The sequence below is a fragment of the Peristeroidobacter soli genome (genome assembly GCF_004138485.1).
GTDB classification, from domain to species: domain Bacteria; phylum Pseudomonadota; class Gammaproteobacteria; order Steroidobacterales; family Steroidobacteraceae; genus Steroidobacter; species Steroidobacter soli.
This window is the reverse complement of sequence record NZ_RYEV01000006.1, coordinates 692,057-733,728: the sequence shown is the minus strand read 5'-3', so window position 1 is coordinate 733,728 and position 41,672 is coordinate 692,057. Positions and strand designations below refer to the sequence as shown.

Here is a 41,672-nt window from a genome sequence, read left to right as displayed (position 1 = left end):
ACACTCAGCCCTTGCCAACACCAGCAAAGCCACACATTCTTAACCCCTCTGGGATGTCCGTTTTCCTCACCTGAGATTGGCTCCATTACGCCGATCATGGCCGGCTCCTTTATGCCGGTCGGTGACAGGAGGCTACCTGACCGAATGAGCCGTCGACCTCGCGACGTATGAAGCGCAAGGATCCCTAGGTCTCGCTGCTAACATTCTCCAGCTGTAATCCGCCCGTCTCGGCTGTAATCTCGGGGCGATGCAAGAGCCCCTGGACGCCTGGTTCAAACGCGAAATACTGCAGCACGAGGCCGCTCTGCTGCGTTATCTCACGCGCGTTTGGCCGCGCAAGCACGAAGTTCAGGATCTGCGCCAGGAAACGTACGCGCGCGTGTACGCCGCGGCAATGACATCACGCCCCGCGTCGCCACGCTCATTCTTGTTTACCACGGCCCATCACCTGATGGCTGACCTGTGGTCCGCAACTATCTCAGCCGGACCGCTCTTGGCCGAGTCGATCTTGTTCACGCGCGCGCCAACGAGTACTCGTGGTGCAATCCAGCGAGTATTGGGTTGGCCTGAACCAAACAAAAATCATCGAGCCGATGCCGCGACTTCGACAACGGCACGGTCGAATTCTCGGGAGGGTCGGGAACGTTATCCCAACGCCTCTCGCAGCTGCTGCCGCGTCCATTGCGCGGTCGGATACGCTGTGACGTTAAAATGAATCAGTCGACGGCTATGATGTTCGATGACGACGAGCACGTACAAGACCGCGACACAGAAATCACACGCGATGATCGCTCGTGCGTGCGACTTCCATCGCCACCACGGCCGAAAGCCCGCTCGATGCCCGCGAATCAGTGTTGCTGGCCGGACGACCACCAACGCCGATCGCCAGTCGAAGCACCGCGATAGAAGCGCCAGCATCACTCGGGTCGCCGCATCGACCCACCTCGGCTTCACGCCCCGCTCCCGATACAGCGCTAGCTGGCGGCGTAGAAACAGGATCTCCGCTTCCAGCGACTCACGCGGCCGAAATAGGAGCCCGCACCACTGGATCAGGTCCCAGGCAAGACGAACGATGATGGAGAACGCACTCAGCACGCCGTGATCATGCCATGGTTACAGAAGCTGGCCAGCCCCGGACTGATGCGCAATGAACAACACAACCCCCGAGCCGACCGCCGCCGCGACCGCCACGACCGTCGCCATCAGCCACCAAAACAGATCCATACCGCGCTGGTACTGCCGAACCGATCGCATGTTGCCCTTGAAGCACCTGAGCCGGTAGTTGACCCAGGCACGGATGCCAAAGACAAGCACAAAAATTTCAACGAGCAGGACTTCGCGCGACGCCGCCAGCAGATTGATCTCGCGAGGTATCGCCTCTTTGAATACCACGCAATTCACCGCAAACGCGAAGAACGCGAGGCTCGAGAGCGTGATGCTCGTGGCGAGCGCCCCGAAATGCCATAAGCCATCGCCCTCGCGATGTCCGATGCGCATCAAAAACGCGCAGTCGCGCAAAAACATCCGCTCAATAAACGTGTGATTCAAATCCACCCCTCACTCTGATTCCATCGCACACTGCAGGGCGAGCGCCTGCAGGGCCTCCAGCTGCCCGGCCAGGTCGAGGACTTCCCAATCGTCTTCGAGCCGCCGATGGCATTGTAAGCCACAGCGCCGCCGGCGCCGTACCAGCCGCCTCGGGCCAGCACCGTGGTTACGCACGCATCGATCATGGCGTAGCTAAACCCCGCCCAGCCATCGGTCCTCGCACCGTTCACCACCTGATACAGATTGAGTGCATAGTTGGCAGCCGTGAGTCCCGTGACAAAGGGCGCTACCGCCTCGGCATTGGTCGCAATGACTTCGGGCCCCAAGAGGCTGCTGTCCATGGCATCGAGGTCATTCGGATGCACGCCTCGCCCCGCGTCGACTTGCCAAGACCCTCAGCCGCAGCACTTGCGATGGTGACCGCGTGATTGGCTGGCCCCAGCAGTTACGGGTCGGGCTGAGGCTTTGAGAGGAATACAGCCTCGACACAAACGGCCATCATCTCAGGCTCTGATGCAGATGCGCTTCCGAGAGCGGAATGAGCCAGTCCAAACATTCTCTGCGAAGGGTCCCGAGCACGAGTTCACACAGAGCGTTCGCCTTAGGACTTCTCGGCGGACTCTTCAAGACCCGCAGACCCAGCCGCTCGATGGACTCATCCACCTCGGTCGAGAAGATGCTGTCCCGATCGTGCAACAGGTACGCGTATTGCTCCTCGTATCCGACCGCCTCGCGTAGTTGCTGCCGCGTCCATTGCGCGGTCGGATGCGCCGTCACGTTGAAATGGTTTAGTCGACGGCTGTGATGCTCGATGACGACGAGCACGTACAAGACTCGGAATGTGCTCGTCACCGCGACACAGAAATCACGAGCAATGATGGCTCGTGCGTGATTTCGCAGGAAGGTCGACCATCCTTGGTCTCCGAGTGGCCGTCCTGGCGCAGGTCGCGGCATGTACTTGGCCACCGTGCGTGGTGACACCTGAAGGCCGAGCTTCAACAGCAATTCGTTCGCGATGCGTTCTTGACCCCATGCCGGATTCTGTCGCGCTATTCGGATCAGCTCACGTAGCTCCTTCGGAATCGTTAGCCGCCCTGACCGAGACTTCCACCGCCACCACAGCCTGAAGCCCGCTCGATGCCAGCCAAATCAACGTTTCAGGCCGGACAATCACCAATGCAGATCGCCAGTCGAACCAGCGCGACAGAAACGTCAATGTGACTCGGGTGGCGGCATCCACCTGCCTCGGCTTCACGCCGCGTTCGCGATACAGCGCCAGCTGGCGACGTAGAAACAGAATCTCCGCTTCCAAAGATTCGCGCGGCCGAAGCAAGAGCCCGCACCACTTGGAGCGGACCCCAGGCCAGACGAACGATGATGGAGAACGCGCTCAGCACGCCGCGATGATGCCATAGTTACGGCAACTGGCCACTCCAGAGGCCGAGATCGAATTTTTTGCGGACCACAGCCGTCGCGAAGCCGACGTGACGATGTGACCGGGCTCACGGACTTTCAACAAGTCCCTGGCGCTGCGCTTCCTGCAGCAGTAGTGCGCCCATATACAGATCCTGTAACGCCAGGCCTGAGCTGTCGAAGACGGTAATCGCCTGATCGTCGATACGGCCCGGGGAGCGACCGGAAAGAACTTCGCCAAGGTTGGTGGGCCGGTTCACGCCCGCGCGCACCGCCGCTGCGATGTGCTGAAACTCACCGATGCTCAGAGATTGCTCGACCGAGTCGCAATAGAGCTGCGCGTGGGCCAGCAACTCCGGCGGCAACTCCTGCTTGCCGACCGCATCCGCCCCCATGCATGAAATATGTGTGCCCGGCCTGACTGCCGTCGCATCGAACAGCGGCTGACGCGAACCCGTCACCGTGACGATGATATCCGCCTTCGCGCAAGCCTCCGCTGCCGCCACGACTGCGACTGAGACGCCCTTCGCACGCAACTTGCTCGCAAGCTCATCCGCCCGCGCGGCCGTGCGGTTGACGATCAAAATCTCCTGGATCGGCCGCACGCTCATGAGCGCGGTGCATTCGTAGAACGCCTGATTGCCGGCGCCGAAGACGGCAAGGCGCGACGCTTCACGTCGTGCAAGATGGGTCACCGCGAGCGCGTTCGCGGCTGCCGTGCGATATGCGTTCGCCTTGGTAGCCTCGATGACGGTATCGATGTGGCCGATCGTTTGATCGAACAGCAGAATGCAGGAACTGTGGCACAGCACGCCGCGAGCGGAATTGGCGTACCAATAGGACCCGACCTTCAACCCCGCAAGCTGCTCGGTACTGCCGGACTTGATGGAAAAGCGATTCTTCGCATCGCTGCCGTGTGCCACGACGACGGGAAATGTCGTGCTTCCAGACTGAGCCACGGCTGTCAGCGCCTGCATGGCGGCCTGTGCCGCGAGTTCAGGCGTGGCGAGGCGCGCCGAGATTTCTTCGGGAATGTACCGCATGACTATCAACCCACTGGATAAGAAAACAAACTTATGCCGGCGCGCAGCCAGCGAGCTTGCCGGACGAATCCGGCGCTCGTTGCAGGAACCGACAGAAAACGAGCGAGCGCGCAGGCTACGCGCGTGCGCCGATATGTGCGGCGAAGCTCGCCATGTCGATGTTTGCTCCGCAGACCAAGACCCCGACGCGGCTGCCGGCGAGCCGTTCACGCAACGGACCAATCAGGGCAGCCGACGCTGCCGCGCCAGCGGGCTCGACCGCAAGCTTCATGGCCCGGAACAGCAACGCCATGGTTTCTCGCAACTCGTCGTCGTCCACGAGAACGATTTCATCCACATTTGCGCGACACAGCTGATAGCTGTAAGGCAGCGCAAATGGCGGCGCGAGGCTGTCGGCGATCGTCGAATTGGTCGCATGCGTCACGGGTGCATTTTCAGCAAAGCTCCGATGCATGGTCGCCGCACCTCGCGGCTCCACGCCATAAACCTTGCAGGTCGGCTGCAGTAGTTTGACAGCGGACGCTACGCCGCCGCACAGTCCTCCACCGCCGATCGGTACGATGACTGCATCGAGCTGTCCCGCTTGCTGCAACCATTCCAGCCCCAACGTCGCCGTGCCCAGCGCCGTGAACGGTCCGTCGAATGGATGCACGAATGTGCGGCCTTCGTCGGCTGCGATTCGCTCGACCCACTCGAAGGCCGTCTTGCCGTCGGGTGCCAGCAGAACTTCGGCGCCGTAAGCACGTGCACTGGCTACCCGGGCCGGGTTGGCAGTCGCAATCATCACAACCTTGGCCGAGATGCCTAACTGGCGCGCGGCGAATGCGGTGGCGATGGCGTGATTGCCCGCACTTACAGCAGTGACACCGCGCGCCAAGGCGTCAGGTGGCAATCGGAGCATGACCGACAGCGCGCCGCGAGCCTTGAACGAGCCCGAATGCTGGAACAGCTCGAGCTTGAGATTGACTCGAGTATCTGGAGCCACGCGAGCCTCGATCTCTCGTCCGCGCCAATCGAAAACGGGCGTGCGAGTGACATGCTGCGAAATCAACCGCTGGGTTGCTTCGATGTCGGCGAGAGACAGTGCAGTCATTGTGAATCTCCAGGAGTACACTTGGCCGCCACTGCCCCATCGTCACGCTTGGTAAGAACCAGGTTCGCGATGCCACCCAGGCCGGCGACCGAAGACATGCTCACTGTAGCCGGGATGCCGCGGGCCGGAGCGTGGAATGTCACGATGTAGTCGCCGAGCGAGCCACTGGTGGTTTCTGCCTTGGCGAGATAACTGGCACCGTTCAGCCACTCCAAGCGGAAGCTGACGGAGTCATCGGCGTCGGCGGCGGCAAGTGTCATCACAGTGGTGTCGCCTCTTCGCCCGACCTCGTAACTGCGGTCGAGCTCGGAACTGAAGTAGCGACCGTCGAGGACGCCGGAGGGTCGCGGTGCGTTCGCCTCCTTGGTAAACCTGATGGGCTCACTCGTTTCGAGCTGCACCACGATGTGGTCCGCATCCTCGTCGCTGAACGACAGGGCATCGTGATACTCGGCGGTGGTCAGCTTCCCCGGCGTTTCCGAAGCAATCAGCTTCATCGGCCCCTTCCCGATGAAAATATCCACGTAACGCTCCGACGCGGCACCGCTGACGGCGAGCAGTATGCCGCGCTCCGAACGGTAGTAAGTGGCGCGGCCTGCCGGTGGAGTGCGCTTATCTTCCGTCGGGCGCGCAGCAGGTCTCGGAAGATTCAGGGACGCATCGGCGATGCCGGCGGCCAAGGCGCCGACGTTTCCCGCTTGAACGTTGCAAAGGAGCGCAATGGAAACGTCGTCATCGGGGAAGCCCCACAGCTGAGCCGTATAACCAGCCGTGCGCCCGCTGTGCCGATAGACGCGATGACCGCGATAGGTTTCGAGAAAAATGCCGGCGCCATAGCTGCGCACCGCACCGCTACGTAGCCGGCCCGGCGTCAGCATCTTGCTCGTGACAAAAGCCGACAGCCCACCTTTGAGCAACGCATGGTTCCAGCGCTGCAAGTCCCCGACGGTGGTCAGCAATGCGCCGTGGCCATAAACGTTTTCGAACGGCATTGCCAGCTCATAGCCCGCGTCCTTGCGGCGGTAAGCGATGGCGCGATCGGGAACGATACGGCGCAGGTCGTCGCGCCACTGTGAGTCGTGCATGCCCAGTGGCACGAACAACTGCTGCCTGCCGAACTCGGCGGCCGACATGCCGCTCACCCGCTCGATGATGACCGTGAGCAGGCCGTAGTTGCTGTTGGAATACTCGAACGCAGTGCCGGGCTCGAAGTTCAGCGTGGTCTGCCTGGCGAGGATCTTCAGCAGATCCTCCATGCCATAGATCTTGCGGTAGAAGCGTGGCGAGCCGCGCAGCGCGGCCAGCGAGCTCCATTCGCGAATGCCGCTGGTGTGATGGAGCAGATCGGCAATTGTAATCTTCGCGCCGTAGCTCGGCATCTCCGGAAGATACGTTCGAATGTCGTCGTCGAGCGTCAGCTTGCCGCGTTCGGCCAGCATCAGCACGGCAGCGGCAGTGAATTGCTTGGCGACCGAGCCCGCCTCTGACACCGTTTGCGGCGTGAACGGTGCGCGATGCTCGATATCCGCCGCGCCGTAGCCTTTTGAAAAAGTCACGGCATCGTGCTTCGTGACACTGATCGCGCAGCCGGGACCGCTCACCGGTCCGAGACCGCGATCCGACATCAGCTGATCGACCACGGGCTCGATGGTGCTTTCACCGGCAAAGCACAGTGCAGGACCGCTCAATAGAATGCCCGCGATCGCCATCACAAACAGCCGCGCGCCGCGCGTCATGATCATTGGCATTGACATTCGACCTTGCATCATTGAGTACGCCCCGCCGCCCGAAACAGCACGACCATCAACAGAACAAAGGGCAGCAACGACAGCCAGTCCGCGCCCGCGCCGGAAAAGAACGGATTCGACGTGCTCATCAGCTTGGTCACTGCCCGATCGAAGTCGCCGAGTACGCCGGCCGAGAACGCGATCCCGATGCCAGCAATCGCTCCGCCCGCGATGTAGCCTGACGCCATCAGCACGCCGGGGCTGCGATCGGCCGCCGCTGCGAGCTCAGCCTCCGAAAGTTCCGTCGAGCTCGCGTCACGCGCACGACGATCAACCAGCCAACGCAAGACGCCGCCGATGAAGATCGGCGCGGACGATGAAATCGGCAGATACACGCCGACAGCGAATGGCAAACATGGAATCGCACACATCTCCAGTACGATGGCGATCATCGCGCCCAGCAAAACCAGGCCCCACGGCAGCTGTTGGGTGAGAATTCCTTTGATGATGTAGCTCATCAATGTCGCCTTGGGCGCTTCGAACTTGGTGACGCTGCTGCCGTCCGGGCGCGCCAGCACGCTACCGTTGATGCCCGGATCGACGAGATAAGCCAACGTGCCATCGTCGCGAACCAGGTAGCGAGCCGCGGCTCCACCGTCAGGATCAGGCTTGTGCCACACGTGATAGACGCCCTCGTCCTGATCGCGTTGTGGCCCCTGCAATGTCTCTGTGGGCAGGCTCGCTACCGCGGCTGGTTTGAGTACGGCGGGCGCCGCATCGACCGGTACATAGACAGTCGCGGCTTGATTGAGCGCCAGCAGGACCGGGCCCAAGGCCAGCGCCGAAGCGAGCGTGCCCACCAGGATCGCGATCTGTTGTGAACGCGGCGTCGCGCCGATCAGAAATCCGGTCTTCAGATCCTGGGAAATCGTGCCGCCGTTGGAAGCGGCGATACAGACGATGCTGCCGACCGACAGCGCGGTCACGTAGTAGCTCGAACCGGTCCAGCCCAACATCAAGAAGATCAAGCACGTGAGCATCAAGGTCGCCACGGTCATGCCGGAGATCGGGCATGAGGAGGAGCCGAGCTCGCCGGTGAGCCGCGATGCGACCGTGACGAACATGAAGCCGAACAACACCACCAGCAGCGCGCCGAAGATGTTCAGATTCAGCGTCGATGCGCCCGGAATGATCGCGATCAACACCACGACGCCGAACATCACCCAATGCATCGACAGGTCACGCTCGGTGCGCGGCGCCTGCGTTGATGCTCGCCGAGCATTGAAGTCGCCGAAGCCCGCGGCCACGCTACGCCAAATGGTGGGCATCGCGCGAGCCAGACTGATGAGTCCGCCCGCAGTGACCGCCCCCACGCCGATGTACAGAATGTAGGCGCTGCGGATATCGCGAGGTGACATCGCCGCGATGGGGATTTCGCCTGGCGCGATCGCCAGTGTCGCGGCGGAACCGAAGAATTGGATCGCGGGAATCAACACCATGGAGGCGAGCAAGCCGCCGCCCGCCATGACCGCGGCAATGCGCGGCCCGATGATGTATCCAACGCCCAGCAGTTCGGGCGACAGCTCGGCGGCTATCGAGCCTTTGGCGAGCGGCGCACCGAAGGTGACTTGCGACGTGCTTTTCCAAAGTTTGAACACGCCCTCCGCCAGCTTGTAGATGAGCCCGATGCCGAAGCCAGTGACGATGGTGCGAGCGGCGCGCCCGATCTGCGCATCAGTCAGCGACGTTCCTCCATCCGAGCCGAGTGCATGCTCCTCGCGGCTCGCCCCAGCTTTGAGGACCTCCGCGCAAGCCGTGCCTTCCGGATATTTCAGGATGCCGTGCTGTTCGACGATCAGCGCTCGGCGCAGCGGAATCATCAGCAATGCACCGAGCAGACCGCCCAGTATTCCGACCAGGATCACGCGGCCGATCTCGAGATCGAAGCCCAGGATGAGAATGGCCGGCATGGTAACGCCGAGCCCAAAGGCGATCGACTCGCCGGCCGAGCCCGTGGTCTGCACGATATTGTTCTGAAGAATGCTCGCCTTGCCGATGCCCAATCGTGCCAATGTCCGAAACAACGTGATCGAGACCACCGCGACCGGAATCGAGGCACCGATGGTCAGGCCCACCTTCAACACCAGATACAATGACGAGGCACCGAACAGAATTCCCAGGCAAACGCCGACCAGCAGATGCGGCAGTGTGAGCTCGGCAACGGCGGCACTCGCCGGAATGAAGGGCCGGACCGAAGGCACCGCCGCCATCACGACCCCATCGATGGCAGGCCGTCCATGATCGCCGTCAGTGCCAGCACGGTCTCACTCTCCATGGCGCTGTGACCGGCAGCCGTCTTCACGAAAGACTCGGGCTGCGCGCCCGCTGCTCGCAGAGCGTCGACCAACTGCGAGGCCTGCGTCAGCGGACACACCTGGTCGAAACGGCCATGCACGATGTGAACCGCCACGGCGGCAATGCGCGCGGCGTTGTTCAGGATGTAGTCCGGTGGCAGGAACAATCCATTGCTGAAGTAATGCGCTTCGATCTGCGCCAGGCCGAGCGCGAACTCGGCGTTCGCGAACTTGCCGCGGTCGGCGTTGTCCGGAATCAAGTTGGAGATCGCGCCTTCCCACATCGACCAGGCTTGCGCGGCACGCAACTGCAGCTCCTTCTGCGCGTCGTTGGCGGGCGTCATGTCGAAGATCGCCTTGTACGCGGCAATCATGTCGACACGTTGCTCGGGCGGGATGACTTCGACGAATTCCCGCCACTCGTCGGGATAGTGGATGTAGGCGCCCGGCTCAGTGAGCGCGTAGGGCGTTTGGGTGAATACCGCCGCGTTGCCCTGATACATATAAAGCAGGTCCGCGCGAGACCCAAGGAAGATCCCGCGCACGATCAGAGTCTGAACGTTCTCGGGATGGCGTATGGCGTAGACCAGCGCCAGCGTGCTGCCCCAGCTGCCGCCAAAGAGATGCATCTTTCCTTTGATTCCGAGCGCGTCACGCAACACTTCGATATCGTTCACCAGGTCATCGGTAGTATTTCTGGTGAGTGCGAGGCGCGGTCCGGCCACGGCCACGCTGGGCTCGCTCTTGCCACAACCGCGCTGATCGAACAGCACCACGCGATAGCGTGCGGGATCGAAGAAACGCGCGAGGTACGGTGCGCTGGTGCCGCCGGGGCCGCCATGCAGGACCATGACCGGCTCGCCGCGCGGATTGCCATACTCCTCCCAATAGAGCGTGTGATCCGGATCGCGGTCCACTTGCAGCCGCCCGGTTCGATGCGCCACCGCGAGCGGATATTTCCATTGCTCCGTGACTTTGCTGGTGGTTCGTAGTTTTGAGAAATCCACACTCGTTCCCGTCGTTCTTTGATTGTTGGCTGGGGCATCAGCCGGTGAAGGCGCGCGCCAGCTGTTCCGGACTGCGCCGAAGGACGCTCAAGTTCAGTGTGAGCGCCATGCGTCCCTGTTCCGGCTCACGCACGAGGATGTCCGCCGCGGCAAGCCTTTCAGCCATGCTCTGCAACCGTTCCGCGGCGATGTTCACGAAAACGATGCTGCTGCCGCCCGGCACTCTTTCGATGGAGAATCCACCGGCAGCTTGCAGTCGATCCAGAAGCGTCTCGAAACGAGCACGCGCCAGCACGATCTGCGCTGGAAACGTGCTCAGACTGTGTAGCGCTGGCAACGCGCACTGCCATCCCTGGTAGATCGTGCCGCCATGGACGTGGCGCAGCTGGCGGGCTTTGTCGATCAGCTCTTTCGATCCCGCGAGGATCGCACCGTACGGTGCATCGAGATACTTATAAAGCGACAGGTAAACGGTATCGAACAAGGCGGCGGTCGCCGGCAGATCGAAGCCCGGCGTGCCGAGCGACAGCAGCGAGCGAGCGCCGTCCCAGTGCATGCGAATGCCGTTACTCCGCGCGAGATCGCTGATGCCCTTCAATGTGTCGAACGGAATAGTCGCGCCGCTGTGGCGCCGGACCGGACTCTCGAGCGCGATCGCGCCGACCTTGGCGGCGTACGGACCACGCAGCGAAGTCTCGATGGCCGCCGAGAAATCGTCGACTGAAGCAACTGCCCTGCCTGCCGCCAATGGCATGAGGTTCAAGCCGCCCAGCATCGCCGCGGCATCGCCTTCATCCAGATAGAGATGACTGTCGTGCTGGACCAAAACGCGCTCGTGCGCCGGGCAGTGAACTCGCAAAGCAATGGTGTTCGCCATGCTGCCCGTCGGAAAAAACGCGGCGGCGTCCTTGCCGAACAGGGTGGCGACGCGAGCTTCGAGCTCCGCGACCGCGCCGCCCTGTAGATATTGATCCTCCGGCCGAGTCGCCGCGGCCACCAGCTGCGTCAGCTCGGCCATGGCTTGCGCACCGGATTTGGGAACGAGATCGTTTCGAAAAGAAACAGTTTTGGATGTTGGCCCCGTCTGGGCCGCTTGCCCCGCTCGGGACCACGCCGGCGCGGCAGCCAGCGGAGATAACAGCGACAACGCTCCCGCGCCTCGCAACAGCGAACGTCGATTCATCAGCACACGTCGCTCCAGTTCGTCAGTCATCTAAAGGCCGGCGCGGGAAAATCGGGACGCTGAAACTTCGGCGTACTCAGCTCGACGTTCACGGGCAATTGCGCCAGCTGTCCGGAGCGCAGAAAGCTCAGCACCTGGGTCTTGACCTTGGGCAGTTGCTGCAACAACGCGGCGTAGGCGCCGTGACCGCCGCGATGAACCACGATCGCGTGCCGCTTCGAAAAATACGGCAGCATGCCGAGTGTGTTTTCGATAGGCGTACTTGTGTCCCAATCGCCATGCACGAACAGCACGGGAATATCGCTTTGGCTCGGCGCCCGGAAATCGTCACCGACATCCGCGCTCGGCCACACCGAGGCGGCGGCGATATAACCTGCGAAATCCCATTCCCCAAGCAGCGCGACGGCCGGATCGGTGCGCAGTTGCTGTTCCCTGGCGGCCGACACGCCGATGCTGCTATCGATCAGCGGCCCGATCATTGCCTCGACGCTCGAGTCGGCACCGCGCTCGGCGATGACCTCTTTCGCCCAGGCGTCGTAGTGACCGTGATACAGCGAAAGTATTCGAGCCGGCCAGGCTTCCGTAGGCGTAAGTAACGCGCGCTGCAGATCGCCCGAGCCGAGCACCACGTTGCGCCTTTCGTTGGTTCCCTCGACTTCGACGGCAACAGTGATCGGAGCTCTGGCGAATCTTTGCCGAAGCGCAGCGACCGCGCCCATCAGACCGCCAGGCGGCAGATAGGGAATGAGGAACGGCTCCTGGTTCGCCTCCCATGCCATCCGCTGCAGCGCTGCGTAAACATGCGAGGGCATGTCATACGTCGCCGCGAGCGGCTCGACCCCCGACAACAATGCGCGAGCCACGCTCTGTGGATGCGTGCGCATCACGGCGAAGCTCCACTGCGAGCCGAAGCTCTGCCCGACGAGCGTGACCTGGTCATAGCCCAAGGCGCGACGCAGATCGTTCAAGTCCTCGACGCATTCGAGGATGGTGTAACCGGCGAGATCCTTATCGGCATGAGCCGCTACGGCCGCTCGTGCGCGCGCCACTTCAGCCTCGACTCGGGCTTCGATAGTTGCGGGTCGATCGAGCGGCTGAGCGACGGCACGTACCGGCAAGGTCAGCATCTCGCCCCTCGGCGAGTACCCACGCTGATCGAGGATGACGACGTCACCGGCCTCCCGATAGTCCAGAAACATCTTCCTTCGCCGCAGCGAGCGCTCGTCATCGTCAGCCAATGCACCAAGAACGGTGTCGCCCGGCCCGCCGGGGAGCACGAACAGCGGTGGCGTCTTCGCCTTGTGCGTCGAAAACAACCGAGCGTAACCGACCCCGATCAAGCGACTTTGCGCCGACGCGCGATTCTCGGGCACGAACAAGGTGCCGATCTCGTACTCGACGACTTCGCCCGTGGCCGAGACTGTGGTTGCACGCTCGCGTACCACTTGCCCTGGCTTGCCGATGACCGATGCCCACACCGACGCTGCGAGCAGCAGCGTGACGAGTCCCAGCAACATCGAGGCCGGGCGCGCTGCTCTGGAGCGCAAGCAAGACGCTTGCGAGGCTCGAGTCATGTGAGCGTGGGTCAACGTGATACCCGATTATTTCAAATAGCGATCGCGCAGCTCGGTCTGGCGACTGGTGAGCGAAGTCACGATGCCCTCGATGATCACGGTGACTGGTGCCGACGTGGTCTCCAGGGGATCACCGTCCCAAACGACGACGTCCGCGACATACCCCACTTGCAGCGATCCAAGGCGATCCGCGACACCCCACATGCGTGCCGGATTGCTGGTGACTGCGGCCAGCCCCTGCTCCCATGGCAAACCATGAGCCACCGCCACTCCAGCAAGTTGCGACAACGGCGGCGCGATGTCGCCTTCCGCCTGCGCGAACGCGATCCGCACGCCCGCCGCATTCAGGCGCGCCGCGTTGGCCAGCGTCGCGCCCATGAGTTCCCAGCGGTTGGGCAAATTTTCGGTGGGTCGAACAATCACTGGAACCTTCGCCTGCGCCAGGACGCTGGCGGCGCGCCAGGCTTCCGCCCCGCCCGCAACGATCAGGTTCCAGCCATGCTCCCGCGCGAATGGAATCAGCAAACGAATGTCGGCTTCGCGATCCACCGCGACCACGATGGGAACCTTCCTGGCAACCGCGTCTTTGATCGATGCATCGGCGCTCGCGGCCTGCAAGCGAGCCAGCGTTCCAGCGCGCGATCCACCGGCTCCGGTTGCGCCAGCTTCTCCAAGCAGCAGATTCAAGCTGGCGTGTCGTTCGAACACCATGTCCGGCGCACCGGTCAGCCGAACCAGCGCTGACACTCCGCCAATCAAACTCTTGCCGAGTCGGGGCGTCACGACGGCACGCGTTACGCCCTGGCGACGGTCGATGGCCACGCTCGGCGAGTTGAAGTTCACCGCGTCCGCAATCTCGTCCGCCGACGCCGCGCCGGACGCATCGTTGGCCTCATCCTCCACGGACTCGATCAATCCCACCACGGACAGTGGATCGAAGAACCCAGGCGTGACGATGCGGTTCGTCGCGTCGATGACCTGCGCGCCAGCGGGCACGGGGATAGTGGCGCCAACGGCTCGAATCCGCCCGTTCTCGATCAGTATGGAACCGCGCTCGATTACACCGGCGGGTCCTTGCGTGTGAATGCGGCCGTTCTGAATCAACAATGAATCCGCGACGACCGGCCCGCCGAGCAGCACCGCGAGCACGAAGACCATGACGCGCGCCTTCATTGTTTGGACTCCACGGCGGGCTGCCCAAGCAAGAAATCGCTGCCGCGGACCGAGTCGGGATGAGCACGGTCGACCACTGTCGCACCGTCGATCAACACTTCATCGGCGAGCGCATAGACGCTGAACGGATCGCGACTCCACAACACCACGTCGGCGGCCTTGCCGACCTCCAGCGAACCGGTTTGTTTTTCGATGCCCAGCAGCGTGGCGGCATTCAACGTCACCCACTGGATGGCGTGCTCGGGGGAAATGTCGATGCCGGCGCGTCGCCCCGCCGCCATCGCTCTTGCCGCCGACTGATTCAGGCGCTGACCTTCGAACTCGGAGTCCGAATGCATGACCACGCACGCGCCCTTGCTATCGCTGATGGCGGCATTTTCGGGCACGAAATCATAGGACTCCCGGTGACCCGTGGCGCCATTCCAGTCAGCCCAAACCGCTGCGCAAGTGCCACGCGCGGCCAGCAGTCCCGCGATCTTGTAAGCATCCGTGGCATGGTGAAAGGCGCCGATACGGAAGCCGAACTCCTGTGCGACATCGAGCATCGTTGCCATGTCATCGCTACGGTAACAGTGCATGTGGACGCGAATCTCGCCCGCCAGCACGCCCGCCAACGTCTCCAGGCCAAGATCGCGATCCGGTGCCTCGCCCTTGGAACCCGCCTTGCGATACTCATCCCACGCGGCCCGGTACTTGGCTGCCGCGATCCAGGCCTGGCGATCCATCGCGACCTCGCCCATTCGCGACGTCGGCGCCATGCCGCGCATGCCATAGATGCGCTTGGGTGTTTCTCCGCACGCCATCTTCAACCCGTAGGGCGCGCCCGGAAACTTCATTCCTTGCACGGTCGCGGAGTGGACGGGCTTGATCACTACCGAACGACCGCCGAACAACCCTGGCGATCCGGTCAGGACCTGCATCGACGTTACGCCGCCGGCACGGCTGGCTGCGAACGCGGGATCCTGTGTCCACAGCCCGTGCTCGATGGCGACCTGTGGCACGACGGGATCGCTAAGCTCGATCTCATGATTCGCCGCCGTCGTCGCCGGCCGCAATTGCACGCCGGCGTGAACGTGCACATCGATCAGACCGGGCGTCAGCCACCGGCCGCGTGCGTCCACTTCACGCGCACCCGCGACCGCCGGCAGTTGCGGCCCGATAGCCGAGATCCGACCTTCCCGGATGAGAAGGTCGTGATCCCGCAGCAGCTGACCGGTGCCGGTCAGGATGCTGGCGTGTCGATAGATGACGGGTTGAGACTGCGGCACGACATAGGTACTCGCGTACGGCTGGGCCGAGACGAGGCTCGCACCGAAAAGAATCAACCCTGTCAGCATCAGAAGCTCCGCGACACACTCAACCCGATAGTACGTGGACGGATGGTGCTTTCGGAAAATCCGCCGGCGCTTCTGCTGGCCGCGAAGTTGGCTTGCCGTACGATGGTCGGATCCGCGTCGAGCAAGTTATTGGCGTAGATGCTGATCTCGTAATCCCCGGTGTCCAGGCCGGTGCGCAGCGACACCACTTCGTAGCCTTCTCGCTCCAGGCTCGGGTCGTTCGGTGCCGTCGTGGTGCGCACAAATCGATAGGCTCGATCGATGCTGGTTCCTTCGGCACGCACATAGGCGGACCAGGTATCTCGCAGCTGCCAGGCGTATTGCGCGGACAACGTCACCGTCAGCTCCGGTGTGTTCGGCAGCTGAGTGCCCGACAGCGCACCGACCACCGGCACCGGCGGCGTGGTGTTGGTGACGCCAGTGATGCGATCACGAGCCAGCTCGGCGGAGAAGAAGTAGTTGAAGTTGAGGCCGAGGGTCAGGCCGCCGCCGAGCGGACGAAATTCCAGATCGCCTTCCACGCCCTGGATGCGAGCCGCGCCCAGATTCGCGATCGGCGACGCGCCGCAGGGCCGACTGAGATTGATGGACTGCTGAATGTTGTCCCAGTCGATCTGATAGACGGCGGTCGCGTACGTCAAGGTCCGCTCGAACCAGCGCCCTTTCGCGCCCAGCTCGTAATTCCACAAGGTGTCCGAGTCGTACGCCGGTACGCCGCCCGACAGGCCGAGCGCGTCGAGCGCCGGCTGACACGCGGCATTGGCCAGGAACAGCGGCCCGTTCGCGCCGCCTTCGCGATAGCCCTTGGCGGCAGCGGCATACACCATGTGGTCATCGGCGATCTGGTACTCCGCCGAGAAGCGCGGCGTCACCGGATGCTCGCTCGAATCGGGCGGCAGGATGGTCGTGGTCGTGCCACCGAGAATGGGCGCGAAGACCTCCACCGAGCGGGCCGACTTGCCCTTGACGCTCGAAACGCGCAGACCCGCGGTCAAGGTGAGCTTGTCAGCCAGGTGCGCCGAGACCTCACCGAAGCCGGCCAGCTCATCGCCCTTGCTCGAGCTGTCCAACGTCTCGATATCGCCGCCGGCCAGCAGGCTCGTCGGTGCGATGTTCGAAACGCTCAGCAGGTTGCTGTGAAAGTTCTGGTCGGTCGAGCCTTTGGAGCGGCGATAGTAGCCGCCGACCAGCCACTCGAACATGCCCTCGCCGGAGGACGCCAGACGCACCTCTTGCACGAATGCGCTGAACTCCTTGGTACGCCGTGCCAGCAAGCTGACTTGATCGCGCGTCGCCGCCGGCAGGCCGAAGGACGATGCCAGCGCGTACGAGGCGTCTACGTCGTACTCGACGGTTTGATCGTGGTAGGACGTCGAGGAGGTCAGCTCGGCAAAGCCGAGATCGGCGGTGAGCTTGAAATTCGGCAACACGATGCGATCGTGCAAGCCGGTGTCGGCCCGCTCGGTCCTTTGATAGCGAGCCAGCGGCGTATTGACGTCGGCGAAGGTGCGGAACACGCCCATGAACGACTGCGCATCGTCCTGGCTATCCTGATAGATCACCGACAGCGTGCCGGTGACTGCTTCGCCAAAGCGCGTCGCCAACGCCAACCGACCGCCGAAGGACTCCCTGGAATTGGCATCCTTCTCGCGCACCGCGCCGGTCGCATCATCGACGATGTCGATATAGCCGCCGTCGTGGGAGTAGAACCCGGCAGCGCGGAAGGCGAGATTGTCACTGAGCGGTCCGCTCAAGGACAGCTGCGTCTCGTAGTTGATGTCGCCGTGTGCGGTAGTACTCGTCTCGGCGAGTGCCCGGCCGGAGAATACTTCGAAGTCGGGATCCGGCGTCACGTAGCGGATGGCGCCGCCCATCGCGCTGGAACCGAACAGCGTACCTTGTGGGCCGCGCAGAACCTCGATGCGGGAGACATCGAATATCTTCAGGTCCGGCGAGTTGTTGCCCACGGTTATCGGCGTGTCGTCCACATACACCGCGACCGTCGCCGCAGTGGCGCCATCGGGACCGATGCCGCGCAAGGAGTAGAACTTCGGCGAGTTCTCCGTCGTCGCCTGCACCGCCATGCCCGGCACGGTCAGCGACAGCTCCTCGACGTTGCGCACGCCTTTACGTTCGAGGGTGTCAGCGGTAATCGCCGTGATCGACAGCGGCACGGTGAGAATCGACTCCGAGCGCTTCTGCGCCGTGACGACGATCTCTTCGACCGTGCCTCGTGAGTCATCGCTGGCCGCAACATCGGTCGCAGCTTGCGCGCGTGCTTCATTGCCCGCGGCGAAAATCAGCATGGCGCTTGACGCCCCAGTCAGAAACTTCTTCATTTGGCTCTCCCCTCGGCTTCAGCGCGGTCGGTCGAAGGTCCAGTTCGTGCCGTTGCGCAGGCAACCGGTTTTTCAATTCATCGACACTCGATACATCGTCCAGGCACGAACCTCGAGCCTGCCCCTCAATTGCGCACCTGCTCCGGCGTGCGACCGACCAGTCGCGCGTAAGCTTCCGGATCGGTGGCACCCTCGGTGTTGATCAACAACACTCGCGAATGCGCGTCCAACTGCAAAGCGGCCGACATCGACTCGGATTGCCGCGCGCTCATCAGGCCCGCCAATCCGGCTGCACCACTTTCGCCCGCCACGATGCTCACATCGCCGTCCAGCGGCTCGGCGAACTGGCGCATCGCTCGCACGGCGTCTGTTTCCGTGACCGTCATGAAGGCATCGGCCAAGCGGCTCAGCACGTTCCACGCCACCAGTGAAGGCTCGTAGCATTCGAGCATCGCCATGACTGTGGGCTGGCCGCGAGGGATCGCAACCAGGCGACCGGCCTCGTGACTGGCATAGATGCAGGCAGCGCGTTCCGGCTCGACGACGACGACCTTCGGTCTGCTCTCTCCATAAGCAAGTGCGAAGTATGCGGCTACGGCTGCGGCCAATCCGCCGACTCCTGCCTGTACGAAGATGTGTGTCGGTGGTTGGCCGATCTCGCGTTCGACTTCGCGCAGCATCGTGGTGTAGCCCTGCGCCACGAGCCTCGGAATCGATTCGTATCCGGGCCACGAGGTGTCCGAAATCACGTGCCAGCCGTGTTCCTCCGACATGCGCGCAGCGGCGATCACTGCGTCGTCGTAGCTGCCTCGCACGTAGCGAATCGACGCGCCAAATCGCTCGATGGCCGCGGCACGAGCGGCAGAGACACCTTCATGAAGAAAAATGACCGCCTGGCAGCCGACGAAGTGCGCACCCGCCGCGACGGAGCGACCATGGTTGCCGTCTGTCGCACAGGCGAATACCACGTCTTTCGCGATGGCCCGCAGTGCCGGGTCAGCGAGCTCAGTCGCCAGAACTTCGCGACCCAGTCTTTTGGAAGCATCTCGCAGGAACACGCGTAGCAATGCATAGGCGCCGCCGAGCGCCTTGAAGCTGCCGAGGCCCAGCCGTTCGGACTCGTCTTTGACGCGTACCTGCGCGACATCGAGACGCTGGGCTAGACGGGGCAACGTGTAAAGCGGTGTTACGCTGTGCTTCGGACAGAGCTCCAGCAACCTTTGTGCCTCGAGCGCCGCCGCCGGACTCATGTGCATAGCGTCCGCCGCGTCGAGCGGTTGTCGATGAGTGGGCAGTCGGTTGAGCGTGAACACGTCGTGGAAAGCTCCTGGCGTGCGGAAATCTTATTGATCCGCCCTCGACGTTTGTGCTCTATTTCCGCGGCCTCCGCTGATCAAAATTGCGTCGCGACGTAGCGAGACGAGAATTCCTTTCATGGAACCACTGGACGAGTTCGACTTGAAGATCCTGGGCATCCTGCAGCGGGACAACCTGACGAGTCAGCGCGACATCGCCGAGCGGGTCTCGCTCTCGGCCGCCGCGGTCCATCGCCGCATTCAACGCCTGCATTCGCTCGGCGTCATCGCCCGCGACGTTGCCGTCGTCGCACCGGAGAAAGTGGGTCGCCTGATCACGCTGGTCGTTGAAGTCGTGGTCGAGAGCGAACGTCTCGAAGCACTCTCGGAGCTCAAACGCGTATTCGCCGCAGCCCCCGAAGTCCAGCAGTGCTACTACGTGACCGGCGAGCCGGACTTCATCCTGATCGTCACCACCCGCGACATGGCGGAATACGAAGCGCTCACCCAGCGATTGTTCTTCGGCCAGAGCAACGTGAAGCGCTTCCGGACCTGCGTCGTGATGGACCGGGTCAAGGCGACCCTGGACGTGCCGCTGCAGCCGGCGGGCTAATGGACACCCTGGCAGCGCACGATTGTGGTGCGCAAATTCTCAGTCGGTCGGTCCGATAACTGTTCTGACGCAGATACGCTTCCGAGAGCGGAATGAGCCAGTCCAAACATTCGCGGCGAAGGGTACCCCGAGACACGTTCACAAATGGAATTCGCCTTTGGACTTCTCGGCGGGCTCTTCAGTACGCGCAGACCCAGCCGCTGGATGAACGCATCCACCTCGGCCGGGATGCTTATCCGCCCGCTTACCTTTGGTATCGGTGACACCGAGATGCTTCAGGCTGTGCAGCGTGAAACGCTGCTTGGGGGTGTTCACCTCGGCGGCCGTTGACGCGACCGCTAAACCCAGGCAAACACATACTTGGCGATTTCCAACACGACATTGTGCTGCCAGCTGCTCTGGCCGATCACGACCAAGCCTCGGCCATCCTGAGGACGGATGGCCGCCACCGTGGCCACGCCCGGATCCGCACCGGAGTGCCCCCAAATTTCGCCGGCGCCATATTGAGGCTTCATGGCCCACGTCAAACCTTGTATGGCAATCCCGCGAGCGGGCGCATCGGGCACGGGCCGTACGTGTTGATCGGTCAGCATCCGCTGCACCGTTTGCCGTTGTAGCAGCCGCGAAGAAACGCCGGGCGCGCCAGTGCCGTTGAGCGCGTTGAGATAGGCCAGCAGCAGTCGAGAGTACTCAGCAGCGTTGGTGCGTGCCCCGCCGTCGGCCATCGTGACGAAGCTGTAGAGACAGTGAGGCACCGAGACGCCTTCGCCGATCTGCTCGGGGGGCCGCCAGGACGGCTCGATCAAACGCACCGAACTCATCGGATCGGTCGTCGCATAGCTATAGGGAGTGGCATGCTCAGTACGATCCATACCCGCCAGCTCGAAACGACTCCGGCGCATTCCCAAGGGCTCGAACACATGACGGCGACAATACTCGACGTACGACAGCCCCGAGCACGTCTCGATCAAGCGACCGAGCAAGCCGTAAGCGACGTTGCTGTAGGCGTAGTAGGCTCCCGGCTTCCAGTCGTGAAAGTTCTTTGGCTCGAACAAGGAGCCGTCCGGCTGCAAGTAGTCTTGCAGCCAACGGTTCAACGGCGTCGACGTGTCGCCACAAACATAGCTCGTCTTGTAGGCCGGGCCGTCTGCGATGGACGAAGTGTGAGTCAACAGCTGTTGTATCGTGATCGGCGTGCGAGGATGTGCCGGATTCCTCACTTCCAGGCCGACGTGAGCACTCACATCGTCGTCCAACTGGAACTTGCCTCGCTCCCATAGCTGCATCACCGCAGTACCGGTGATCGTCTTGGTGACCGAAGCGATGTTCAGTAAAGTCTGCGACGTCATCGGCCTGCGTGATTCCAGGTCCGCCCAGCCATAGCCCGCGGTATGCACCAACTGGCTACCATCGATGATCGCGAGCGTGAGACCGGGGACTCGACCCAGTCGCATCTGCTCGAGGACCCAACGCTCGAACGCCGGGTCGAGCACTCGCTCAGCCCGCGCCGCGGCGCCCGCACCAGGCGTACGATCCGAAATGGCAAGCGCACCGAGCGCGCTGCCAGCCACAGCAAGGAAACGACGACGCGTACTCATCAGGGACGCTCCGGCTTTAGATAGCGAGCGAGGAACGCGTAGACCTCACGCCGCGACTCGCGAGCCAGCCTGGTATCGATCATGTTGAACCCATGCCCGCCCGGCGCATCCTGGTAGATCTTGTATTCAAATTTTTTGTTCGCCGCCTGCAGTGCCTTGATCAGCTGCTCCACTTCCATCACGTGCACATCGCCATCGCTGGTGTTGGTGTGAATCAGCAATGGCGTCTGCAACTTGTCGGCGTGGTACACCGGCGAACGGCGCCGATACTCCTCCGGATCTTCGTACACCGACTTGCCGATGAAATTACTGAAGATCTCGGCGTAGCTGGGCTGATATGCGATGCGCTGGATCAGATCGCTCACGGGCACGCCCGCGTACGCAACCTTGTAGTCCTTCGGCCAGCGGAAGATGTTCATCAACGAATGGAAGCCGCCATGGCTCCAGCCGATGATGCCGACACGCGCTGCATCGACGTTGTCCATGTTCTCGACCGCCCAGTCGCGCGCCGCGTGGGTGTCGTCGATCTCGGCGCCACCATAGTCGATTTGATCGTACAACCCCTTGCCATAGCCGCTGCTGCCCCGATACTCCGGCGCGATCAGAACATAGCCTTCCTCCAGCAGTTCACGCGCGATGGGGATCAGCACGCCGCTGAAATTCGAATGCACTCCGCCGTGCGGAAACACCAGCAGAGGCGCTTTGCGCGAGCCGATTTTTTTTGGCACGAATGTATACGCCAGCATCACCATGGGATTGCCTGCGCCCAATGCGGTTGGATTGTCATTGCGCGGTGGCACGGAGGTAATATTCACCTCGTTGATGGTCGCGATATCGCCCAATCTTTGATACATGAGCAACGTGTCCAGCTTGCGCTTCAGCCCGTCGAAGTCATGTTTGTATTCGGACACCTGCGGCGCCGGATAAGGGTTCTTGGCCAGGGCCGCCAGCGGCATCAGGGCAAGCATCGCGCTCGCCATCCAGTTGGATACTCTCAGCATCGGTCACTCCACTTTCTTTCAATACACTTCAGCCCAATCGCCAGGCGCCGCACGACAGCCACCCGCCGCATGACCGGTCCAGGCACGACCGCGCACGGCTCGTCCGGGACGAGCCGCCGTCAGCTCGCCATCCGCAAGTGCCAGTACGCCGTTGACGACGACATGCGAAACGCCGGTCGCGTAGCGATGCGGGCTGTCGAAGCTGGCCTGGTCTTGAACAGCGCCGGGATCGAACACCACCAGGTCGGCGAAATAGCCCCTGCGCACGCGGCCACGATCGGCGATCGAATAGCTGGCGGCCGGCAGACTGGTCAGTCGGCGCACGGCCTCGGCGAGACTGAGCACCTTCTCGTCGCGCACGTACTTCGCCAGCACTCGTGCGAATGTTCCGTACGCACGTGGATGCGCCCCTTTACCGGCTGACTGCGGCGTGATCGACAATGCCTGCAGATCGGACCCGAAGAAGACATAGGGCTGGAGCATCTGCTGTCGCAGGTTCGGCTCGCTCATCGTGAAATAGAAACCACCGGGACGCCCATCGTCCTGCTCGATCATTCGTAGCAACGCCTCTTCGCCGCTCACTCCGAGCGCTTTGGCTACGTCAGCAAGCGTCCGTCCCGAGCGAAGCAGCACGCCCGACGGACCGCCCGCCGCACGCATCTCGTTATCCCAGGCGGTACTCGACGTTCGCATCTCCGCGATGACACGAGCACGAATCGCAGGATCGGCAAGTCGTTTTTTGAAATCGACCGCTCCGCCCTCTTGCACCCAAGGTGGCACCGACGCCGCCAATCCCGTCGCCGACGCTGTGTACGGATACATGTTCGCCGTGATGCGTAGCCCTTGAGCGCGAGCAGCTGAAATTTTCTGCAAGGCTGTCGCGAGCTTCGGCCAGTTGTCCTGCCCCGACGCCTTGAGATGAAACACAGTCGCTGGCGCACCGGAGCGTCGGGCGATCTGCAAGAACTCGTCCAGCGACTCCAGCAGAGCATCGCCCTCATTGCGCATGTGGCTTGCGTACGCGCCACCGCATCTGCCTGCTTCGCTCGCCAGCGAAACGAGCTCGTCGGTAGATGCGAAGATCGCCGGTGGATAGCCCAGCGCAGTCGCCACGCCCAGCGCGCCCTCCTCCATGGCGTAACGGACCAGCGCGCGCATTGCTTCGAGCTGTTCAGAACTGGGTGCAACGTTGCCGTCGCCAAGCACATAGCGACGCACGGTGGTCGCGCCGACCCAGCTGGCGAAGTTCACCGACACTCCCTTTGCTTCCAGGCCGGTCAGATACTCGCCCAGCGACTGCCATCTGAATGCCGCTTGCTGACGCGGATCGGCACGCACCTCTGCCAACAACGCCTCGTTCAACGGCCCGGCCGTGCTGCCCTCGCCCAGAATTTCGAGCGTCACGCCTTGGCGCAAATCGCTCTGTGCCGTGCCATCGGACACCAAGGTGAAAGTCGCGTGACTCATGCCGTTGATGAAACCCGGAGCCACCGCTTTGCCTCGCGCTTCGATGACCTGAGTCGCGCCCCCTTTGGCTCGCGGCCCGACATAGACGATGCGATCGTTCCGCACGCCGACGTCGCCAACGAAGGCCTCCCCGCCTGAACCGTCGTAGATGGTGCCGCCACGAACCAGCAAATCGAAGGCAGGCCTCCCAGCCGCGCTCGTCGCCGCAGTCAACAGCACCGACATCCAAAAGAAATACGACGCTTTCATTGACGCGTCAGCTCCAGCCAGTGCGACAGACCGAAATGGGTACGATTGCCGCTGGCGGCGTAGGCCATGGCGGAACCGTTGAGTACGTCGCCTCGCGGGCGCAAGGTCAGGTACAACAAGTCGCTCGGCGCACGCAACGTATCCGGCGTGCCTACGGTTGCCGCCAAACGCCCGAGCAACACACCTTCTTTCATCTGCGCGCGATCGAGCAGCATCGGCGCTTGATTGCCAACCGTCGCCTGCACCTGGCCATCTGGCAGGAACCGTAGCTCCACCGGTACGTCCGCCACGTACGTAGACAGCTTGCCGCGCCATGTGCCGAGCAAGCTGGCTGGCGCTACGAAAGGAGGCACCGACGGCCATACTTTGGGGCTGGCGAGTTGCCACTTCGGCAGCATCACAGCGGCGATTCGCTCAGCGGTGCTGGCGACCCAGCGATCGTTGCGAGTCGAATTGGAATTGCTGAGCACGACGATGGCCAGGTGCTGCGCTGGGAACAGCCGCAGATCGGTAGCAACACCATTCATGCTTCCCGAATGAGAGACCATCCGATAGCCATTTCTTTGCTGGACCATGAAGCCGATGCCGTAGTTTTTGTCGGCTGCAGTTGCTGTCGGCCGATGCATCTCATCGATCGCGGCGTCCGGGAGAATGGCTCGCTGGTCTGGCAGATGCGCTTTGAGATGAAACATTCCAAAGCGCACCAGATCATGCGCGCTGGCAAACACCGCCGAAGCGCCAGGGTGATCGAACGAGTAAGCCGGCAATGGCGCGCCGGCGTCGTCGTAGCGCGTGGCAACGAACGGTGCGAGCCTGGGTTCCACATCGAGAGACGAGCGCGTCATGCCGAGCGGCAGAAAGACCGCCGTCCGCAGATACTCAGCGAAGCTCCGGCCCGACGTTCGTTGGATCACGTAGTCCAGTACGCCATAGCCAAGATTCGAGTATTGATAATTCTCACCAGGGGCGGTCACCAAGTTGCCATAGCGCAAGATCGTCACGTCCCGTGACGGCGGCAGCCCACGCTCATCAGCGAAGAAGTATTGGGCATGCTCCGGCAGACCTGATGTGTGGTTGGCGAGACGGCGGACAGTAGCTGCATCGGCGTTCCCGACACGCGCGCGGAGTTTCGCCATGCCTAAGTAGTCATTGGCAGGCCGATCCAGATCGACCTTGCCCGCCTGAACCAGCGTCATGAGCGCCGTCGCCGTGATCGGTTTGGAAATCGACGCCAAGCTGTAAACCGTGTGCGCGGTGGCTGCTACGCGCCGTTCACGGTCCGCCCAGCCGAAGCCTTCCTCCCAAACGATGTGGCCATCCTGCGCGACCGCGACCGACATCGACGGCACGGCATGCTCAGTGAGCCCCATTCGAATGTAGTCACGAATCTCGGCGAAACGATCCTTGTCGTTGGCCGACGCATCGGCCGACACCATCGACGCCAGCAACAGCAACGCATACCCGACGCATTTCAGCCGTAACATCTCGAACTCCGATCAGTGCAGCGTTGCAGCGTCGAGCTGGTCCAACTTTTGTCGATAACGCCGCAGCGGCTCGGCATTGTCAGCGTCGTCCTCGACGGCGGCACGCAAGGCATTGCCGTAGGAAATACGAGCCGCGGCTACTTCCTTCTGCGCAGCTAGCGCATCGCCTAATGCCCAATGCGCATCGGCGACATATGGATACTCACGCACAGCACGCTGCAGCTGTGTCATCGCTCCAACGACATCGTTGTTCTTGAGCATGCCCTGACTGATGTTGATGAGCACGCGAGCCGGTGGCGTCATCGAGAATCCGAAGCGCTTGGACAACGCCGTGTAGTGCGCATCTACCTCGACGAAACTGTACTGGACGTCCTTGCCCTCCCGCCGCGACGGCAGATACCAGCCAGCGAATAACAATTCCAACGCGTCGTAGATACTTCGATGCGGCGTGCTGCGATGATCCTCGCCAGGGTAGTAGCGGTGATCCCAGCGCAGGCCGGCGCGCGGATGCGCCGTCAAGATCGCAACGAGCTGCTCGGTCGCGGGGCGGATCAGTGGCTCGTTGTCGCCCCAGCTTAGAAACAAATAGCCGCCGCTGCGTTTGGTAGGGGCGCCTGCGAAGCGCTTCGGCAGCGCCTGTGAATTCCACTGCAGCGCCGGGCTGACGGCCAGGTACGCATCGAAAGTCTCGGGGCGAGTGAGCAATGCATAAGTACTGAACAGGCCGCCGTACGAATGTCCCCACAGAATTCGGTACGGCTGCGTGCGATACCGCGCGGCCACCCAGGGCTGCAACTCTTCGTGCAGAAACCGCAGGAACGAATCCGCCCCGCCCGATTCCGGAACGTACTTCAGGTCCACGGCCGACTCGCTACGCGGCGTCAGATCCCGCGAGCGCAGCGTGTTGGTGACTCCGATGACGATCATTTCCGGAATGCGTTCGCTGAACGTCGCCAGCGATTGCACAGCGCCGGTGACCGTATGGAACTGAGTCTCGGCATCGAGCACATACAACACGGGGTACGCCTTGGCGGATTCCCGGTAGTGCGGTGGCAGAGCGATGAGGATGCGCCGCTGCTCCTGCAAATCCTCCGACCACACGGTGGCGCTGCTGCCAATTGCAATGCTGCCATCCAACGGCGCCGCACCCGCAGGATGCAGCGCGCCGACCCAACAGACCGACAGCACGACCGCCAACCATCTCATCATGGTGAAGATTCCAGCAGTTGCGTGATGAGCGACCAGGCGAGACCACCTGGCCGCTCCAACAAGGCCGATCGACTAGCGAGTCGTTACCACTGACCGCGCAGCGTGAAGACGAAACTGCGGGGTGCGCCGTAGTAGTTATCGGTAATGCTGTTGCTGATGACCCGGTAGTAGGTCTTGTCGAGCAAATTGTCGCCGTACAGGCCCAGCGTCAGATTGTCGGTGAGGCGATACTGAACCGACGCGTTCAACAACGCATAGCCCGCTTGCGTGAAAGTGAACGGTACGTTGGTCGCGGTGTCGGTGACGACCGTGCCCGAGACCGACGTGTCCGTCTGCCACACCACGCCGCCGTTGACCGTCCAACGAGATAGCGCGTTCGGCAGCTGCCATGTCGTCCACAGCTTGACCATGTGGCGCGGCGTTCTGTCGAGATAGTAGGCACCACTGGAGTAGACCGTGCTGGCCGTACCGCCTTCAGACTTGTGCTTGTTGTAAGTGTAGCCGCCGAACATCTGCCAGCCTGGCAGCACAGTGCCGCTGATCTCCGCATCGAAGCCTTCGCTGGTGATGTCCTGCTGTTGCACGTAACAGCAGCTGCTACCGTTGCCGGTGATGTTGGCGGGCGGATAAGCGAGATCCTGCACGCCCTGGTTCTCGCGAACGATTTGATAAACGGCAGCGGAGACATTGAGAACGCCCAGTAGCTCGCCCTTCACGCCCAGTTCCAGACCACCACCGGTAATCGGGTCCAGCGGGGTGCCGGGCAACGGCCCCCGCAGCAGGTTGGCCTGTACCTTGTACGTCTCCGCATAACTTGCGTAGGCCGACCAGTCCGAGGCGAACTCCCAACTCAACGCGACGCTCGGGATGAACTTGCTGTCGTCATAGCGAGTGACCGACGGTGTGCCGAACGCTCCGGTCGCGGCCGTCACCGGCTGATACACCTGATCGAACCGGAAGGTGCCGTAGCGCCCGCCGAGCGTGAGTCGCAGCGGATCCGCCAACTGGATGCCGATGGTGCCGTAGAAGCCATTCTGCGATTGCTGGTTGACCGGGTAGAGGCCACGCAGCACCGGTGCGGTCTGCGGATACAAGTTCGGATCGAAATTGAACAGGTCGACCGCCCCATAGGTGGTACCGAAAGGTGCATAACCGGTCAGGAAGTAGAGCTTCTGGCCGCCGCCGTCGATGCGCGAATAGTCCGTGCCAATGGTGTAACGATGCTCCCGACCGAACAGCGTGAACTTACCGCTGGCGGACAGGTCCAGCAATTCCTGCTGCGCGCTGTATTCGTCACCGAAGGCACGCACTTGAGCGCCCGTCAGAGTGAGCGGATTGATCGCACCGAATGCGTACATGTAAGAGGAGTCGCTGCTCTCCTCGAGTCGCGTGAAATTCAACTTCAGAACGCCGGAGGTGCCGTAGGACTGCTCCGCACGCGCGAACATCTCTTTGGTCGTCGAGTACCAGTGGCTCCACTTCGGCGTCAATGATGTCTCGGGGCCAAGCTGCAGATCGGCGCCATTGGAGTAGCGCGGCAGGCCGCGATTGGTATAGCCATCCTCCTTGCGTCTTTCATAGGTGCCGCCGGCGATCAGCAACGTGGTCGGCGTCAGGTCGTACTCGATCGTCGCGAACCCGAGCCTTTTGTCGGATTCCGCGTTTCTATAGAAATAGGATTTGTTTTCGTAAGCGCCCACTGCGCGACCGCGCAGCCGACCGTCCTGCGCGAGCGCGCCGGTTACATCGATCTCGCCGCGATAGCTATCCCAACTGCCGGCCGACATGCTGACGTTCACGGCAGGCGTGGCCTTGGCGCGCTTACGCACGAGATTGATGACACCGCCGGGCTCACCGGCACCGCTGTACATGCCGTCCACACCGCGCAACATCTCGACGTGATCGAACTCAGCCGTGTCAGGCGTCAGAAAGGAGCCGAAACCGCCGAGAAAAGCCGGCGCGCCGCCATCCAGCTGAATGGTTTGAACCGCGAAACCGCGCGAGAAATAGGCATTGCTCACCGGGCTGTAATTGGCCACGGTCACGCCTGTTGTTTGATTCATGGCGTCGACCAGCGAGGTGAGATTCTGCGCCTCGATGCGCTCGCGCGTGACCAAGGTCACCGACTTGGGCGTCTCACGCAGCGACAGGCCGGACTTGGATCCAACGCTCAGCTCATTGTCCAACGTGCCGAACACATTGACCGTTTCGATGGTCGCGGCATCTTCCGCCTTGCCACGGTTGGACGCGGTGTCGCCGATCGGCTCCGCGCCCGTCGATTCCGAGTGGGTGGACATTTTCCGCCATGACTCCGAACGCGACGCCGGCACTTCGGCCTGCGCAATCATCACAGTCTGCTCATCGAGCACTCGATACGTGCGGCCTGTGCCTTTCAGCAACTCGTCGAGCGCTTCCAGCACCGTCAAATCACCGCGCACCCCACCGCTCTTCGCGTCACCCACCGTGTCGGCCACATACAAAATCTGAAAGTCGCGCTCATCCGCCAATGTTTTCAACGCGCTCGTCAGCGGTTGTTCGGTGATGTCAGTGGGCTTCCGGACGGCTGCGGTCACATTCTCGGCAATGGTGATTCCGACCATGGACAAACCCAAGGCCGTAACGGCGATCGTAGTACGCATCAACGCTCCCCAGCCCATGAGTGGGCTTTTTGTGGCCGAAGCGCAAAGCGGCGCTGGCTTCAGGGAGTGGTAGAGCGTTGCCACGCGAAGAATGGGTAAGCGGCTCAGGGCGCGGAGGCGCGAACTATACGAATCTCCTTATCCGTTTCGATGATTCGCACGCCAGGCACTTCGCGCAGGAAGCGCAGCAGCGAGCCTGGATCGGTCGAGGAATACACGCCGCTGATGCCGAGCCGACCCAGCTGCTCATCGCCGATGACGAGCGCCCGCCGGTTGTAACGATTGAACTCTTCGGCGACCTCCGACAATGGCGTCGATTCGAACATGAGCTTCTTCTGCGTCCACGCGGTGGCAACTTCGACGTCGGCTCGCTTCGGGGTCTGTGGAACCGTTGCCTGAGCTACCAGCGAAATTTGCTCGCCTGCCGAGAGGTACAGCAATCCGTTCGTCGCACGCGCGACTTCGGACGGGCGGCTCACGTCGAGCGTGGTAGCCGCCCCGCTCGCATCGGTCTCGGCATGCGTCACCGCGACTTTTCCTTCGACGACAGTGACGACGGTGCCGCTGTCTTTACGGTAGACATCGAAGCGTGTCCCTACCGCTCGAACCTGCACATCACGGCTGCGGACGATGAATGGCCGCGCGGCATTTTTGGCGACTTGAAACAGCGCCTGACCGCTGACCAGCTCGACGGTGCGTTGCTCCTCGGTGTAGGCGACCTTGATCCTCGACCGGGCGTTCAAGTCCACGGTCGAGCCATCCTCCAACGTGATGGAGCGCTGCTCGCCGATGCCGGTGCGATAGGTGTGTCGAGCCTCGGAGACGATCCAGACCATGCTGCTCACGAGCAAGCATGCCGCCGCCATCGAGGCGGCCAATGCGGGCCAACGCGTCGTTCGCCTGCGCTCGAGCAGTTGCCTGCTCACGGCGGCTCCCAACGGCACCACCTCAGCAGTGCTCTGCCTGGCATATCCGACAAGGGCTTCGATATCGACCAGTCCACGCGCCTCTTTCCCGGGCAGTTCGGTCCAGACGCCGGCGATGTCCAGATAGGCCTCGATGTGTTCCGGCGAGCGGCGCAGCCACTGATCGAAGCGGCGACGGTCATCGTCGCTCAGTTCGTCATAGCGAAAGCTCACGAACCACTCGGACGCCTCCGCGGCGATCTGACTGTTGCCGACAGTGCTGTTACGTGTGCTCATGGCGTGCCCAAATCCAGCGATCGCTCCCGACAGAACTGCAGTGCCCTGGCCAGATACTTCTTCACGCTCTCGCGCGACACGCCCAGCTCCGCCGCAATCTCTTCGAGCGAATGCTCGCCGATCTTGGCCAGTACCAGTGTCGTCGCCAGCCGCGGCGGCAACTCTTTCAACAACTCCTGCAACGCATCCACTCGTTGCCATAGCTCGGCACTGTGCTGCGGATCGTCGCTCGACTGCGCCTGCAAGTCCCCCGTGAGGTCGGTAAGGTCCAGCATGATCGGCGCAGCCGCGCGGCGCACCGCATGCTGATGAATGACGTGGCTTGCAACCGTGAACAGGTAGGCTTCCGGATTCTTGATGTTGCCGTGATCCTCGAATCGCAGCAGCCGCAGGAACACTTCCTGCGCCAGATCCGGCACTTCGGCCGCGTTTCGCAGGCGCACTGACAGGAATCGCCGCAACCGCCGGCCGTAACGGTCAGCGATGGCAGCGACATAACTCGGTCGATCCGGATGGCTCATAGTCTTGGTCGGCGCACACACTTTGCCACGGCATAAGAGCGTTCGGGGAAGAAAAATGGGTAATGGGGAGCGGCAGATCGGTATCAGGCGGAGCCGCTCGGCAAATGACGAACAGCGCATAGCCGGCATGCTTGCGCGGCAGACCGGTACGGTGCGAGTTCACCATCGTAGGCTAGCTTGCGGCGTCGATGTAATCGAGCGAGCTACGTCGACGGACAATGCTTTCGATCGCCTCTCGTCCGCCCGACGCAGGAATGATTCCAGCAGCCGCCGATAACGGCGCCAGCTGCTGTTCAAGCTCGCGTATCTCACGACCGAGAATGCGCCCGGCGATTCTCAGCGGCCGTCCGCTGAGCAATGCGACCTCGACTGCGCGCCGCATGGCAGTCACTGACTTCACTGACCCCACATGAGCAAGATAGCGCCCGCCATCGACATGGAATGGGTGCAAGCGCTCCGGCAATCCCGGCAAGATGGTTTCATGCCAGCGCAATCCCTTGAACAACGTCCGCTGATGTTCGGTGAGGGCCACCAGCGCAGGTTCGGGCAGCACCGCACGCACCGCGAGCATGGACGCGGAAGGATGCGAGTACATCGTGGCAACGATGGGCGTCGCGATGGAGTGCAAGGCAGATAAGCGGTGGATATTGCCGTGCAGATGAATGATGTCGAACTTACTGTGCTCGGCGATCAATCCATCCAATGAGTTGGGCATCGGACCGAGAGGCGATCGGCGCCGGCGCTGTGAGAATACCGACGCGGTGGACGAAACGCAGGTAAGAAGTACGACCTCGTGCTCAGCTGCCGCTAGCTGAGTCGTCAAATAATCCGCCAGCCGTTCAATATCGCGCGGATTCCCCTCGGCGCCCGTGGCAGCCACGACCTGAGCGATCTTCATGACTCAAGCGTGACGGATCGAAGCTGCGCCGCCCAGACAAAATCGTGTGAAGATTTTGAGCCGCGTGGACCTGCTATTCAGCGCGCCGGCGCAACCAATCGGTAGCCGACACCCGCTTCAGTGACCAGATAGCACGGCCGCGCCGGATCGGGTTCGATCTTCTGTCGGATATTCTTGACGACGACTCGCAAGCTGCGCGTGTCGCTTTCGCGATCCGGCCCCCAAACCTCGGCGACGAGACGATTCTGAGTGACAATCCTGCCAGGCTCTCTGGCCAGGCATTGCAGGACGCGAAACTCCATCGGCGTGAAGTGTACGGGACCGTGAGTCGTGGTAGCCAGGCGCTGGCCCAGATCGATCGTGAGATCGCCCAGCTTCAATATCTCAGTTTGTTCAGCGCCACGAGCGTTCCGACGCAGGGCCGCTCGCGCTCGTGCCAGCAGCTCTGGCGCGCTAAAGGGCTTCGTGACGTAGTCGTCCGCACCGGCGTCGAGCGCGGCGATCTTTTGTTCCTCCATCGTGCGCGCCGACAACACGAGTATGGGTACAGGCGACCACTGTCGCACGTTGCGTATCACCACCTCACCGTCAGCGTCCGGCAGCCCCAGATCCACGATCAGGAGATCCGGCTTGTGGCTGCGCGCTTCGATCTCGGCCCGTGCCGCTGTATCCGCCTCCACGACTCGATAGTTCGCCGTTTGCAGCAACGTACGGAGAATGTCACGAATACTGGGCTCATCCTCGACGACCAGCACACGATACTGCGCTTGAGTCATGACCCGCTCTCTCGAATCGGCAGGGTGAATATGAATCGCGCGCCGCCGCCCGGTCGTTCGCCCGTGCCAATCTCGCCGCCATGCGCGCGCAAGATTGCACGACAAATCGCCAGACCCAAGCCCGCACCGATCGTCGCGCCCTCCTCGCTGCCGCGTTGGAATTTGTCGAATAGTCGCGCCCGGCCGTGCACCGGAAGGCCGGGGCCGTCATCGTCGAATGTAACTTCGATCCCGTCGCCGGTTGCAACCGCCGAGATCACGACCTGCGTCTGCGGGCCGGTGTACTTGGCAACGTTATCGAGCAGGTTGGCGAACACCTGCACGATCAGATTGGCATCGACATGAACCGGCGGCAGCTCTTCGGGTATGCGTAGTTCGACACGGCGCGGTCTCAGGCGATCCTGCATGCGACTCAACGCCATCCCGATCAAATCGTCGAGCGTTTGCCAGTCACGATGCAATGTGAGGCGGCCCGACTCAAAACGCATCAGGTCGAGCACGTTCGAAACGAGCTCGGCCATATCGCGGGCCTTGCTCTCGACCGAGCGCACCAAGCGCGTTCGCTCGGCCGGCTCGAGGCTGTCCGAACGCTCAGCCAGCGTGCTCGCGGCACCGGCAATGACTGACAGCGGTGTGCGCAAGTCGTGGGAGATCGAAGCCAACAGTGTATTGCGCAGACTTTCTGTTTCAGCCTCGACCCGCGACACCTCCGCAGCCTCGGCCAACCTGGCGCGTTCCACGGCGAGACCGATCTGACCGGCAAATGTTTCCAAAAGGTGGCGCTGCTCCGGCAACAGCACACGCCGCGGGTTCGTGGGCAAAATGGCCAGCACGCCGAGCCGCTGACTTTCACTGCCCAACGGCAGATACAGCGCCGGCGCCGCCGGCAATGTGTCCGACCCGAGCCCGGCACGGCGGCCGTGATCCAAGACCCACTGTGCGATCGACAGATCGGCGCCAACGAATGATCCCGCTTCGGGCTGCTGTCGCGGCAAATGTAGTTTGTCTGCCTCATCGGGCAAGAGCACCACTGCTTTGCAGTGAAATACTTCCGCGACGTGGCGCACAGCCACTCGCGCCATCGCATCAGTGCCGCGCGTCGCCGCCAACTCACGACTCATCGCGTACAATAGAAACGTGCGCCGCTCTCGGGCCCCGGCCACGCGCGTCTGCTGTCGTACGCTCGCCATCAGATTGGCGATCACCAAAGTCACGATCAACATGACTGCAAAAGTCACCAGGTACTGCGCATCCATCACGGAGAACGCGAATCGTGGCGGAACGAAGCAGAAATCGAACAACAGGACATTCGCGACGGCCGAAACCACGGCTGGGCCGCGACCAAAACGCAGTCCGGCGACGGTCGAGCCCAGTAGATAGACCATCACGAGATTGGTCGGCTCGAAGCGCTCATACATCGCAAAAGCAATCAGCGTGCAGATCGCTGCGATGAGTAATGCCCAACCATAGCGGTCCCAATGGATGACACGCGTACTATCGATATCCTGGTCGCGTCGCTGCGTTCGATGTGTTTCGGTACGCTGGTCCATCACACCCACGGTCATCACATCGAAGCCGCGAGCCTGGCGCGCAAGCTCGGTCGTCGTCGACGGTCGCAGCCAGGCTCGCCAGCCACGGCGCTTGGCCGCGCCGACAAGGATTTTTGTAGCGTTTCGAGTGGCTGCGTATTCGACCAGCGCGCGTGCCGCCGTGGGCCCATCCAACGTCACGGTCTCGGCCCCCAGCGACTCTCCGAGCCTGAGCAGATCGATGCGTCGATTGCGTTCCTGCTGAGAGAGTTTGAGCAGGTCGGGTGTTTCCACATAGACCACCGACCACGGCGCGTCGAGAGCATCGGCCAACCTCTTGCCGGCGCGCACGACCTGTTCGGCTTGGTCGTCGGGACCAATGGCAACGAGCAGTCGATCGCGCGCCATCCAGGCCCGCGATGCGCGATCCACGGCGGCGGCGGCACGCGCCGAAGCATCGACCCGATCCGCCATGCGACGCAACGACAGTTCACGCAGCGCAATCAGGTTCGATTTGCGAAAAAAGCGATCGATCGCCGTCCGTGCGTGCTCTTCGATATAGATCTTGCCCGTTTTCAGACGTTGCAACAGATCGTCCGGAGGCAGGTCGATCAACTCCACCTCGTCGGCCTCATCGAAGATGCGATCCGGGATGGTTTCGCGTTGGCGGATGCCGGTGATCTGTGCCACCAGGTCGTTGAGACTCTCCAGATGCTGGACGTTGACGGTCGTCCACACATCGATGCCAGCGTCCAGCAGTTCTTCGATGTCCTGCCAGCGCTTGGCATGGCGCGGCGGCGGCTCACCCTCGATCAGGTTCGAATGCGCCAGTTCGTCGACCAGCATGATCGCCGGTCGCCGGCGTAGGGCGGCGTCGAGATCGAACTCGCGCCGGGTGATGCCGCGATAACGTACCGGCAGCATCGGAATTTGTTCCAGACCGTCCAACAGCCGTTCGGTTTCGGCGCGTCCGTGGGGCTCGACGTAACCGACGACGATCTCGATGCCCGACGCATGCGCATTACGCGCCGCTTCGAGCATCGAATAGGTCTTGCCGACGCCGGCCGCGCCGCCGAAGAAGATTCTCAGCTTGCCGCGCCGAGCCTTGGCTTCCGCCGCTTGCACGGAGGCCAGCAATTGATCGGGATCAGGACGCGACTCCATCACCAGGCACCTGTATTTACATCGACATATCCTTCATCGGGATCGGCTCGAAACATCAGCCCGCCTTCTTTCCGTCCAGCGCGAGATTGAGCAGCAACACGTTCACGCGAGGCTCGCCGAGAATCCCCAGCGTGCGGCCTTCTGTGGCCTCTTCAACCAACGCGCGAATCTCGGCTTCCGGTCGCTCACGCACCCGGGCCACGCGAGGAACCTGATATTCCGCAGCCGCCGGCGAGATGTGCGGATCGAGGCCACTGCCCGATGCAGTCACCAGGTCGATCGGGACAGGCGCCTTGTTCTCCGGATCCAAGGCGCGCAATGCCGCGACTCGATCGGTAATGGCGCTCGCGAGCGCCGGGTTGGTCGGGCCCTGATTGGAGCCGCTCGACGCCGCGCCGTTATACGGCTGCGGCGCTGTCGCGGACGGACGGCCGAAGAAGTACTTCGGATCCGAGAACGGCTGACCGATCAGACGAGACCCGATCAGCCTGTCACCCTCCCCGATCAGGCTGCCATTGGCCGCGTCGGAGAACACAGCCTGCCCGACGCCGGTGACCACCAGGGGATAAACCCCGCCGGTAATCACCGTCAGCAACAGGAACGACACCAATGCAGGACGAAGTTCACTCATGATATGTGCCTCAAACCAGCCCGAAGGCTACGAGTAACAGGTCGATGATCTTGATGCCGATGAACGGCACAATCAGGCCGCCAACGCCGTAGATCAACAGATTCCGCTGCAGCAAATGCGCTGCGGACGCGGCACGAGTTTTCACGCCGCGCAGAGCCAGCGGCACCAGGAACACGATAACGACGGCGTTGAAGATCACTGCCGACAGGATTGCGCTCTCGGGACTTTCCAGTCCCATGACGTTGAGCGCGTTCAGCGACGGGTAGGTCGCCGCAAAGGCCGCGGGAATGATCGCGAAGTACTTGGCGACGTCATTGGCGATGGAGAACGTCGTCAACGCACCGCGCGTCACCAACATTTGTTTGCCGACGTCGACGATCTCGATCAGCTTGGTCGGATTGGAGTCGAGGTCGACCATGTTGCCCGCTTCCTTCGCGGCCTGCGTGCCCGTGTTCATCGCCACGGCCACGTCGGCTTGCGCCAGCGCGGGAGCATCGTTGGTGCCGTCGCCGCACATCGCGACCAACCGGCCTTCGCTTTGATTGCTGCGAATCAGCGCGAGCTTCTTTTCCGGCGTGGCTTCCGCGAGGAAATCATCCACCCCTGCTTCAGCAGCAATCGCGGCGGCAGTGAGCCGATTGTCACCCGTGACCATGATGGTCTTGATGCCCATCTGGCGCAGCTCGGCGAAGCGCTCGCGAATGCCACCTTTCACTACGTCGCGCAGCTCGATTACACCCAGCACACGCTTACCATCGGCGACGACAATTGGCGTCGCACCGCGACGCGCGATCGTATCCACCGACTCGCTCAGCTTGCCCGGCCAAACGCCACCCTGCTCTTCGACGAACTTCCGGATGGCATCCGCTGCGCCCTTGCGCAGCATGCGCCCTTCCAGATCGACGCCGCTCATGCGCGACTGCGCCGAGAACTTGTGGAAGGTGTGTATCGTGTTGGCGAGGTCGCGGCCGCGCAGTTGGAACTTCTGCTTGGCCAACACCACGATGGAGCGGCCTTCCGGCGTTTCATCCGCGAGCGAGGCCAGTTGCGCCACGTCCGCCAGTTCCTGCTCAGTGACGCCGGGCGCCGGCACGAACGCCGACGCCTGACGATCGCCCAATGTGATCGTGCCGGTCTTATCCAGCAGCAGCACGTCGACGTCACCCGCTGCTTCCACTGCACGGCCCGAGGTCGCAATCACATTCGCGCGCACCATGCGATCCATGCCGGCGATACCAATCGCGGACAGCAATGCACCAATGGTCGTTGGAATCAAACACACCAACAGCGCGACCAGCACAGTGAGCGTCACCACGGAGCCCTGCCCGGCCGCATCGACTGCGAACTGCGAGAACGGCGCGAGTGTGCCCGTGGCAAGCAGGAACACCAACGTGAGCATTGCGAGCAGAATGGACAACGCGATCTCGTTCGGCGTCTTGCCGCGCTTGGCGCCTTCGACCATCGCGATCATGCGATCGAGGAACCCTTCGCCTTCCCTCGCCGTGACACGCACGACGATCCAATCGGACAGCACCCGCGTGCCACCGGTCACCGACGAGAAGTCGCCGCCCGCTTCACGCAACACCGGCGCGGACTCGCCAGTCACCGCGCTTTCATTCACCGAGGCCACACCTTCGATGATCTCGCCGTCGGCGGGAATGGTGTCGCCGGTTTCCACCAGCACCAGATCGCCCCGACTGAGCGTGCTGGCCTCGACCGACTTGTAGTCGGTGCGATTGCTGGCGGTAATCTTCTTGGCATAGGTGTTCTTGCGCATCGACCGCAGCGTCGCGGCCTGCGCCTTGCCGCGTCCCTCGGCCAGCGCTTCGGCGAAGTTTGCAAACAACACGGTCAACCACAACCAGGCCGCGATCGCCAGGATGAATCCTGGACGTCCAGCGCCTTCGATCGCACCCGCAGCCGCGCCGACGCCGATGATCGTCGTGAAGATGCTGCCGATGAACACCACGAACATCACCGGGTTTCGTACCTGCACTCGCGGATCGAGCTTACGGAACGAATCGACGATGGCCGAGCGAAGAATCGCACCGGTCACATACTTTGCCGCAGGGCGCGGCACTCCCGGGCCCGCGCCCTCGGCTGCCGGAGCAACCTGATCGGACTTGTTATCTACGACTTTTGCTTGCGTAACCATGATTGATCAACCTTTGCCGATCATCTGCAAGTGTTCGACGATGGGGCCGAGTGCCAGCGAAGGCAGGAATGTCAGAGCGCCGATCATCAACACGACGCCAATGAGCATCGCGATGAACAAGGGCGTATGTGTCGGGAGCGTGCCTGCGGTGATTGCCACGTTGCGTTTGGCCGCGAGGCTGCCTGCGATCGCGAGCACCGGAATCATCAGCCAGAAGCGCGAGATCCACATGGCCACCCCGAGCGCGATGTTGTAGAACGGCGTATTCGCGGACAGACCGCCGAACGCACTGCCGTTGTTATTACCGGCCGAGGAGAACGCGTACAGAATCTCCGAGAAGCCGTGCGCACCTGGATTCGCGACGCTGCCGGTACCGGCGGGAATCGCGCTTGCTATCGCAGTTCCGACCAGCACCACCACGCAAGGCACCAGCAGCACGATCGACGCCATCTTTACCTCATAGGCTTCGATCTTCTTGCCGAGATACTCCGGCGTGCGGCCCACCATCAAGCCGGCGATGAAGACAGCGACGATGGCGAACATCAACATGCCATATAGACCGCTGCCTGTGCCGCCGAACACGACCTCGCCCAATTGCATGAGCCACATGGGTACCAGGCCGCCGAGCGGCGTATATGAGTCGTGCATCGAGTTCACGGAGCCGTTGGACGCCGCCGTGGTGGCGGATGCCCACAACGCGGAGTTCGCGATGCCGAAGCGCACTTCCTTGCCTTCCATGTTGCCGCCGGAATGGGCGACCGAGCTCACCTGATCCACACCCAATGTTTCAAAGCGCGGATTGCCGGCCTGCTCGGCGTTGAACACACCGAACGTCAACGGCAGAAAGATGATCATCATTGCGGCATAGACGGCCCATCCCTGGCGTGTGTCCTTCACCATGCGACCGAACGTGTAGCACAGTGCGGCCGGAATCAGCAGGATCGCCAGCACTTCGAGAAAGTTCGTGAGCGGTGTGGGATTCTCCAGCGGGTGCGCCGAGTTCACATTGAAGAAGCCGCCACCGTTGGTCCCCAACTGTTTGATCGCGACCTGGCTCGCCGCCGGTCCCATCGGGATCGTTTGCTGGGTGATCTGCTGCGCCTGGGTCGCGGCATTACCGGCCGCATCCAGTATCGGCCGACCCGATGCATCCTGCACGGGCGTTTGAATGGTGACGGGCTCGACCAGGTCGACAGTCTGATAGGCGGAGAAGTTTTGCACCACGCCCTGCGACACCAGCACCAGCGCCAGAATCAGCGACAACGGCAACAGCACATAGAGTGTGCTGCGGGTCATGTCGACGGTGAAATTGCCAATCTGCTGCGCCTGACGCCGCGCGAAGCCACGAATCAACGCCACCAGCACTGCCATGCCGGACGCGGCGGAGACGAAGTTCTGCACGTTCAACGCCAGCATCTGCGTGAAGTAGCTCATCGTCGACTCGCCACCATAACCCTGCCAGTTGGTGTTACTGGCGAAGCTCACGGCAGTGTTGAACGCCGACTTGGCTTCCACACCGGCAAAGCCTTGTGGATTGAGCGGCAGCACACCCTGCGCGAGCTGAATCACATAGACGGCCAGGAAGCCGATGAAATTGAACAACAGCACTGCGAGTGCGTAGCGCTTCCACGTCGACTCGGCATTGGCATCGATTCCGCACAGGCGATAAATGCCGCGCTCCACGGGACCAAGCACGGGGGTAAGCCAGGTGCGCTCGCCCTGATAGATTCTCGCCATGAAGCCGCCCAACGGCTTGACCAGCGCCGTGAGCACGATCGCGAAGATCACGATCTGCATGACACCTGAAATGTTCATTCGAATTTCTCCGGAAACAACAAGGCCACCACCAGGTACACCCCCAGTGCGGCGGCCAAGATCAGACCGATCCAGTTCATGACGCTCACTTGCGCAACCTCTGGTGAATGAGCTTTTGACGGCTATTGGTAACTTTGTGGCCGGAATCGGCACTTGCGTCGACATCTTGCTGGCTCGAAGCCGGCTTCTCGGAACGCGGCTCGAGCATCACGGCAAGCTTGTAAAGCAGCCAGGTCAGGCCAACCAGCAGCAACACGGAAAAGACGATAGCTCTGTCCATGGGTGTCTCCAGGTCGAACGGTAAACACCGACGCTGGCTAGAATAGACAGCGCGGTGTAAGGATGTTGTGAGGATTTCGGGCGCGCATCAGCGCCAGGGAAACGTGGTACCCACGGTCAGTACCGCCCGGGCCTCGGAGCTGAATGCGTCGTTGGGCGTACCGTCTGACTCCTTCAGGTCGCTGCCATCGACCCATTTCAGGGCAAAGTTGAACTTGCCCATGACGTAGCCCACGCCGATGGCGTAGTCGACATATTCCCGGCCCGTGCCGGCGCGATCCAGATCTTTCCAATAGTCGCCGCCGCTGTAGCCGACGTGAGCGAGCGCGGAAAAGTTGGCAGGCAGCGGCACAGTTGCGTTGGCCTCGAGATAGTAGGCCGGCGTATCACCCGCGGTCGTGTCGCCGCCAAAGTCATTCGAGTACCATACTTTCGCCTTGAACCATTGCTTGGACAGGCTTGCGTATATTTCGGGATAGTTGTAATCGGACTCTTCGTACGTGTAATAGATGAGCCCGACATCCCAACCCAGCCCGTCCTCGCCCGTCGTGCCCGAAAACCCGGTGTAGAGATCGACTTCGTAGTCGGCATCCAGGCACGAAGGATTGGCGGATGCACAGAAATCGACATTGCTCGCCCAGGCGCCGATGTACCAACCACTGTCGTGGGAGTAGTCGAGGCTGGCTTGCACGGCCGGATCCTGGGCCGACTGCGTAATCCCTCGAAAATCGTAGTCACTCGCCAGCGTCCACGTGGAAGTCACGCCGGCATTCGCGGCAACGCTCAGCGCCATCAACCCTGTAGCCGCCGCCAGCTGCATCTTTCTCACAAACCTGCTCCTCAAGTATTCGAGATACGCAACAGAACGGGCGCCGCCGGCCATGCATCACCGACGTTGCCGGTGACGCGCAGCTTTGATGGCGGCGCCGTGCCTTTTTCCAGGACAGAATGATGCGCGCGACCTGCGGCGCCGGGCAGACCAAATCCTGTGAAGAATTTCGTTGGGTAGGCAATGCTGGCGACGGCGCGTACCATGCGCGCCGGCCACCCGCGCCGATTACGAGGTCATGATGCTGATCAGTTGCGTCGTCTATCGAAACGGCGAAAGGCTCGCCGACATCGAGCCGCACGACATTCACAATTACATCGTCAAGCCGGACTGTTTCGTGTGGGTGGCGCTGTTCGAGCCCGACGCCCGCACGCTGGAGCTGATGCAAGCCGAGTTCGATCTGCACCCGCTCGCAGTGGAAGATGCGAGACACGGCCATCAACGACCGAAGATCGAGGAGTACGGCGACTCGCTATTCGCGGTTCTGCAGATGATCGAGCCTGAAGATGGCGGTCTGAAGGTTGGCG

Annotated in this window: 38 protein-coding genes (1 of these 38 cut by a window edge); 4 read left to right on the top strand and 34 right to left on the bottom strand. The window is 62.2% G+C overall.

Features of this window, described 5'->3' with window-relative positions; all coding sequences use genetic code 11:
• Positions 1–247 precede the first annotated feature (247 nt).
• Positions 248–715 (top strand): RNA polymerase sigma factor, encoded by a 468-nt coding sequence (locus tag EKO19_RS40035; RefSeq protein WP_129780947.1) that lies wholly within the window; start codon positions 248–250, stop codon positions 713–715.
• On the opposite strand, the gene EKO19_RS38755 is transcribed toward EKO19_RS40035, so the two are convergent.
• The 16 genes from EKO19_RS38755 to EKO19_RS29365 all read right to left on the bottom strand — a co-directional run bounded on the left by EKO19_RS38755 (position 646) and on the right by EKO19_RS29365 (position 19,104).
• The gene (locus EKO19_RS38755) at positions 646–1,095 is read right to left on the bottom strand and encodes a hypothetical protein (protein ID WP_175597209.1); all 450 of its coding nucleotides are present in this window, start codon (positions 1,093–1,095) and stop codon (positions 646–648) included. The two genes, EKO19_RS40035 and EKO19_RS38755, sit on opposite strands and share 70 nt — an antisense overlap.
• An 18-nt stretch (positions 1,096–1,113) precedes the next feature.
• The gene (locus tag EKO19_RS29435) at positions 1,114–1,548 is read right to left on the bottom strand and encodes a hypothetical protein (protein WP_129780946.1); all 435 of its coding nucleotides are present in this window, start codon (positions 1,546–1,548) and stop codon (positions 1,114–1,116) included.
• Entirely contained in the window at positions 1,545–1,889 is a 345-nt protein-coding gene (locus EKO19_RS29430) for a hypothetical protein (RefSeq protein ID WP_129780945.1), read from the bottom strand. Before EKO19_RS29430 ends, EKO19_RS29435 begins: the two co-directional genes overlap by 4 nt.
• Positions 1,890–2,046: 157 nt before the next feature.
• Positions 2,047–2,373 (bottom strand): hypothetical protein, encoded by a 327-nt coding sequence (locus tag EKO19_RS29425; RefSeq protein WP_246038986.1) that lies wholly within the window; start codon positions 2,371–2,373, stop codon positions 2,047–2,049.
• Positions 2,374–2,611: 238 nt separating this feature from the next.
• Positions 2,612–2,881 carry a hypothetical protein gene (locus EKO19_RS29420; RefSeq protein ID WP_129780943.1) on the bottom strand — a complete coding sequence of 90 codons (270 nt, stop codon included), beginning with the start codon at positions 2,879–2,881 and terminating at the stop codon, positions 2,612–2,614.
• A 169-nt stretch (positions 2,882–3,050) separates the two neighbouring features.
• The gene (locus EKO19_RS29415; protein WP_129780942.1) at positions 3,051–4,004 is read right to left on the bottom strand and encodes an ornithine cyclodeaminase family protein; all 954 of its coding nucleotides are present in this window, start codon (positions 4,002–4,004) and stop codon (positions 3,051–3,053) included.
• Positions 4,005–4,119: 115 nt separating this feature from the next.
• Positions 4,120–5,097 (bottom strand): threonine/serine dehydratase, encoded by a 978-nt coding sequence (locus tag EKO19_RS29410; RefSeq protein WP_129780941.1) that lies wholly within the window; start codon positions 5,095–5,097, stop codon positions 4,120–4,122.
• The gene (locus EKO19_RS29405) at positions 5,094–6,845 is read right to left on the bottom strand and encodes a serine hydrolase domain-containing protein (RefSeq protein WP_157995493.1); all 1,752 of its coding nucleotides are present in this window, start codon (positions 6,843–6,845) and stop codon (positions 5,094–5,096) included. Before EKO19_RS29405 ends, EKO19_RS29410 begins: the two co-directional genes overlap by 4 nt.
• Positions 6,846–6,862: 17 nt before the next feature.
• The gene (locus tag EKO19_RS29400; protein ID WP_129780939.1) at positions 6,863–9,094 is read right to left on the bottom strand and encodes an OPT family oligopeptide transporter; all 2,232 of its coding nucleotides are present in this window, start codon (positions 9,092–9,094) and stop codon (positions 6,863–6,865) included.
• A complete protein-coding gene (pip, locus tag EKO19_RS29395) occupies positions 9,094–10,185 on the bottom strand; it encodes a prolyl aminopeptidase (RefSeq protein WP_129780938.1) in 1,092 nt (363 codons plus the stop codon). Before pip ends, EKO19_RS29400 begins: the two co-directional genes overlap by 1 nt.
• A 37-nt stretch (positions 10,186–10,222) precedes the next feature.
• Entirely contained in the window at positions 10,223–11,398 is a 1,176-nt protein-coding gene (locus EKO19_RS29390; protein WP_129780937.1) for a threonine aldolase family protein, read from the bottom strand.
• On the bottom strand, positions 11,395–12,885 hold the full coding sequence (locus tag EKO19_RS29385; RefSeq protein WP_217705688.1) for an alpha/beta hydrolase: 1,491 nt from the start codon (positions 12,883–12,885) through the stop codon (positions 11,395–11,397). Before EKO19_RS29385 ends, EKO19_RS29390 begins: the two co-directional genes overlap by 4 nt.
• 84 nt (positions 12,886–12,969) lie before the next feature.
• The gene (locus tag EKO19_RS29380) at positions 12,970–14,115 is read right to left on the bottom strand and encodes an amidohydrolase family protein (RefSeq protein WP_129780935.1); all 1,146 of its coding nucleotides are present in this window, start codon (positions 14,113–14,115) and stop codon (positions 12,970–12,972) included.
• Positions 14,112–15,452 carry an amidohydrolase family protein gene (locus EKO19_RS29375; protein WP_129780934.1) on the bottom strand — a complete coding sequence of 447 codons (1,341 nt, stop codon included), beginning with the start codon at positions 15,450–15,452 and terminating at the stop codon, positions 14,112–14,114. The genes EKO19_RS29380 and EKO19_RS29375 overlap by 4 nt, the downstream gene beginning before the upstream one ends.
• Positions 15,452–17,791, bottom strand: coding sequence for a TonB-dependent receptor (locus EKO19_RS29370; protein WP_129780933.1), 2,340 nt, complete (start codon positions 17,789–17,791; stop codon positions 15,452–15,454). The genes EKO19_RS29375 and EKO19_RS29370 overlap by 1 nt, the downstream gene beginning before the upstream one ends.
• 125 nt (positions 17,792–17,916) lie before the next feature.
• Entirely contained in the window at positions 17,917–19,104 is a 1,188-nt protein-coding gene (locus EKO19_RS29365) for a diaminopropionate ammonia-lyase (protein WP_129780932.1), read from the bottom strand.
• Between the two features lie 121 nt (positions 19,105–19,225).
• Between EKO19_RS29365 and EKO19_RS29360 the strand changes: the two genes are divergently transcribed.
• Positions 19,226–19,699, top strand: a complete 474-nt coding sequence (locus tag EKO19_RS29360) for an Lrp/AsnC family transcriptional regulator (RefSeq protein WP_129780931.1) — start codon at positions 19,226–19,228, stop codon at positions 19,697–19,699.
• 144 nt (positions 19,700–19,843) lie between these two features.
• Positions 19,844–20,029 carry a hypothetical protein gene (locus EKO19_RS29355; RefSeq protein ID WP_129780930.1) on the top strand — a complete coding sequence of 62 codons (186 nt, stop codon included), beginning with the start codon at positions 19,844–19,846 and terminating at the stop codon, positions 20,027–20,029.
• Positions 20,030–20,037: 8 nt separating this feature from the next.
• On the opposite strand, the gene EKO19_RS29350 is transcribed toward EKO19_RS29355, so the two are convergent.
• The 18 genes from EKO19_RS29350 to EKO19_RS38455 form a co-directional block, all read right to left on the bottom strand.
• Positions 20,038–21,297: a serine hydrolase domain-containing protein gene (locus EKO19_RS29350; protein WP_129780929.1), complete on the bottom strand. Its 1,260-nt coding sequence runs from the start codon at positions 21,295–21,297 to the stop codon at positions 20,038–20,040.
• The gene (locus EKO19_RS29345) at positions 21,297–22,298 is read right to left on the bottom strand and encodes an alpha/beta hydrolase family protein (RefSeq protein WP_129780928.1); all 1,002 of its coding nucleotides are present in this window, start codon (positions 22,296–22,298) and stop codon (positions 21,297–21,299) included. The genes EKO19_RS29350 and EKO19_RS29345 overlap by 1 nt, the downstream gene beginning before the upstream one ends.
• An 18-nt stretch (positions 22,299–22,316) precedes the next feature.
• Positions 22,317–24,014 (bottom strand): N-acyl-D-amino-acid deacylase family protein, encoded by a 1,698-nt coding sequence (locus EKO19_RS29340; RefSeq protein WP_217705687.1) that lies wholly within the window; start codon positions 24,012–24,014, stop codon positions 22,317–22,319.
• Positions 24,011–25,498, bottom strand: a complete 1,488-nt coding sequence (locus EKO19_RS29335; protein ID WP_129780927.1) for a serine hydrolase domain-containing protein — start codon at positions 25,496–25,498, stop codon at positions 24,011–24,013. The genes EKO19_RS29340 and EKO19_RS29335 overlap by 4 nt, the downstream gene beginning before the upstream one ends.
• Before the next feature lie 12 nt (positions 25,499–25,510).
• Complete coding sequence (locus tag EKO19_RS29330; protein WP_129780926.1) at positions 25,511–26,707, bottom strand: alpha/beta hydrolase-fold protein; 1,197 nt, start codon at positions 26,705–26,707, stop codon at positions 25,511–25,513.
• Positions 26,708–26,790: 83 nt separating this feature from the next.
• Positions 26,791–29,346, bottom strand: a complete 2,556-nt coding sequence (locus EKO19_RS29325) for a TonB-dependent siderophore receptor (protein ID WP_157995492.1) — start codon at positions 29,344–29,346, stop codon at positions 26,791–26,793.
• Positions 29,347–29,450: 104 nt separating this feature from the next.
• On the bottom strand, positions 29,451–30,548 hold the full coding sequence (locus tag EKO19_RS29320) for a FecR family protein (protein ID WP_129780924.1): 1,098 nt from the start codon (positions 30,546–30,548) through the stop codon (positions 29,451–29,453).
• Entirely contained in the window at positions 30,545–31,069 is a 525-nt protein-coding gene (locus tag EKO19_RS29315) for an RNA polymerase sigma factor (RefSeq protein WP_157995491.1), read from the bottom strand. The genes EKO19_RS29320 and EKO19_RS29315 overlap by 4 nt, the downstream gene beginning before the upstream one ends.
• Before the next feature lie 172 nt (positions 31,070–31,241).
• Positions 31,242–31,784: a glycosyltransferase family protein gene (locus tag EKO19_RS29310; protein WP_129780922.1), complete on the bottom strand. Its 543-nt coding sequence runs from the start codon at positions 31,782–31,784 to the stop codon at positions 31,242–31,244.
• A gap of 260 nt (positions 31,785–32,044) precedes the next feature.
• Positions 32,045–32,743, bottom strand: a complete 699-nt coding sequence (locus EKO19_RS29305) for a response regulator (protein ID WP_129780921.1) — start codon at positions 32,741–32,743, stop codon at positions 32,045–32,047.
• The gene (locus EKO19_RS29300; RefSeq protein WP_217705686.1) at positions 32,740–35,436 is read right to left on the bottom strand and encodes a sensor histidine kinase; all 2,697 of its coding nucleotides are present in this window, start codon (positions 35,434–35,436) and stop codon (positions 32,740–32,742) included. Before EKO19_RS29300 ends, EKO19_RS29305 begins: the two co-directional genes overlap by 4 nt.
• Positions 35,437–35,491: 55 nt before the next feature.
• A complete protein-coding gene (gene kdpC, locus EKO19_RS29295) occupies positions 35,492–36,067 on the bottom strand; it encodes a potassium-transporting ATPase subunit KdpC (RefSeq protein WP_129780919.1) in 576 nt (191 codons plus the stop codon).
• 10 nt (positions 36,068–36,077) lie between these two features.
• Positions 36,078–38,222, bottom strand: coding sequence for a potassium-transporting ATPase subunit KdpB (gene kdpB, locus EKO19_RS29290; RefSeq protein ID WP_129780918.1), 2,145 nt, complete (start codon positions 38,220–38,222; stop codon positions 36,078–36,080).
• Between the two features lie 6 nt (positions 38,223–38,228).
• Positions 38,229–40,037 (bottom strand): potassium-transporting ATPase subunit KdpA, encoded by a 1,809-nt coding sequence (gene kdpA / locus EKO19_RS29285; RefSeq protein ID WP_129780917.1) that lies wholly within the window; start codon positions 40,035–40,037, stop codon positions 38,229–38,231.
• Positions 40,034–40,117: a K(+)-transporting ATPase subunit F gene (gene kdpF, locus EKO19_RS29280; RefSeq protein ID WP_129780997.1), complete on the bottom strand. Its 84-nt coding sequence runs from the start codon at positions 40,115–40,117 to the stop codon at positions 40,034–40,036. Before kdpF ends, kdpA begins: the two co-directional genes overlap by 4 nt.
• 5 nt (positions 40,118–40,122) lie before the next feature.
• Positions 40,123–40,317: a hypothetical protein gene (locus EKO19_RS29275; RefSeq protein WP_129780916.1), complete on the bottom strand. Its 195-nt coding sequence runs from the start codon at positions 40,315–40,317 to the stop codon at positions 40,123–40,125.
• A gap of 87 nt (positions 40,318–40,404) precedes the next feature.
• A complete protein-coding gene (locus EKO19_RS29270; RefSeq protein WP_246038991.1) occupies positions 40,405–41,136 on the bottom strand; it encodes a TorF family putative porin in 732 nt (243 codons plus the stop codon).
• Positions 41,137–41,156: 20 nt separating this feature from the next.
• Positions 41,157–41,351, bottom strand: coding sequence for a hypothetical protein (locus EKO19_RS38455; RefSeq protein ID WP_157995489.1), 195 nt, complete (start codon positions 41,349–41,351; stop codon positions 41,157–41,159).
• Positions 41,352–41,386: 35 nt separating this feature from the next.
• Here EKO19_RS38455 and corA point away from each other — a divergent pair, with 35 nt between their 5' ends.
• A protein-coding gene (gene corA, locus EKO19_RS29265) for a magnesium/cobalt transporter CorA (RefSeq protein ID WP_129780996.1) crosses the window boundary here: on the top strand, positions 41,387–41,672 show its 5' portion. Its footprint extends 680 nt past the window's final position; 286 of the gene's 966 nt are visible here — the first part of the coding sequence; its start codon is at positions 41,387–41,389; the stop codon falls past the right edge of the window.

Bases quoted from the DNA above. Each gene is read 5' to 3' on its own strand.
- EKO19_RS40035 (WP_129780947.1), top strand. From the start codon at position 248: ATGCAAGAGCCCCTGGACGCCTGGTTCAAACGCGAAATACTGCAGCAC.
- EKO19_RS29430 (WP_129780945.1), bottom strand. From the start codon at position 1,889: ATGGACAGCAGCCTCTTGGGGCCCGAAGTCATTGCGACCAATGCCGAG.
- EKO19_RS29415 (WP_129780942.1), bottom strand. From the start codon at position 4,004: ATGCGGTACATTCCCGAAGAAATCTCGGCGCGCCTCGCCACGCCTGAA.
- EKO19_RS29410 (WP_129780941.1), bottom strand. From the start codon at position 5,097: ATGACTGCACTGTCTCTCGCCGACATCGAAGCAACCCAGCGGTTGATT.
- EKO19_RS29405 (WP_157995493.1), bottom strand. From the start codon at position 6,845: ATGCCAATGATCATGACGCGCGGCGCGCGGCTGTTTGTGATGGCGATC.
- EKO19_RS29400 (WP_129780939.1), bottom strand. From the start codon at position 9,094: ATGGCGGCGGTGCCTTCGGTCCGGCCCTTCATTCCGGCGAGTGCCGCC.
- EKO19_RS29390 (WP_129780937.1), bottom strand. From the start codon at position 11,398: ATGACTGACGAACTGGAGCGACGTGTGCTGATGAATCGACGTTCGCTG.
- EKO19_RS29385 (WP_217705688.1), bottom strand. From the start codon at position 12,885: ATGTTGCTGGGACTCGTCACGCTGCTGCTCGCAGCGTCGGTGTGGGCA.
- EKO19_RS29380 (WP_129780935.1), bottom strand. From the start codon at position 14,115: ATGAAGGCGCGCGTCATGGTCTTCGTGCTCGCGGTGCTGCTCGGCGGG.
- EKO19_RS29375 (WP_129780934.1), bottom strand. From the start codon at position 15,452: ATGCTGACAGGGTTGATTCTTTTCGGTGCGAGCCTCGTCTCGGCCCAG.
- EKO19_RS29370 (WP_129780933.1), bottom strand. From the start codon at position 17,791: ATGAAGAAGTTTCTGACTGGGGCGTCAAGCGCCATGCTGATTTTCGCC.
- EKO19_RS29360 (WP_129780931.1), top strand. From the start codon at position 19,226: ATGGAACCACTGGACGAGTTCGACTTGAAGATCCTGGGCATCCTGCAG.
- EKO19_RS29355 (WP_129780930.1), top strand. From the start codon at position 19,844: ATGGAATTCGCCTTTGGACTTCTCGGCGGGCTCTTCAGTACGCGCAGA.
- EKO19_RS29350 (WP_129780929.1), bottom strand. From the start codon at position 21,297: ATGAGTACGCGTCGTCGTTTCCTTGCTGTGGCTGGCAGCGCGCTCGGT.
- EKO19_RS29345 (WP_129780928.1), bottom strand. From the start codon at position 22,298: ATGCTGAGAGTATCCAACTGGATGGCGAGCGCGATGCTTGCCCTGATG.
- EKO19_RS29340 (WP_217705687.1), bottom strand. From the start codon at position 24,014: ATGAAAGCGTCGTATTTCTTTTGGATGTCGGTGCTGTTGACTGCGGCG.
- EKO19_RS29335 (WP_129780927.1), bottom strand. From the start codon at position 25,498: ATGTTACGGCTGAAATGCGTCGGGTATGCGTTGCTGTTGCTGGCGTCG.
- EKO19_RS29330 (WP_129780926.1), bottom strand. From the start codon at position 26,707: ATGATGAGATGGTTGGCGGTCGTGCTGTCGGTCTGTTGGGTCGGCGCG.
- EKO19_RS29325 (WP_157995492.1), bottom strand. From the start codon at position 29,346: ATGCGTACTACGATCGCCGTTACGGCCTTGGGTTTGTCCATGGTCGGA.
- EKO19_RS29320 (WP_129780924.1), bottom strand. From the start codon at position 30,548: ATGAGCACACGTAACAGCACTGTCGGCAACAGTCAGATCGCCGCGGAG.
- EKO19_RS29315 (WP_157995491.1), bottom strand. From the start codon at position 31,069: ATGAGCCATCCGGATCGACCGAGTTATGTCGCTGCCATCGCTGACCGT.
- EKO19_RS29310 (WP_129780922.1), bottom strand. From the start codon at position 31,784: ATGCCCAACTCATTGGATGGATTGATCGCCGAGCACAGTAAGTTCGAC.
- EKO19_RS29305 (WP_129780921.1), bottom strand. From the start codon at position 32,743: ATGACTCAAGCGCAGTATCGTGTGCTGGTCGTCGAGGATGAGCCCAGT.
- EKO19_RS29300 (WP_217705686.1), bottom strand. From the start codon at position 35,436: ATGGAGTCGCGTCCTGATCCCGATCAATTGCTGGCCTCCGTGCAAGCG.
- kdpC (WP_129780919.1), bottom strand. From the start codon at position 36,067: ATGAGTGAACTTCGTCCTGCATTGGTGTCGTTCCTGTTGCTGACGGTG.
- kdpB (WP_129780918.1), bottom strand. From the start codon at position 38,222: ATGGTTACGCAAGCAAAAGTCGTAGATAACAAGTCCGATCAGGTTGCT.
- kdpA (WP_129780917.1), bottom strand. From the start codon at position 40,037: ATGAACATTTCAGGTGTCATGCAGATCGTGATCTTCGCGATCGTGCTC.
- kdpF (WP_129780997.1), bottom strand. From the start codon at position 40,117: ATGAACTGGATCGGTCTGATCTTGGCCGCCGCACTGGGGGTGTACCTG.
- EKO19_RS29275 (WP_129780916.1), bottom strand. From the start codon at position 40,317: ATGGACAGAGCTATCGTCTTTTCCGTGTTGCTGCTGGTTGGCCTGACC.
- EKO19_RS29270 (WP_246038991.1), bottom strand. From the start codon at position 41,136: ATGCAGCTGGCGGCGGCTACAGGGTTGATGGCGCTGAGCGTTGCCGCG.
- EKO19_RS38455 (WP_157995489.1), bottom strand. From the start codon at position 41,351: ATGGTACGCGCCGTCGCCAGCATTGCCTACCCAACGAAATTCTTCACA.